Below are 46,673 nucleotides of genomic sequence, written 5' to 3' on the forward strand. Positions count from 1 at the left end.
ACGCCGCCGTGATTGCCGATGATCGTTTTTGTCGCCTGACGGATTGTCGATTGTTGGCTAAATCCCCAACGCACGCCGAATTGCTCGTCGAACTTGGCCTGCGTCCAGGTGTTCATTTGCCGCATCAGGCTGGTCGGTCCCTCCTTGACGACGCTGCGAATCTTGAGATTGAGCTTGCCGTCTCCGCCGATCTCGACGTTGTCGCCGAGGATCTTGATGTAAGCGCTGCCGCTGTGCAGGACGATGCCATTGGCGGCATTGACCACGGTCTTGCCGGCGGCGCTGGTGATCTGCACGTCCCGTTGACCGACCATTTCCAGATTGTCGCTTTGGGCCTGTATCTGTACCTTGCCTTGGGCGGCGAACAGTTTGATGCCCATCTTGTGGGCGAACATGGACATCCCTTGGCTGGCGGCTAACAAGAAACGCTTGCCGACGCTAATGCTGTGGTCGTCGCCGCTGTGCTGCATGATGTCTTGTCCAGCCGACAGATTGATATGGCTGGGCGTGGCGGCGGCAATGCCTTCCGGCGAGGACAGCAGCAGCACGGCTTGTTTGAGTTCGGCCACGCTGTTGGCGAGCCAGTCGTTGTGCTCGCGCAGTGCGGCGACTTCGGCCTTGGCGACGGCGGCGGCTTGCGCGAGCCCTTGTGTGTGGGCTTGCAGTTGTTGCAGCAAGGTTTGCGCAGCTTGCATGTCCAGTTGCTGGCCGCGGGCCTCGCTTTGCATGTCGGCGCTGACAAACAATCCCTTGCCGCCCCGGATGGCGCCATGACCATCGGTCCTCAGTTCAAAGCCTTGACCGCGCTCCTGACGCTGGCTGTCGACCAGATGCCCCAGGTTCAATTGACTCTTGCCATGCTCAGTAGCCAGCTTGATGTGCTCTTGCCCCTTCCAGTCTTCCATCCTGAGCTTGTTGTTGCTTTGCGTGCGAATGACGTTGCGGCTCAGCCAGCGGTTCTCGGTGGTGATGTGGTCGGGCTGGCGGCTGTTGTGGTGCAGGTGGGCGATGTAGGGCTTGTTGGGATTGCCGTCCATGAAGGCAATCGCCGCTTCGGTGCCGTCGATGATGGGGAAGTGGAAGCCGGTTTCGTTGGCCCCTGCAAACGGTTTAGCAAGGCGCAACGGCACGCTCTCCTGGCCCGGATCCCATTCGTCGAAATCAAGATCGAAGCGCACCTTGTAATGACCGTGCTTCGTGATGTAGGCATGGGGATATTGGTTCGGCGAGGTGACTCTTGCCGACAGTGTTCCGGCGATCTTCGGCCAGTTGGCTTCGTCGAGCGGGATGCGGAAGCGCCGGTCGCTGGGGATGGCTGTGTAGCTGTTCCTGTAGGCAGCATCCCGTGCGCCGCTGTGGGTGACGCTGACGATGACCTGGCCATTGGGCGCATCGGGCAGGGACTGATCCATGCGCAGGATGCGCGCCGGGCGCAGTTCGAGGATGTTGCTCTGGCCGGTGTAGGTGATTTGGTGGGCGATGGCGGCTTCGTGGCGCAGTTGTGCTTCCCATTTGGCCTGTTTCTGATCCAGATGGTGGCTGCCGTAGACGTAGGGTTGTCCATAGGTGGTCTTGTCGGCGCGGGCGATATTCGCTTCTTCCTTGAAACGCTCCCAGGCGTTGTCGGGGTGATAATCGGCCACCAGATACGAAGCGGGAACTGTCTGCGATTGCGTTTGCAGACTAAACACCGTTTCCTGGCCCGACTCCAGTCCGGCTGTTTCGCGATACGGAACGCGTAATTCAGGTAGATAAATGTAATGGTCGATGTCGTCGCCGAAGACGATGATGTCGCCGAACTTGCCGGGGGTGAAGTAGCTATACAGACCTTCCTGCCGCATGAGCAGATGGATGTAGTCCCAGTCGCTCATCTGGTATTGCAGGCGAAAAGCATGCAAAGAATAGGTTCTGCGGGTCTTGAAGAGGAACTGGTTGCCGTTGAAGTCATGTCTGCGCAGGATGGCTTCGATGATTTGCGGTGCGGTCTTGTGTTGGAACACGCGGCTGGCGTGGGTCAGGTGCAGACGCGCGACCAGCGGTTCGATGACGAATTCGTAGCTGTGGAAGTCGGCGGTCTGTTTGAGTTTGTTGAACCGGGTAATGCAACCGGCGAAGGTGCGGCCCTCGGGGGCATCGTTGGCGTAGCCGGTGAGCGCATCGATGGCGGATGGCGTGATCTTGAAGCTGGCGTCCTTGCCAAGATAGTCGGCGCGATGCAGTTCTTGCGGATGGGTGAGTTGGATGGTGATGCGGTAGGGCTCGCCCAAGGTCTCGACGGCTTCGAAGGAGACGACCGACAGCAGTGCCGCAGAGGCGGTACCGGGAACGATCACATGGTATTGCTGCTGGCCGGCGAGGGTCTTGAGAAACGATGTCGCGAAGTGATTCGGGGTGGGCAGATCGGGCATGGCGATGCTCCTTGGAAAGGAATGGTGTTCGCCATGCTAGGGGGATTTGTTTTAAAGATGAATGGGCTGAATCGAGAAAAGAATTCTATTTTGTAAATATTTTAAAAAATGAAAATATGTCGATGGCCTTCTTAGTAACAATACGATTGAATACCGAGTAAAAATTTGTATAGACCACCTGATAGAAAAGACTGAGTAAAAATACCAGTAAAATTTTTCTCTCGATTCTTTCAAGAAAATTATTCCAAACAGCAGCAATCGTCCTGATGAAAGACCATCCATCGAAGAATGGCGCCCAACCAGAACGCATCTCACGCCTATTCATGAAATGAGTTCTAATTTTGCAACAGCTTCTTAGTCGAAACTCAACTGCACCTTCATCATCTTCGAACGATCGCCGGCGATCTCGAACGCCTCCACCGATTTCTCGAACGGATAAGTCGCCGAAATCAGCGGCTTGACGTCGACCAGCCTCTTGTTCATCAGTTCGACTGCCAGCGCGAACTCTTCGTGGAAGCGGAAAGCGCCGCGCCATTCGAGTTCCTTGCCGACCAGCAGATTGGCCGGGAAATTGATGTCGCCGCCCAGGCCGACCTGCACGATCACCGCGCCCGGACGCAGCGTGTCGAGCGCGCCGCGCAGTGCCTGTTCGTTGCCGCTGGCTTCAAACAGCACGTCGAAAGTGCCCTTGTCCTGCGTGAAAGCCTTGAGCGCCTCGGCATCCTGCGCGACGTTGATGGCCTGGTCGGCGCCGACTTTCAAGGCGCTTTCCAGAGGCATCTTCGCAACGTCGGTGACGACGATCTGCAATGCCCCGGCGCGGCGCGCGGCGATCACGGTCAGGGCGCCGATCGGGCCGCAACCGGTGACCAGCACGCGCTTGCCGAACAGCGGGCCGGCGCGGCGCACTGCATGCAGCGCCACCGACAGCGGCTCTGCCATGGCGGCCTCGCCGTCGGTGACGTGATCGGCGACGACGTGGGCCTGCGCGCGTTCGATGACGATTTCCTGGCGGAACGCGCCCTGCACGTGCGGCATGCGCATGGCGCTGCCGTAGAAGCGCATGTCGAGGCAATGGTTGTGCTTGCCTTCCTGGCAGTATTTGCACAGGCCGCAAGGATTGCTCGGGCTGATGGCGATGCGCGTGCCCGGCGCGATGTCGCCGATGGCGGAACCGGTCTCGGCGATCACGCCCGACACTTCGTGGCCGAGCACCATCGGTTCCTTGATGCGTACCGTACCGAAGCCGCCGTTGTGATAATAGTGCAAGTCTGAACCGCAGATGCCGCCGGCCTTCACCCTGACCTTGAGCTGATGCGGCTGCAGTGCGGCGGTTTCCAGTTCCTGCACGCGCAGGTCGTGTGGCGCGTGAATGACGATGCCTTGTTGCATGATGTGGTCCTTGTTGTCTTTTATAAAGTTGCCGTGACGCCGCCGTCGACGTACAGGATGTGGCCGTTGACGAATTTCGACGCGTCGCTGGAGAGGAACACCGCCGCGCCCACCAGGTCTTCGACGTCGCCCCAGCGGCGCGACGGTGTGCGGCCGATCAGCCATTCGGAAAATTTCTCATCGGCGACCAGCGCCATATTCATCTCGGTCTTGAAATAACCAGGACCGAGGCCGTTGACTTGCAGGCCGTATTTGCCCCAGTCGATCGCCATGCCCTTGGTGAACATCTTCACCGCACCCTTGGTGGCCGTGTAGGGCGCGATATTGGGGCGGCCCAGCTCGCTCTGCACCGAACAGACGTTGATGATCTTGCCGCGGCCGCGCCTGATCATGCCCTGCGCGACCGCCTTGGCGGTGAAGAAAACGCTGTTGAGATTGGTGCTGATCAGGTCGTTCCAGTCGGATTCCTTGAAGTCTTCCAACGGCGCGCGGCGCTGGATGCCGGCGTTGTTGAACAGGATGTCGATGGGGCCGATGCCGGCTTCGATCTTCGCCACGGCGGCCTCCACCGAAGCGGAGGAAGTCGCGTCGAAGGGAGACTCATGGATCGTGTAGCCTTCCGCGCGCAACTGCGCTGCGACAGCCGCCAGCTTGGCGGCATCGCGGCCATTGAGCACGATGGCGGCGCCGGCCGCGGCCAGGCCGCGCGCCAGCGCCAGGCCGATGCCGCCGCTGGAGCCGGTGATCAGCGCCAGCCGTCCTTCCAGCGAAAAACTTTGCAGGCCTGCGGGTAGTGTTGCCGTCATGCTGTCTCCTTGTTCTTATCGTAGGGATGAAAAATCGCTATTTCACGTTGAGGCGCTGGAATTCGGACAGCGCCCGGTATTCATCGGCCAGCTTGTGCGGGATCGACATGAAGATCGGCCGCAGGCGTTCGTAGATGGCGACGTTCGCCTCGATCGGCACATGGCGGTTGGTCGACCCGACCATGTCCGAAATCACGTCGAGCGACTTGATCATGCCGAGCGCGAACAGGCCGAGCACCGCCGCGCCGAGACAGGACGATTCGACGCTTTGCGGCACCACCACTTCGCGATTGAAAATATCGGCCATCATCTGCCGCCATAGCGCCGAGCGGGCGAAGCCGCCGGTCGCCATCATGCGCCTGGTCGGGCCGATCAGGTCTTCGACTGCAGGCAGGATGGTGTAGAGATTGAAGATCACGCCCTCCAGCGCGGCGCGGATCATGTGTTCCTTGCGATGATGCAGTGCCAGCCCGAAGAAGGAGCCGCGCAAGTCGGCATTCCACAGCGGCGCGCGTTCGCCCGCCATGTAGGGATGGAACAGCAGCCCCTCCGCGCCCGGCGACACCTGCTCGGCGATGCGCGTCAAGGCATCGTAAGGATCGACGCCGGCCTGGCGCGCGGTCTCCGCTTCGGCGGTGGCCAGCTCGTCGCGCACCCAGTGGAAGATATTGCCGCCGTTGTTGACGGGGCCGCCGACCACCCAGTGTTTTTGCGTCAATGCATAGCAGAAGGTGCGGCCGGAGGGATCGGTCATCGGCCGGTCGATCACGGTGCGCATGGCGCCGGAAGTGCCGATGGTGACCGCGACCTGTCCCGGATGGATGGCGTTGACGCCGAGATTGGACAGCACGCCGTCGTTGGCGCCGACGACGAAAGGCGTGTCCGCGTTCAGCCCAAGTTGCGCTGCGACCTCGGCGGGCAATCCCTGCACATGATGCGTGGTGGGCACCGGCTCGGACAACTGCGCGGCGTCGATGCCGAGCAAGGCCAGCGCGCCGCTGTCCCAGTCGAGTTGCTGCAGGTTGAACAGCCCCGTGGCCGAAGCGATCGAGTAGTCGACCAGCCAGCGGCCGAACAGGCGGAAGAAGACGTATTCCTTCACACCCACAAAACGTGTGGCGCGCGCGTAAACGTCCGGATGGTCGTAGCGCAGCCACATCAGTTTGCACAGCGGCGACATCGGATGGATGGGCGTGCCGGTGCGCTGATAGATGGCCTGGCCGTCATGTTCTTCGCGGATGCGGCGCGCCCACTGGCTGGCGCGATTGTCGGCCCAGGTGATGCTGTTGGTGAGCGGCTGGTTGTCCTTGTCGATGGCGATCACGCTGTGCATCGCGGCGCTGAAAGAAACCAGCGCAATGTCGCCGGCCCTGGCCCTGGCGGCGTTGACTGCCTGGCCGATGGACGCCAGCACGGCATCGTAAATTTGCAACGGGTCCTGCTCGGCCATGCCGGGCACGGTGCAGAGCAAGGGATATTCGACTGCATGCTGGGCAACGACCTGGCCGTCCAACGTGAACACGACAGTTTTGGTGCTGGTGGTGCCGATATCGACGCCGAGCATGAAGTGCGACATGGGGTATTTCCTTATTTCCGTCAATCTGCCGCCGCCTGCGCAATGCCTTGCCGCGTCAGACGACGAGATTGAGCAACATGATGAAGACGATCGCAACCACCGAGATGATGGTTTCCATCGCCGTCCAGGTCTTGAACGTTTCGCCCACGCTCATGTTGAAGTATTCCTTGACCAGCCAGAAGCCGGCATCGTTGACGTGCGACAGGATCAGCGATCCGGCGCCGGTCGCCAGCACCAGCAGTTCGCGGTTGGTGCCGGGGATCAGCGTCACCAGCGGCGCCACGATGCCCGCGCCGGTGATGGTCGCCACCGTCGCCGAACCGGTCGCCACGCGAATCACGCCGGCCACGAACCAGGCCAGCAGCAGCGGCGAGACTTGCGCATGCACGGCCAGTTGGCCGATCGCGGTGCCGACGCCGCTGTTGACCAGCATCTGCTTGAAACCGCCGCCGGCGCCGATGATCAGCACGATCGCCGCGGTCGGCGCCAGGCTCTGGTCGACGAACTTCAACACTTGCTGGCGCGTGAAACCGCGCGCCATGCCGAAAGTGTACAGCGACAGCAGCAGCGCCGCCAGCAAGGCCACGATGGGGTTGCCGATGAAATCCATCAGGTCGCGCATGGCGCTGCCGTCCGGCAAGGCGACGTCGACGAAGGTCTTGAGCAGCATCAGGAACACCGGCGACAGCACGGTGACCAGCGTGATGCCGAAACCGGGAAGATTCCTGGCTTGCGGTTCGCGCGCCAGTTGTTCCATCAATTCTTCCGACGGTTTGATGTCGACGTATTTGGCAATGAAGGCGCCGAACATCGGACCAGCGATGATCACGGTCGGCAGGCCGACGATGAGGCCGTAGAAAATGGTCTTGCCGATATCCGCCCCGAACACGCCGATGGCCAGCAGCGGCCCCGGATGCGGCGGCACCAGGCCGTGCATCACCGACAGGCTGGCCAGCATCGGCATGCCGATCTTGAACAGCGGCACGCCCGAACGGCGCGCGACGATGAAGACCAGCGGAATCAGCAGCACGAAGCCGATTTCAAAGAACAGCGGAATGCCGACCAGGAAAGCGCCGATCATCATCGCCCAATGCACACGCTGCTTGCCGAAGGCGCGCACCAGCGTCTGTGCGATCTGGTCGGCGCCGCCGGATTCGGCCATCATCTTGCCGAGCATGGTGCCCAGGCCCAGCACGATGCCGACGAAACCGAGCACGCCGCCGAAACCGTCCTGGAAGGACTTGACGATCTTGGGCAAGGGCATGCCGGAAATCAGGCCGAGGAAACCGGACGTGATGATCAGGGCGATGAAGGGGTGGATGCGCAGGCGCGTGATCATGACGATCAGCACCAGGATCGCCAGGAAGGCGTTCAACAGCAGGCTTGCTTCGTTACTCAATCCGAACATGAGGATGTCTCCAGGGTCGTTAGCGCACACGGCGGATCCATGTCCATCCCTGCCGCGCCGTCAACACCATGCCTGCCATCCACTGCGGAATCTTTACATTGTCTCGACGACGGGACCTTGACCGGACTGCGTTCAAGCCGCCGTGTTCACTCTCTGCGTAGTGTTTATTAAAGGAAGTATGTGCCACACGCCAAAATGTTAGCGTTAACATTGGCCGCGATGATAACGCTACCAAAATTTCGATGTCAAATCATTTATATGAATATCTGCACGCTGCAAGCCTGGCCGGCACCGCATGATGCAACGCACCATCTCCGCAAAACCGCTATGGGGAAGGCGGTAAGGGTATGATGTCGGCAACTGAAATTTCCGTCCCATCATGAGCAAAAACGCCGTCGCCGAAAAACCTGCCATTGCAGCGAAAGCAGCCAAAGGAAGCCGCGCCACCGGCCGCGTGACCATCGTCGACGTCGCCGGCGAAGCGAAGGTCAGCCCGATGACCGTCTCGCGCGCGCTGAAGACGCCGGAACGGGTGCAGCAGGAAGCGCGCGACCGCATCGCGGCCGCCATCAAGAAGCTCGGCTACGTGCCCAACCAGGCGGCCAGCACGCTGGCCTCGGCGCGTTCGCAGGTGATCGGCGTGCTGGTGCCGTCGCTCACCAATGCGGTGTTCATCGAGACGCTGAGCGGCATCCGCGACTGCCTGTCGCAGGCCGGTTACCAGTTCCTGATCGGCGAAACCGGTTATTCGAAGGACAAGGAAAGCCGGTTGATTTCCACCTATCTGGCGCATGCGCCGGACGGCTTCCTGCTGTCGAGCGTGGATCAGCATGACATCCTGCGCCGGCAAATGGCGGCGGCGAATATCCCGGCGGTGCGCATGTTCGACCTCGGCAAGAGCAACAGCGACATGTCGGTCGGCTTCTCGCAGGTCAAGGCCGGTTATGCGGCGGCGCGCCATCTGATCGAGCGCGGCTACCGCCGGCCCGGCTTCCTGGCAGCCCAGCTCGATCCGCGCATGATGAAGCGGCGCGAAGGTTTTCGCAAAGGACTCATCGAAGCCGGCATCGATCCGAACGTCGAGGTCTTGCTGCCGATGCCGACCACGGTCGACATGGGCGCGCAACTGCTGGCCCGCGTGCTGGAAATCGCGCCCGATTGCGATGCCGTATTCTGCTGCAATGACGACCTCGCGTTGGGCGCCTTGTTCGAATGCCAGCGCCGCGGCATCAAGGTGCCGCAACAGATGGCGATCGCCGGCTTCAACGATTTGTCTTGGGCCGCATGCGCCACGCCGTCGATCACCACCATCGTCACGCCGCGCTACGATATCGGCTACAAGGCGGCTGAAATGCTGATCCGGCAACTCAAGGGCGAGCCGATCGAGAAGGCCCGGCTGGATCTCGGCTTCCAATTAGCCGTACGCGAAAGTACGTAGAACTCATTTCATAAATAGGCGACGGTAAAACTGAATTCATCAGTGCCCGCGATGTGCCGCCGATTGATGAAGCGGTTTTCACTTGTCCTGCACATGCGACACGCAATGTGCATCGTTGTCGATAATTCCTGTAGACAGCAAATCTCCTGAAGCTACAATCTGCGGATGCGAAAGCATGCGAATCACCACAATTACAGACTCAGACAACTTCAGGAGAACCCTATGTGGAAAATCGACGGCATGATGAAGCCGGCCTCCATGGCATTGCTGCCCCTCTGCGCCGCCCTCGCCTTCCTGCCCGCGCATGCGCAGACCGCCGCCCCGGCAAGCGCGCCGGTGGTCAAGTACGACCTGACTTACGACATCATCAGCCCGGTGCAGGCCAAGAACGGCATGGTCGCGTCCGAGCAGGAACTGGCGACGCAAGTCGGCCTCGATATCCTCAAGCGCGGCGGCAATGCGGTTGACGCCGGCGTCGCGGTCGGCTTCGCGCTGGCGGTGGTGCTGCCGAATGCCGGCAACATCGGCGGCGGCGGCTTCATGATGATCCACGACGCCAAGACCGGCAAGAACGTCGCGCTGGACTTCCGCGAAATGGCGCCGGCCAAGGCCAGCCGCGACATGTACCTGGACGACAAGGGCAACGTCGCGCCGGGCCGCTCGCTGTACACGCACCTGGCCATCGGCGTTCCCGGCACCGTGGCCGGCCTGACCCATGCGCTGCAAAAATACGGCACGATGAAACTCTCCGACGTCATCGCGCCGGCCGTCAAGCTCGCTGAAAAAGGCTATGAAGTCAGCCCCAGCCTGGCGCTGATCCTGGCGGCGGAACGCGACCACCTGGGTCAATGGGATTCCAGCAAGGCGATTTTCTTCAAGGACGGACGTCCGCTGCAAGCCGGCGAAAAGCTGGTGCAGAAGGACCTCGCCAGATCGCTCAAGCTGATCGCGAAGCAAGGTCCGTCGGTGTTCTATGAAGGCGAGATCGGCAAGAAAATCGTCGCCGAAATGGACAAGCACAACGGCCTGATCACCGCCGCCGACCTGAAGAACTACAAGGTCGTGGAACGCGAACCGGTGGTCGGCAACTATCGCGGCTATCAAGTGATGTCGATGCCGCCGCCAAGCTCGGGCGGCATCCACATCATCCAGATGATGAACATCCTGGAACGCTATCCGCTGAAGCAGTACGGCGCCGACAGCGCGCAGACCATCCACCTGATGGCCGAAGCGATGAAGCTGGCGTATGCCGATCGCGCCGAGTACCTGGGCGACCCCGACTTCAACAAGGTGCCGGTCAAGGGCCTGACCTCGCGCGCCTATGCCGACGAACTGGCCAGGAAGATCAATCCCGATCGTGCAACGCCATCTTCGGAAATCAAGCCGGGCAAACCGCAGCCGTATGAAAGCGACCAGACCACCCACTTCTCGGTGGCCGACAAAGCCGGCAACCTGGTCGCCACGACTTACACGCTGAACCTGAACTTCGGCAGCGGCATCGTCGCCGCCGGCACCGGCATCACGCTCAACAACGAAATGGACGACTTCTCGGCCAAGCCGGGCGTACCGAACGCCTTCGGCCTGGTGGGCGGCGAAGCCAATGCGGTCGGTCCGGGCAAACGTCCGTTGAGTTCGATGTCGCCGACCTTTGTGCTGAAGGACGGCAAACCGTTCCTGGTCACCGGCAGCCCGGGCGGCAGCCGCATCATCACGACCACCATGCAGACCATCCTGAACGTGATCGAGCACGACATGAACGTCGCCGAAGCGACCATCACGCCGCGCATCCATCATCAATGGGCGCCGGACCAGTTGCGCATCGAAAAGGGCATCAGCGCCGATACGATCAAGATCCTGCAGGACAAGGGGCAGAAGATCAGCGTGCAGCCGTCGATGGGACGCACCCAGACCATCCAGATCAAGGATGGGATGTTCTATGGTTACTCCGATCCGCGGAATCCGGATGGACGGACGTTGGGGTTCTGACGGTTTAGTTGCTGTCTGCTGACATGGAAATGCCGCCTGGTTGGAGTCAGTTCAGGCGGCATTTTTTATTGTTCCGACTTTACGTTCGCTGTTGTTGATTCTGTTCTTTCTTTGATCAACCTTGTCGGGCCGCCCCCGACAAACCAAGGCTGATCGCAGAAAAAACAGGATCAGCTACCCACACAAACAGGTGGGGACAAGCTCAAGGCCTCTCCGCAATCTTCCTCAGCACAAACCCCGCCGCCACCAACCCAAACGAAGCCGTCACCACCATCGCCGACCCGAACCCCGCGCAATTCAACCCGGTAACGCCGGCCTCCTGCCGACGCCCATCCGCATCGACGGTATCCAGCCCGTCCGCGGCATCGTCGGTATCGACCTCACAGACCTCGCCTTCGGGAAAACGCAGAGGCTCGGTGGAAAACACCGCATCGATACCGAACTTGTTCTTGGTCCCGCGCGGAAACTTGTGCCACGCGCGCAGACGCTTGCGCACTTTCGCCAGCAAAGGCTCCTGCTCGGTACGGCAGAGATCGCGAATCTCGATTTTGGTCGGATCGATCTGCCCGCCCGCGCCGCCGATGGTCACCAGCGGCACCTTGTGCTCACGGCAATAAGCGATCAGGGCCACCTTCGCGCGCACGTTGTCGATCGCATCGACCACATAATCGAAACGCCCCTCGCCGATCATCTCGCCGACGTTGTCCGGCGTCAGGAAATCTTCCACCTCGGTGACTTCGCAGTAAGGATTGATCTGCATGATGCGTTCATGCAGCGCGGTGACCTTGGCCTTGCCGAGCGTGTCGGTGAGCGCATGGATCTGACGGTTGACGTTGGACTCGGCCAGATTGTCGAGATCGATCATGGTGATCTTGCCGATGGCGCTGCGCGCCAGCGCTTCGACGATCCACGAGCCGACGCCGCCGACGCCAACCACGCAGACATGCGCCGCGCGAAAACGCGCCAGGCCCTGGGCGCCGTACAAACGGGCGATGCCGCCGAAACGGCGGTCGAAATCGATATCGGCGTCGCCGGCGGCAACGACAGGTTCAACGTTGGACATGATGATTATCAAAGTAAAACAGGCTGTTTCCGGGGAAACAGCCTGCGGTCATACAAACCTTCTGCGTGGAAAACTTATACCACGGCGCCGTCGGTCTCGTCTTTCGGCTTGGCCGGCTTGATCAGGTCTTCGCGCTTGACGCCCAGCCACATGGCGATGGCGGCGGCAACGAACACCGACGAATAGATGCCGAACAAGATGCCGATGGTCAGCGCCACCGCGAAGTAATGCAGCGTCGGGCCGCCGAAGATCAGCATCGACAAGACCATCATTTCCGTGCTGCCGTGAGTGATGATGGTCCGGGAAATCGTGCTCGTGATCGCATGGTTCAGCACTTCCGGCGCGCTCAGCTTGCCATAGCGGCGATCGCGGAAGGCTTCGCGCACCCGGTCGAACACCACCACCGATTCGTTGACCGAATAGCCCAGCACCGCCAGCACCGCCGCCAGCACCGTCAGCGAGAACTCCCACTGGAAGAAGGCGAAGAAGCCGAGGATGATCACCACGTCATGCAAGTTGGCGATGACGGCGGCGACTGCGAATTTCCATTCGAAGCGGAAAGCCAGGTAGATCACGATGCCGATCACCACCATGCCGAGCGCCATCAGGCCGTCGTGCGCCAGCTCGTCGCCGACTTGCGGGCCGACGAATTCGACGCGCTGCAGCTTGACCTCAGGCTCCTGCGCCTTGAGCGCCGCGACCACCTGCTCGCTTTGCTGGGTGGCGTTGACGCCGCGCTGCGCCGGCAAGCGGATCATCACGTCCTGCGCGGTGCCGAAACTTTGCACCTGCGTATCGGTAAAGCCGAGGCCCTCGACCGACTTGCGGATGCTTTCGATGTTGGCGGCCTTCGGATAGGCGACCTCCATCACGGTGCCGCCGGTGAATTCGATCGAGAAGTGCAGTCCCCTGGAAAACAGGAAGAACACCGCCAGCACGAAGGTCAGCGCCGAGATGATATTGAATATCAGCGCATGGCGCATGAAGGGGATATCTTTTTTGATGCGGAAAAATTCCATCACATACCTTTCTGTTCCGCGTCTTTGCCGGCTATCCGGCAAGGACGCATTGGATCGTTCTGTTCGCTGCGCTTATTTGACGCCGGCTTTGACATCGGTCTTGGCCTGCGGCTTCCAAATCTGGCCGATGGCGAGACTGGTCAGCTTCTTCTTGCGACCGTACCACAGGTTGACGATGCCGCGCGAGAAGAACACGGCCGAGAACATCGACGTCAGGATGCCCAGGCAGTGCACCACCGCAAAACCGCGAATCGCGCCGGAACCGAAAATCAGCAACGCCAGGCCGGCGATCAGCGTGGTGACGTTGGAGTCGAGAATGGTCGCCCAGGCGCGTTCGAAGCCGATCGCGATGGCCGCTTGCGGCGAATTGCCGTTGCGCAGCTCTTCGCGGATGCGTTCGTTGATCAGCACGTTGGAGTCGATCGCCATCCCCAGCGCCAGCGCAATCGCGGCGATGCCGGGCAGGGTCAGCGTGGCTTGCAGCGTCGACAGGACCGCGATCAGGAGCAGCACGTTGACCGACAGCGCCAGCGCGCTGAACAGGCCGAACAACTGGTAGTACACGATCATGAACACGGCCATCGCGGCGAAGCCGTACAGCGTCGCGTCGAAGCCCTTCCTGATGTTTTCGGCGCCGAGCTGCGGACCGATGGTGCGTTCTTCAATGATTTCCATCGGCGCGGCCAGCGAACCGGCGCGCAGCAGCAGCGCCAGATCGCTGGCGGCTTCGGCCGAACCCATGCCGGTGATCTGGAAGCGCGAGCCGAGTTCGTCGCGGATGGTCGCCACCGTCAGGACTTCACCCTTACCCTTTTCAAACAGGACGATGGCCATGTTCTTGCCGATCTTGTCGCGGGTCGAGTCGCGCATCTTGCGGCCGCCGTCGCCGTTGAGGTCGATGCTGACCGACGGCTGGTGGTTCTGGTCGAAGCTGGCCGACGCGTTGGAGATGTAGTCGCCGGTGATGACCGGGTCCTTGTACAACACCACCGGCGCGCCCCGGCCGACCTTGAACAGTTCGGAGCCGAACGGCACGGCGGCGGTTTCTTCGGTGCCGCGGGTCACGGACTCGTCGACCATGCGCACTTCCAGCGTGGCGGTGCGGCCGATGATGTCCTTGGCGCGCGAGACGTCCTGCACGCCCGGCATCTGGATCACGATGCGATCGGCGCCCTGGCGCTGGATCACGGGCTCGGTGACGCCGAGTTCATTGACGCGCTTGGAGAGCGTGGAAATATTCTGCTTGACGCCGTCTTCCTGCGCTTGCTTCAACGCTTCGGGACGCAAGGTCGCGATCAGCTTCAGATCTTCGCCGCTGCCGGCATCTTGCAGCGCCAGTTCGGAGACTTCGCCGGCCAATGCGCTCCTGGCCTTGTCGCGGGTGTCGGCGTCGCGGAACAGGATCTCGATCTGGTCGCCGTTGCGATTGATGCCGTTATGGCGGATGTTCTTGTCGCGCAAAATGCTGCGCACGCTGGCCTGCAAGCCTTGCAGGCGCTTGTTCAGCACCGCCTTGACGTCGACCTGCATCAGGAAATGCACGCCGCCGCGCAAGTCCAGCCCCAGGAACATCGGAAAGGCATGCATGCTTTGCAGCCACTGCGGCGTGTTCGGCAGCAGGTTGAAAGCGACGATATAGGTCGGATCGGCGGGGTCGCTGTTCAGGCCTTTTTCCAGCAGGGCCTTGGCCTTGAACTGGATGTCGGTGCTGGCGAACCGGGCGCGCACGGAGGGCTGTGCGCCGCTGTTGTCGAAAACGATGCTCTCTGGCGCGAGGCTGCCTTGCTGCAGGATCTGCTGCACGCGCTCGGTCACCGCGCTATCCACCTTGATGGTGGATTTGGCGCTGCTGATTTGCACGGCAGGCGATTCGCCGAAGAAATTGGGCAGCGTGTACAGCGTGCCGAACAGCAGCGCTATGACGATCAGGACGTACTTCCAGAGAGGATAACGATTCATATTGATTCAGCGTTGATGATGAACATCCAGGTTGGATATAAGCATGGGCGCATCCACGCCTTGCGGAATGCGCCCAGGGTCAGGCCTTGGCCAGCCCGGCCGGACTGGTTACAGTCCCTTGAGGGTGCCCTTCGGCAGCAGCGTGGTGATGGCGGACTTCTGCACCACGACTTCATTGCCTTCCGAGACTTCCACCGTCACGTAGGCATCGGCGACCTTGACCACCCTGCCCAGCAGACCGCCGGAGGTCACGACTTCGTCGCCCTTGGCGAGCGCGTCCATCATGGCCTTTTGTTCTTTTTGACGCTTCATCTGAGGACGGATCATCAGGAAGTACAACACAACGAACATCAGGATGATGGGCAGGAAGCTGGTCAGATTGCCCATCAGGCCGCCTGGGCCCGCAGCAGTGGTTTGTGCAATTGCATCGGTAATAAACACGTGTCGCTCCAAATGGTTGTTTAAAAAATAGCCCCGCATTTTAGCATTGCGCCGGGCGCTTCTCCCCATTCCGGACCGGCCGAAACAGGCGAAAGCGCCGTCAACAGGGAAAAATAGGCTTGCCGCAAGGAAAAATTGTTATATCGGCATCGCCAACATGGGGGCATAGCGGTACATTAACAAGCAAATCAATACCGAATATAAGATCAGGAGACCCGCTCAACCATGCTGCCCACCCACGCCCGGCCTTATCAGGACATCAACAACGCCTTCCGCTGGGAGATTCCCGAACATTACAACATCGGCATCGACGTCTGCGACAAATGGGCCGTGCGCGATCCGGGCAGGCTCGCGCTGGTCCACGTCGGGGCCGACGGCGCCAGCCGCAATTACAGCTTCGGCGAAATCAGGGAAAGCTCGGATCGCCTCGGCAACCTGCTGCTGTCGACCGGCGTCGCGCCCGGCGACCGCATCGGCATCCTGTTGCCGCAAGCGCCCGAAACGGCGATCGCGCACGTCGCCGCCTACAAGATCGGCGCCATTGCGATTCCGCTGTTTGCCCTGTTCGGCGCCGAAGCGCTTGAATATCGCCTGCGCGACAGCGGCACGCGCGCGATCGTCACCAATGCCGCCGGCGCCGCCAAGCTGGCCGGCATCCGCGACCGCCTGCCGGCGCTGAAGACCGTTTTCACCATCGACGGCGCCTTCGACGGCACGCAGGATCTGCATCAGGCGTTGAAACACGCGAGCAGCGATCTCACGCCGGTGCTGACCAAAGCCGACGATCCGGCGGTCATCATCTACACCTCCGGCACCACCGGCCAGCCCAAGGGCGCGCTGCACGCGCACCGCGTGCTGCCGGGCCATTTGCCCGGCGTGGAGATGTCGCACAACCTGTTTCCGCTGGACGGCGACCGCATCTGGACGCCCGCCGACTGGGCCTGGATCGGCGGCTTGCTCGACGTGCTGCTGCCGGCCTGGCACCACGGCGTGACGGTGGTCGCGCATCGTTTTGAAAAATTCACCGGCGAAGCGGCCTTCCAATTATTGCAGGATCATGGCGTGCGCAATACGTTCCTGCCGCCGACCGCGCTGAAGATGATGCGCACGGTCGCCGATCCCGAACAGCGCTGGCGCTACCAATTACGATCGGTCGCCAGCGGCGGCGAATCGCTCGGCACGGAATTGCTCGACTGGGGCCGCAAGACTTTCGGCCTGACGATCAACGAGTTTTACGGCCAGACCGAATGCAACATGACGGTGTCGTCCTGCGCCGCCATCATGGATTGCCGTCCCGGCGCCATCGGCCGCGCCGCGCCCGGCCACAGGCTCGCGATCGTCGACGCCGACGGCAAGACGCTGCCTGCCGGCAGCCACGGCAACATCGCCGTGCAGCGGCCCGATCCGGTGATGTTCCTGCAGTATTGGAACAATCCGCAGGCCACCGCCGGCAAGTTCATCGGCGACTGGCTGATCACCGGCGACACCGGCTGCATGGATGAAGACGGCTACATCCGTTTCGTCGGCCGCGACGACGACGTCATCACCTCGGCCGGCTACCGCATCGGCCCCGGCGAAATCGAAGACAACATCCTGCAGCATCCGGCCGTCAAGATGGTCGCCGTGGTCGGCTCGCCGGATGCGCAGCGCACCGAGATCGTGGTGGCCGTCATCGTGCTCAACGACGGCTACGTCGGCGACGACAGTCTCAAGCGCGAGATCCAGGAGCATGTGAAAGTGCGCCTGGCGGCACACGAGTATCCGCGGGAGATTTTCTTCGTCGATGCGTTGCCGATGACGACCACCGGCAAGATGATCCGGCGCGAATTGCGCGCCAAAGTGGACGAGTGGCGCAAAGCGGCGGCAACATAAAAAAACATCCGGACCGGAAATGACCGGGCCGGATGCCAACCTCAAGCTGCTTCAGGGGATATCGACTTTAGCTGCTCGGAACCTGCTCGCTCTCAGAACAGATGGCGGAAACCGACCATCAACACCGACTGGTTGCGTCCCGACGATGGCGAACCGTTTTGCGAATCGCCGACCACCGCGACGGCATTGACGATGCTGCCGGTGCCGGCCTTGCCCAGCGTCTTGCCGCGCGCCAGTTGGTAGGCTTCCAGGAAGTAGATCGCCGAGCGCTTGGAGAAGGAATAGGTCTGCTCCAGCGCGATCTGATGGTATTTCGCGGGATCGTCGATGCCGTTGGCAGCCTTCTCGAAGGTGTAGCTGTAACCGCCGGCCAGCGCCACCTGCGGCGTCAACTGGTAGGTGGTGATCAGGCCGAGCGTCTGGAAGGTCGCCTTTTGCGCGAACAGCGATCCCGCGCCTGGCTTGTATTGCGCATTGGCGTAGTTGGCGCCGACCATCCACTTGTCGATGGTGTAGCGCATCGCGCCGGCGATCATCTGGACATTGTCCGAAGACACGTAGCCGTTGTTGACGGCCGAGGTCGAGAAGCTGCCGGATGCGGTCGAGTTCCAGGCGTTGGTCGGACCCGAGCCGTTCTTCAGGCGTTGATAGCCGAGCGCATAGTTCCATGCGCCGACGTCGTACTTCACCGCCAGGCTATAGGTGTTGCCGGTGGAGACGCTGCCCGCCGTTTCGCCGAAACCATACAATGCGCTGACTTGCGCGCCGCCAAAGACCGGCGTGGAATACGTCACCGAATTGCTGATGCGCACGGTGGTGTCGAGACCATCGACATCGCCCGGATGCGCGCCGGTCGCGCCGGTCAGCACGCTGGTCGGACCGACCGCGCCGACATACAGGAAGTAAGGCGTGTACTGGCGGCCGGTGGTGACGGTGCCGTACGCATTGTTGGTCAGGCCGACAAACGACTGGCGGTTGAACAGCGTGTTGGCTGAACTCATAGCGCCGGTGTTGATGTCGAAACCGTTTTCCAGCGTGAAGATCGCCTGCGAACCGCCGCCCAGATCTTCAGCGCCCTTGAAGCCGATCTTGCTGGCGGCGAGGTTGCCGGTGCGCAGGTACAGATTGTGCAAGCCGCCTTGATTGTTGGTGTAGACCAGGGCGTTGTCGAGCGCGCCGTAGATCGTCACGCTGCTCTGTGCGGATGCCTGCACCGATGCGCCTGCCGCGACAATCGCCAGCCCTCCCATTACCCAACTGCGTCGTAGTTTCCGTAGTTTCATTTCTTCTCCTCTTCTTATGCTCGGATGATTGCGGTATTGCTCCGCCCTAAATTGATTCCGGCTTGCGGGGCAAGACCGGATTCAAAACCTTTGCCAGGCCCGATCGCCGCGCGCAAATGAAGGCACAGGCTCACAGGCGTCAATCGCAGACGCAAAAACTCCCCCCGCGGCAGGGGCGAGCCTGTCGCAACGCATACGTAGTCAAAGGGGAACGCCGCTGGCGCGGCGCTGATCAGTTCAGGCCGCGTCCTATGTGAAGGGCGGGAATGCGCACAATGTTGTGCCGATGCTGATTGTTTTCATCGCTGTCTCCGTCATGTGTGACGTCCTCTACCGGGACGCTGCGTCAACATGGCGAGAACAGGTTCTAACGCCATGCTTTCTTGAATTCGTTCATCACCCGCTCCAGATGCTCGCGCATCGCGTCGCGCGCCGCTGCCGGATCGCGCGCCACCAGCGCATCGAACACCTTCTGGTGCTCTTCGAGCGAGGCTTCGCGCAACTGCGGCGTGTGGAAGTGTTCTTCCAGCTTCTTCCACAGCACGCCGCGCAACTGGTCCCACAACGCCGTGACGACCTGCGCCATCACACTGTTGCCGCTGGCTTCGGCGATGCGGATGTGGAACAGCCTGTCATCCGCTTCATTTGCCAGCTTGTCGTGGAAATTGCGTCCCATCGCGGCCAACTGCGCATAAATCTTGTCGATGTCGGCGTCGCTGCGGTTCTGCGCCGCCAACGCCGCCACTTCCGATTCGATCACCCAACGCGCGCGCAACAGTTCGAACGGTCCCGCGCCGCCGTCGGGAATGAACCCGACCGGTTTGGTCGCCGCGTCGCAGACATAAATTCCCGAGCCGCCGCGCACTTCCACCAGTCCCTGCACTTCCAGCGCGATGATCGCTTCGCGCACCGACGTGCGGCTGATCTCAAACCGGTCCGCCAGGCTGCGCTCCGAAGGCAGGCGCTCGCCGGCCTTGAACTCGCCCTGCAGGATCAGATCCGCAATCTGCTCCGCCAGGCGCTGATACGAACGCTCCGGCACTGAAACTGGTTCCAACAATTCTGAACGCGCTGCTTTCCTGACTGCTTTATCCACGTTTGAGGCTGATGATCGACTCTGACGATCTGCCATAAAACCCTCTTTTTTAGCTTTAAATTGGTCTATCCACTGTATAGAAAAGCAGCGTTCAAAGCAATCAGTGGCTTACCAATTTCAGTGATACTCTCATTTTGGTCTAACCATGTCAACATTTGTACATACCAGTATGTGGCTTAAAAACAAAGCATTGCAGGCAAGGCCGATGTTGCAACAAACAAATTGGAGTGCCATAATTAAAACTGGTTAGACCACATTTATTTTCCATCCAGAACAGCAGGGCGCCCAGGAACGCAAAACCGGACCGCCCCGCACCGAGACAAGGAACCGCATCCATGAAGATTCTCAGCGCCAAGGTCATCGTGACCTGCCCGGGCCGCAACTTCGTCACGCTCAAGATAGAAACCGACCAGGGCATCTACGGTATTGGCGACGCCACCCTGAATGGACGCGAACTCGCGGTCAAATCCTATCTGGAAGACCACATCATTCCCTGCCTGATCGGCCGCGACGCCTCGCGCATCGAAGACACCTGGCAATATCTCTACCGCGGCGGTTACTGGCGCCGCGGCCCGGTCACCATGACCGCCATCGCCGCCGTCGACATGGCGTTGTGGGACATCAAGGGCAAGGCCGCCGGCCTGCCGGTGTACCAGCTCCTGGGCGGCAAGAGCCGCGACGCCGTGATGGTCTACGGCCACGCCAACGGCCGCGACCACGCCGAGGCGCTGGACGCCGTCGGCCATTACATCGACATGGGTTACCAGGCCATCCGCGTGCAGGCCGGCGTGCCGGGGCTGGACAAGGCCTATGGCGTCGGCAAGGGCAGCATGTATTACGAGCCGGCCGACAAGGGCCTGCCCGACGAAGAAGTCTGGGACACGCCGCTGTACCTGCGCCACACGCCCGACCTGTTCGAAAAAGTGCGCGTCAAATACGGCAGCGACCATCACCTGCTGCACGACTGCCACCATCGCCTCAAGCCGATCGAAGCGGCGCAGCTCGGCAAATCGCTGGAGCAGTTCAAGCTGTTCTGGATGGAAGACGCCACGCCGGCCGAGAACCAGGAAGCCTTCAAACTGATCCGCCAGCACACCACCACGCCGCTGGCCGTCGGCGAAATCATGAGTTCGATCTGGGATTGCAAGGACCTGATCCAGAACCAGTTGATCGACTACATCCGCACCACCGTGGTCCATGCCGGCGGCATCACGCACCTGCGCCGCATCGCCGACCTCGCGGCGCTGTACCAGGTGCACACCGGCTGCCACGGCGCCACCGACCTGTCGCCGGTGAGCATGGCGGCGGCGCTCAACTTCAACCTGTGGGTGCCTAATTTCGGCGTGCAGGAATACATGCGCCACACGCCGGAAACCGACGCGGTCTTCCCGCACGGCTATTACTTCGACAAGGGTTACCTGATGCTGCCGGACGCGCCGGGACTGGGCGTGGACATCGACGAAGCAGCCGCGCTGAAATACCCTTACGAGCGCGCCTACCTGCCGACCTGCCGCCTGCGCGACGGCACGGTGTGGAACTGGTAAGCGCGGCACATCCCTGCTTCAATGCCGCACGCCGTGCGGCATTTTTTCCTGGACAAGAGGTATAGATGACGAGACCGCAAGCATGGTTCATCGGCGAATGCATGATCGAACTGCGGCCGACGCAACCGCTGCAAGACGGCCGGCACATGCCGCGCGCGATGGCGCAATCGTTTTCCGGCGACGTCTACAACACCGCGGTGTATTTCCGCCGCCGCAACGCGGAGACAAGCCTGCACGCAATCGACAGCCAGTTCATTTCCGCGGCGGGCGACGACAGCATCAGCGCATCGCTGCGCAACGAAATCGCGCAGCAACAGCTTGGCGTCGCACTGATGGCAACCGTTCCCGACGCCCTGCCCGGCTTGTACTGGATCGAGACCAACGCCGCCGGAGAACGCTCCTTCCTTTACTGGCGCCAGCAATCGGCGGCGCGCCGCATGCTCGACGAAGCGCATGCCGCGATGCTGCGACAACAGGCGGTGCAGTGCCGGCTGCTGTACTTTTCCGGCATCACGCTGGCAATCCTCGACAACGCGCGTCGCCAGCGCCTGCTCGACCTGGCGCAAGCGGTGCGCGCACATGGCGGCTGGGTCGCGTTCGACAGCAATTACCGCCCGCGCTTATGGGAATCGCGCGAGGACGCGCTGCGCTGGACGCACCTGGCGCTGGCTCAGGCCAGCCACGCGCTGGTCACGCTCGATGACGAGACGGCCTTGCATGGCGACATCGACGCGCACGCCTGCCTGCAACGCATGCGTGCAGCCGGCGTCGACGAAGCGGTGGTGAAACTGGGAGATCAGGGTTGCCTGGTGCAGGCTGCCGATATGGATGCGGCGACAGCGGTCGCCACGCAAAAAGTCGCGGCAATCGACACCACGGCGGCGGGAGACTCCTTCAACGCCGCCTATCTGGCGGCGCGCCGGCAAGGCGCTTCCGCAATCGCGGCGGCGGAAGCAGGCTGCGCGCTGGCAGCCTGCGTGGTGATGCATCCCGGCGCCATCATGCCCTTGGAAGCGATGCCGTCGAGATGATCACGCGCCGCGTGCGCGGTCTTCCTTGAACTTCGCAACGAACTGCGTGAACTGCCCGGCGTCGATGGCGGCGCGGATTTCCTGCATGATCTGCAGGTAATAATGCAGGTTATGGATCGTGTTCAGGCGCGCACCGAGGATTTCGCCGGTGCGGTGCAAGTGATGCAGGTAAGCGCGCGAGAAATTCCTGCAGGCATAGCAATCGCAGGTTTCATCGAGCGGCTTGGTGTCTTCCTTGTATCTGGCGTTCTTGATCTTGATGTCGCCGAAGCGCGTAAAGAGCCAGCCGTTGCGCGCATTGCGCGTCGGCATGACGCAGTCGAACATGTCGACGCCGCTGGCCACGCCCGCCACCAGGTCTTCCGGCGTGCCGACGCCCATCAGGTAATGCGGCTTGTCGGCCGGCAGGCGCGGGCCGATGTGTTCCAGCACGCGCATCATGTCTTCTTTCGGCTCGCCGACCGACAGGCCGCCGATGGCGATGCCGTCGAAGCCGATGTCGTTGAGGCCGGCCAGCGATTCGTCGCGCAGGGTTTCGAACATGCCGCCCTGGACGATGCCGAACAACGCATTGGGGTTTTCGCCCTTGTCGAATTCATCGCGCGACCGCTTGGCCCAGCGCAGCGACATGCGCATCGATTGCGCCGCTTCCGTTTGCGTGGCGGCGCGGCCGTCGATTTCATACGGCGTGCATTCGTCGAACTGCATGACGATGTCGGAGTTCAGCACGCGTTGGATCTGCATCGATACTTCCGGCGACAGGAACAGCTTGTCGCCGTTGATCGGCGAGGCGAAATGCACGCCCTCTTCGGTGATCTTGCGCATGTCGCCCAGCGAGAACACCTGGAAGCCGCCGGAGTCGGTCAGGATCGGCTTGTCCCAGCCCATGAAACCATGCAGCCCGCCGAACTTCGCCATGACGTCCAGCCCTGGGCGCAGCCATAGATGGAAGGTGTTGCCGAGGATGATCTGGGCGTCGATTTCTTTCAGCTCCAGCGGCGACATCGCCTTGACCGAGCCGTAGGTGCCGACCGGCATGAAGATCGGCGTCTCGACCACGCCGTGGTTCAGTTTGACGCGGCCGCGACGGGCGTTGCCGTCGGTTTTGAGGAGGGTAAATTCAAGCATGGCGTTCACAAGTTAAGAGCATGGCATCGCCATAGCTGAAGAAACGATATCGTTGCGCGATGGCGTGGGCATAGGCGGCGCGGATGTTGTCGTAGCCGGCGAAGGCCGAGACCAGCATCAGCAGCGTCGATTTGGGCAAGTGGAAGTTGGTGATCAGGCGATCCACCGTCTTGAACGTATAGCCCGGCGTGATGAACAGCCGCGTATCGGCGCTGCCGGCCTCCAGCGCACCGGATTGCGAAGCGGATTCCAGCGCGCGCATGCTGGTGGTGCCGACGGCGACGATGTTGCCGCCTGCGGCCTTGACCGCGCGCACCTTGTCGACGGTCTCCTGCGCGATGGTGTACCACTCGCTGTGCATCTTGTGCTCGGCCAGGTTTTCCACGCGCACCGGCTGGAAGGTGCCGGCGCCGACGTGCAGCGTGACGAAGGCGGTATCGATGCCTGCAGCTTTCAGCCTGTCCAGCAAAGCGTCGTCGAAATGCAGGCCGGCCGTCGGCGCGGCGACCGCGCCCGGTTCCCTGGCGTAGACGGTCTGATAGCGTGTTTCATCGAACTCGTCGGCTTCATGCTCGATATACGGCGGCAACGGCAGGCTGCCGAATTGCTCCAGCAAGTCGAACACATCGGATGGAAATTGCAGCGTGTAGAACTCGCCGTAGCGCTCGCCGACGATGACGTCGAACGCATCGGCCAGGCGGATGCGCGTGCCCGGCGGCGGCGACTTGGAGGCGCGCACCTGCGCGTGCACGCGGCGATTGTCGAGTACGCGCTCGACCAGCACTTCGACCTTGCCGCCGGTTTCCTTGACGCCGAAGAAACGCGCTTTCAACACGCGCGTATTGTTGAACACCAGCAGATCGCCCGGCGACAGCAAATCGACGATGTCGGCAAAACGGCGATCGGTCAGCGTCGGCTTGCCCGGATGCGCCTCCACTTGCAGCAGGCGCGAGGCGCTGCGCTCTGCCAGCGGCAACTGCGCGATCAACTCGGGCGGCAAGTCGAAATCGAAATCGGAAAGTGAATACATGGAAAATAAACGAAAGAAGCGGCAGTGCCGTCAAATACTGTAATTAAACACAGTAAAAGCACAGTAAAATAGCGCCGAACCCTCTATTTTACGCTTTCTCGACATAGAAACCCCTCTGCATGCCAGCACCGAAGAAGAAAACTTCTGCCGACAGCACCAAGGCCGCCAAGGGCAGCAAGAGCGCGCCACCGCTCAGCAACGCCCAGAAAGCGCAAAACAAGCTCGCCAAGCTGGGCCTGCGCACGGACATGGATCTGGCGCTGCACCTGCCGTTGCGCTACGAAGACGAGACCCAGGTCATGCCCATCCACGACGCCAGCCTGCGCGGCACGCAGGTGGTGCAGGTCGAAGGCGTGGTCAGCAAAAGCGATATCCAGTTCCGGCCGCGCCGCCAGTTGGTGGTGACAATCGCCGACGACAGCGGTCCGCTGGTGATGCGCTTCCTCAATTTTTACGGCAGCCAGGCGAAGCAGTTGTCCGAAGGCGTGCGTGTACGCGTGCGCGGCGAATTGCGCCACGGCTTCTTCGGCGCCGAGATGGTCCATCCGGCTTATAAAGTCGTACTCGAAGGCGCACCGCTGCCGACCGCGCTGACTCCCGTCTATCCTGCCGGCGAAGGCCTGTCGCAAGCCTACCTGCGCAAGGCCATCGCCGGCGCGCTGGCGCGCATCGACTGGCGCGACACGCTGCCGCCGGCCACGCTGGCCGAGCTGAAACTGGACGGCTTCGAACCGTCGGTGCGGCTGCTGCACAATCCGCCGACCGATGTCGATGAATATGCGCTCGAAGAACGCTCGCATCCGGCCTGGATCCGCATGAAGTTCGACGAGCTGCTGGCGCAGCAACTGTCGCTCAAGCGCGCCCAGGCCGCGCGCCGCGCGCGCAACGCCAGCGCCCTGCCGACCGTGGGCAAGATTTCCAAAGCCTTCATCAAGCAACTGCCGTTCAAGCTGACCGGGGCGCAGCAGCGCGTACTTGAAGAAATCCGCCACGACCTGCGCGAATCCTTCCCGATGCAGCGTCTGCTGCAAGGCGACGTCGGCAGCGGCAAGACCGTGGTCGCGGCGCTGGCGGCGGCACAGGCGATCGACAGCGGCTTCCAGGCGGTGCTGATGGCGCCGACCGAAATCCTCGCCGACCAGCATTTCCGCAAGATCGCGGCGTGGATGGAGCCGCTCGGCGTCCAGGTCGCCTGGCTCACCGGCAGCCTCAAGAAAAAAGAAAAGGCCGAAGCCAACGCCCGCATCGAATCCGGCGAGGCGCGCCTGGTCATCGGCACGCATGCGCTGATCCAGGACAACGTGCAGTTCCGCAAGCTCGGCCTGGTGATCGTCGACGAACAGCATCGCTTCGGCGTCGGCCAACGGCTGGCATTGCGCAACAAGGCCTTCGACGCCGACAATGGCGCGCCGCAAACCGTGCCGCACCAGTTGATGATGTCGGCCACGCCGATCCCGCGCACGCTGGCGATGACGTACTACGCCGATCTCGAAGTCTCGGTGATCGACGAACTGCCGCCCGGCCGCACGCCTGTCGTCACGCGCACCATCGACCAGAACCGCCGCGACGAAGTGATCGCGCGGGTGCATGCGGCCGCCCAGGAAGGCCGCCAGATTTACTGGGTCTGCCCGCTGATCGAAGAGTCCGAAGCGCTGCAACTGCAAACCGCCACCGACACGCATGCCATGCTCACCGAAGCGCTGCCCGACCTGCGCATCGGACTGGTCCATGGTCGCCTGAAGCAGGCCGAAAAGCAGGCGGTCATGGATGCCTTCAGCCGCGGCGACATCCATGTGCTGGTCGCCACCACTGTCATCGAAGTCGGCGTCGACGTGCCGAACGCCTCGCTGATGGTGATCGAACACGCCGAGCGTTTCGGCCTGTCGCAACTGCATCAATTGCGCGGACGCGTCGGCCGCGGCGCCGCGGCCAGCGCCTGCATCCTGCTCTACCAGAGCCCGTTGGGCGGCACCGCCAAACAGCGCCTGATGACCATGCGCGAAACCGCCGACGGCTTTGAAATCGCCCGTCGCGACCTCGACATCCGCGGCCCCGGAGAATTCCTCGGCGCACGCCAGTCGGGCGAGGCGCTGCTGCGTTTCGCCGATCTGGCGACCGACCAATGGCTGGTGGAAAAAGCGCGCAATCTGGCGCAAAGCCTCTTGCAAACCGACGATGCCATCGTCGATGCGCATTTGCAGCGCTGGCTGGGCGGACGCGAGGACTTTCTCAAAGTCTGACGAAAATTGCGTATTTACTGTTCGCCGTCGGCATTTGCGCATTTACAAGCCGCCGGATATCGCTGACATTGGCGTCTTTCAAACCGGCGTCTTTATGATGGAGGCTTCATGCAAGGCCCCCCTGTTCGGAACGACATGGAGAACGATGGCGATGCCTTGCGCTCGCCGGTAAGCCTGCCGGCCAGTCGCCTGCGCATCAGCCTGGGACTGGCGCAAGGACTGCTGCTGTATGCGTTGTATGCGAGCTGGACCGCCAAGATCTGGCTGTCGTCGCAGCCGACGCTGTTCATTCCGGCGGTCATGATCGCCTTGTTCCTGCCGATCATCGCCGTCTCCGGCATCGGCCATCTGTCGCGCCGTAATCTTCTGGTCTGGCTTGGCATGCTGGCGATCATATTGGGCGCGCTCGGCTGTTACGACGGCTGGCGCACCGACCTGTCGTCGCTGCTGCCGTCGGCCACGCCGGCAAACGACACCGCCGGAGACCGTAACGGCTTGCCTTCCGGCGCCTTGTTCATGCTCACCGCAACGGGCCTGTTCATTGCGCAGGCCATGATCCTGGCAGGCAACGCCGACGGCAAGCGCATCGCCAGCTACCGCAGCTATTTCGAAATGGCGTGGAAGCTGCTGGTGCAACTGTTGTTCGCCGCACTGTTCACCGGCCTGTTCTGGCTGGTGCTGGAAACCGGCAACGCCTTATTCTCGCTGATCAGGCTGGACTTCCTGAACAAGCTGATCGATAAAAGCTGGTTCCATATTCCGGTGACGACGCTGGCGTTTTCATTCGCGCTGCACCTGAGCGACGTGCGCCCGCAACTCATTGCCGGCATCCGCAAACTGCTGCTGACCTTGCTGTCCTGGCTGCTGCCGGTGGCGACAATTGTCATCGGCGCTTTCCTGCTGAGCATCCTGGCAACCGGCCTGGAGCCTCTGTGGCAAACCCGGCGCGCCTCGCAGGTGCTGCTTGGCGCCGCCGCCCTGCTGGTGGTGCTGATCAACACCGTCTTCCAGGACGGCCGCTATCTGGACCGCGCAACCCATCGCTTCTTCCTGCTGTGCATGCGCGTCGCCTGTCTGTTGCCGACGCCGCTGGTATTGCTGGCCGTGTACTCGATGGGATTGCGCGTGGCCGAGTACGGCTGGACCGTCAGCCGCATTGCAGGCGCCGTCTGCGCACTGATCGCGGCGATGTATGCCCTCGGATACGGCATCGCGGCAATCCGCCGAGGCGAACATCTGCAACGGGTAGCAACGACCAATGTCGCCGCCAGTTTTGCCATCCTGTTGATCTTCGTGGCGCTGCTGTCGCCGCTGGCCAACCCGGAGCGCATTGCAGTGGCCAGCCAACTGGCCCGTCTCGACAGCGGCAAGATCGAGCCGGCGCGTTTCGATTTCCATTTTCTGCGCTTTGGCGGCGACCGTTACGGCGTGGCCGAACTCATACGCCTGAGCAAACAACAGGAGGGTGCGCAGGCCGCCCTCATCCGCAAGGAAGCCGTCCGGGCATTGGCAGCAAAAAATCAATGGCCCGATACGCGCGATGCCGGCCCTACGCCCGACCTGGGGAAAAACATCCGCATGCATCCGGCCGGGCGCCAACTGCCCCGGGAGTTTGCCGCACAGGATTGGCGCGGCAAAAAGTACTGGAGGATGCCGACCTGCATGACGCAACGCGACCGCCAATGCGACGCCTATCCGGTCAACCCCGATCCGGCCGGCAGCGAACAAATCCTGATATTCGACAGCAACAACATCCCGGCGCTATTCAGGCCGACCGCTGCCGGCGCGTGGCAATTTGTCGGCACGTTAATGATCTCGCCGGCATGCGGCAAGCAACTGAAACTGGCTGCCGAACGCGGTGCGCTGCGCTGGCAGACGCCGCTGCAGCATGACCTTGAGATCAACGGCATGCGCCTGAGCATGCAACCCGAACAGGGAAGCGCGGATTGCCAGAGCGCCGACGCACAAAAATAGGCGGCAATGTGAACAGGCCCTAGGAAAGGGTCTTCAGATAAGCGATCAGGTTGTTCAGCTCCTGCTCGTTGCCGATGCCCCAGAAGCGCATCTTGGTGCCCGGCACCACGTCGCCCGGTGATTTCATGAAGGCGCGCAGCTTGTCTTCGCTCCAGACGATGCGCGCGTTCTGCATCGCCGCCGAATAGCGGTAATCTCTGGTCGTCGCGGACGGACGGCCGACGATACCGTTCAGTTGCGGGCCGAAGCCGGCGCGCGCCGAGGGCCCGACCTGATGGCAACTGGCGCATTTGGCGAAGGCCGCCTTGCCCGCGGCGACGTCGCCGGCAGCGTGGACGGACGGCGCCGGTGCGATCGCCATTGCCGGCAGCAACGACGCCAGTATTTTACGCATAACGCTACGCATCTTCATCCTTGCAAATCCTGTTTTCTCCTGTCGACGGGCGGCAACTCTACCATGCGGCCCCGCCCTGCATGCGGCCAGCAAATGAGCTATAGTCTGCGCATATCAGCTCGCATCAGTCCATAAAGCCACTATGACACTCACCGAACTCAAGTACATTGTTGCGGTTGCCCGGCAAAAACACTTCGGCCATGCCGCCGAGGCCTGTTTCGTGGCGCAGCCGACCTTGTCGGTCGCCATCAAGAAACTGGAAGACGAACTCGGCGTCATCATCTTCGAGCGCGGCGGCACCGAAGTCTCGGTCACGCCGTTGGGCGCGCAGATCGTCGCCCAGGCCGAACGCGTGCTGGAGCAGACCGCCGCCATCAAGGAAATCGCCAGCCAGAACAAGGACCCGCTGTCCGGTCCGCTGCGCCTGGGCATCATCTACACCATCGGCCCCTACCTGCTGCCCTCGCTGGTCAGGACCATGATCGAGACCGTGCCGCAGATGCCGCTGATCCTGCAAGAAAACTTCACCACGCGCCTGATCGAACTGTTGCGCCAGGGCGAGCTGGACGCCGCCATCATGGCGCTACCGTTCCCGGAACACGGGCTGGTCGTGCAGCCGCTGTACGATGAGGAATTCGTCGTCGCCCTGCCCAAGCATCACAGATGGGCCGAGCGCAAGGAAATCGCCGCGCAGGACCTGAAGACCGAGACCATGCTGTTGCTTGGCAACGGCCACTGTTTCCGCGACCAAGTGCTGGAAGTCTGTCCGGAAATGTCGCGCTTCTCGACCGCCGGCGACGGCATCGCCCGCACCTTCGAAGGTTCGTCACTGGAAACCATCCGCCACATGGTGTCGTCGGGCATCGGCATCACCGTGCTGCCGCAGGCTTCGGTGCCGGACATCCACGCCAAGGACGGCATGGTGCGCTATGTGCCGTTCAGCAAACCGGTGCCGTCGCGGCGCGTGGTCATTGCCTGGCGCAAGAGCTTCACGCGCCACGCCGCCATCGAAGCGGTGCGCAATGCCGTGCTGTCGTGCAACCTGCCCGGCGTGGAAATGCTGCATGAAGCGGAACTGACCGAAGGCTGAGCCGCCCTCATCCGGCGCTGGCCTGCGCTTCTGCCGGAAAATGCATTCGCCATGCCGTTCGATGTCGCCACCTGATCGGAGAAACCTGCTTGAACACCCCCGCCTTTACCCTGTACGTTGACGCCCAGTTCACCAGTCCTTACGCCATGTCCGCCTTCGTGGCGCTGACCGAAAAGAAGCTGCCGTTCCAACTGCGCACCGTCGACCTGACGCTGCAGCACAATCACTTGCCGGAATACGCCCGCCTGTCCATGACGCATCGCGTGCCGACGCTGAGCGAAGGCGAGTTCCATCTGTCGGAATCCTCGGCCATCACCGAATACCTTGAAGAGCGCTTCGCGCCGCCCGCGTACACGGCACTCTATCCTCAGGCATTGCAGCACAAGGCCAAGGCCAGGGAAATCCAGGCCTGGCTGCGCAGCGACCTGATGCCGATCCGCGAGGAACGTCCGACGACCGTGATCTTCCTCGGCGAAAAGCGCCCGCCGCTATCGTCGGCGGCACAGTTCGCCGCCGCCAAACTCATCGCTGCAGCCGACGCCTGGCTGGACGAGGGTTCCGAATGCCTGTTCGGCGCCTGGAGCATCGCCGACCTTGATCTCGCGGTCATGCTCAGCCGGTTGGCGCGGCATGGCGATGCACTGCCCGCCAAACTGAGCGCTTATGTGGACCGCCAATGGCAACGCCCTTCCGCACAACAATGGTTGAAGCTGCTGCAAGATTGATGTCGCCGATAAAAACGCCACCGGGAGCCCGCATGTCCATTTCTCCGTTCGCAACATTTCATCGCCTTGCCTGCGCCGCCGTCGTTGCCTCGCTGCTGCAGGCCGCGCCGGCCTTCGCGCAAAGCACGACGCTGCGCCTGATCAACGAATACCCTTCGACCTCGATCACCGCCAGCGCCGACCTGCAATTCACCGCGGCCGTCGGCAAATTGTCGAACGGCGACATCGGCGTGACGACGCTGCAGGAAGCCGCCAATCCCTACAAGGGCAAGGATCAGGTTGCCGCGGTGCGCGACGGCAAGGCAGAAATCGGTACGCTGTTCGCCGGCATCCTGGGCGGCAGCGACTCGTTCTTCCTGCTCTCGTCGCTGCCATTCGTGGTGGACGATTTCGACCAGGCGCAAGCGCTCTTCACCTGTACCCGCCCCGAACTGGAGCGCCACTTGGCGGCATTGAACCTGCGCCTGCTGTACGCCACCCCGTGGCCGCCTTCCGGCATCTGGTCGGCCAATCCGCTGCCCGATGTGGCGGCGGTCAAGGCGCTCAATATCCGCACCTACGACGACAACAGCCGCGGCGTCTTCCAGCGCGTCGGCGCGCATAGCGTCAACCTGCCATTCTCGGCGGTCGGCGCCAGGCTGACTTCGGGCGAACTCAATGCCGTGCTGTCGTCCGGCGACGGCGGCGCCGGCAACCGGCTGTGGGATTACCTGCCCAATTTCACCGCGATCAGCTACGCCATTCCGCTCAGCTACACCGTGATCAACGCCGATACCTGGAACCGGCTGACGCCGGCGCAGCAGTCCGCGCTGGCGCAGGCGGCCAAGACCACCAACGAAGCCAGTTGGTCGATCGTCAAGAACCGCATCGAGGAAAATTACGCACGCATGACCGAGCACGGCATGCGCCTGAACCTGCAACCGGCCGGCGCAGTCCGCCAGACGCTGCGCCAGGCCGGCCAGGAACAGGCCGACAGTTGGTGGCTGCAAGATAAAAATAGTGAAATCCGGACGCGCTGCGTGCCGCTTGCGCAGGCAAAATAAGCAATGTAAAGAGACAGAATCGGATGACAACCAGGAGACGCTGATGCCCACCAAGGAAACGCTGGAAAAATTCATCGCGCGCGTCGAAGCGAATGCGCATGTCGAAGCCGTGGAAGAGTTTTACGCCGAAGATTCGACCATGCAGGAAAACACCGCGCCGCCACGGTTCGGGCGCGACGCCCATGTCGCCAATGAGCGCAAGGTCATGGCGCGCGTGAAATCCTTGAAATCGAAATGCGTGCGGCCGGTGTTCGTCGAAGGCGACAAGGTGGTGATCCGCTGGATCTTCCGTTTCGAATGGCTGGACGGCACCGTCACCCACATGGAAGAACTGGCGTATCAACGCTGGGAAGGCGAACGCATTGCCGAAGAGACGTTCTTCTATGACCCTGCGCAGCGCGTCCCGCGCGTGGAAGAAAAGTACTGAAAACGCCTAAAACAAATCGACGTCGCCGCCCACCGGTTTTGTAGCCAGCTTGCCGGCGTAATCGCGTTCTTTCATTTCCAGCACCGGATCGACCGACTTCAGCTTCTTGACCAGCACCTTGCCGGAACGCGGGAAGTAATGCACCTTGCGCGGCCAGACGTCGTTGAGGTCTTCGGCCACCACGCGGATGCCTTCGGTGCGCAGGTAGTTCCTGACAAAGGCGGCATTGCGTTCGCCCACGTTGATGGAGTTGAACCCGCGCAGCACGGCGCCGCCGCCGAATACTTTGGCTTCCAGATTCTCGCGCTTGGCGCCGGCTTTCAGCACGTCATTGATCAGGACTTCCATCGCATAGGTGCCATAGCGCATGGACGATGACACGGGACTGTCGGCATCGCCGCCGTCCGGCAGCATGAAATGATTCATGCCGCCGATGCCGCTGACGCGATCGCGTATGCACGCCGACACGCAAGAGCCGAGGACCGTCGTGATCATCATGTCCTGATGCGTATAGTAGTACTCGCCAGGAAGGATTTTCGCGCTGTCGTAATTGAAGTTGCGGTCATGATAAACATGCGAAGCGAACTGTTCGGTATTCTGGCTCATCGTTTTTCCTGTTCTGGCGCAAAGGACCAATTGTTGTATTGATTTTTCGGGGTAGGCTGAGTTTAGACAGGCAGGCAACATCCGCATATCGGGGAATACCCTATATCCCCGGCCCCCCTCCCCCTTCAAAAAATTCGATTCCCCAGCCAGGCATGGCCTGCGCCGACAAAACTTGCCGATTTGCAACTTGGCGGTGAGAATACGATGTGCCGAAGCACGGCGCCGCTTTCAAATTCATCCTTCAGGAGACAAGACATGACGATGACGACCGACAGCTTCCCTGCCGACCGCGAACTGGTATTGACGCGCCTGCTCGACGCGCCGCGTGCGAATGTCTACCGTGCCTGGACCGAACCCGAACTGCTCAAGCAATGGTTCGCGCCCGCGCCCTGGACCACGCCGACGGTGGAGACCGATGTGCGTCCGGGCGGCGCCTCGCTGATCGTCATGCGCGGCCCGGACGGCGATGAATTCCCGAATCGCGGCGTCTACCTGGAAGTGGTGAAAGACGAAAAGCTGGTCTTTACGGACGCCTACACCATCGCCTGGGCGCCGTCGGAAAAGCCATTCATCACGGTCATCCTGACATTCGCCGACGAAGATGGAAAAACCCGTTATACCGCGCGCGTGCGGCATTGGAGCAGCACCGACCGCGAGGCGCATGAAAAGATGGGGTTCCATGAAGGCTGGGGACTGTGCGCCATGCAACTGGAGGCGCTGGCCAGGCAACTCTGATTGCGCGCCCTGTGCGTTCAGGAAGGGCCAAGGGCTTTTATTGGACGACAATCGGGTCCCGGCTGCCGCTCAACCCCTTCCAGAATTGCCGGTCCGCTTCAAACGACTGCAACAGCCAATTGGAAAATGCCGCCACCTTGCCGTCGATCTCGCCTTCTTGCGGATAGACCAGCCAGTATGCTTGCGCCAGCGGCGCAGTCAGTTGCGGAGTCAGCGGCAGGGGAGCGATCAGCGTTCCTTGGCGCAACGCCTGCGCCGCCAGCGACGAGCGTGCCAGCGCTACGCCCTGGCCGGCAATCGCGGCGTCGATCGCGGCGCTTTCGTGATTGAAAACGATGCCGGCCCCGGGCGGCGCCTGCCAGTCTTGCGCCGCAAACCAATCCGACCACGCCTGCCGGTCATGCACATGCAGCGCAGTCATCCCGGCGATGTCCTCCGCCGACCTCAAGCTGGAGAATGACGGCGCACAGACCGGCAGCAGGAACTCGTCGCCCAGCCGCACGCAGGATAGTCCCGGCCACGGCCCCGCGCCGTAACGGATGGCGAGATCGATGTCTTCGCGCAGGAAATTGACGTGGCGCTCGCTCTGCTCCAGCCGCAATGCGAGCTCCGGGTATTGCGCCGTGAAGTCGCCCAGGCGCGGCACCAGCCACTTGGCGGCGAAATTGGGGGAAGTGGAAATCGACAGGCAGTGGCGGTCGGCGGGCGCATGCAAACTGCGGGTGCCCTTCTCGATGCGATCGAAGGCATCGCCGACGACATCAAGATAACGCCGCCCCGTTTCGGTCAGGTGCAACTGATTGGACAGACGCTCGAACAACGGCAAACCCAGTTCTTCTTCGAGTGCCTTGACCTGATGGCTGACGGCGCCCTGCGTGACATTGAGCTCTTGCGCGGCAAGCGTGAAACTCTGATGGCGCGCCGATGCCTCGAACGCGCGCAAGGCATTGAGCGAGGGAAGTTTGCGGGCGGCCATGGCGATATGAGAAATAGTGAGGCTAGCCTGAGAAAAGATGCTTTGCCGCGACGGCACAGGAAAATTTATTATAGACCGCATCCCCGGCAATCGCGCCCAATCACTGCAAGGAAAATGTCATGAATCTGGAACAACGCCTGAACGAACTGTCCATTGTCCTGCCCGCCTCGGCCGCCGCCGGCGCGCAATATGCGCCCGGCGTGATGCATCAAGGATTGGCCTGGATCAGCGGCCAGTTGCCGCGCGAAGGCGACCGCGTGCTGGTGTCGGGCAAGCTCGGCTGCGACGTCTCGATAGAAGAAGCGCAAACCGGCGCGCGCGCCGCGCTGATCCGCGCCCTGGCCGCCCTGCGCGACACGGTCGGCGATCTCACGCGCATCGACAGGATTTTACGGCTCAACGTCTATGTCAACAGCACCGAGGAATTCAGCCAGCAAAGCGCGGTGGCCGACGGCGCATCGTCATTGATCTATGCATTGTTCGGACCGGAACAGGGCCGCCATGCGCGCACCAGCGTCGGCGTTGCGCAATTGCCGCGCAACGCCTGCGTCGAACTGGACATTGTCGTGGCGCTCGAAGATTAATCGATACGGTGCGTGGTCTGCGGATCGAACCAGTGCAACAGATTGGCATCGAATCCGACCGTCACCGACTGGCCCATCGCCACGTCGGCGCCGGCCGGGCAGCGGATCACCATGCTCTGGCCGCCGCAGCGCGTATGCACCAACAACTCGGCGCCCAGCGCTTCGACCAGCTCCACCGTCATCGACAGGCCGGGACGGCCTAGCAGCAGATGTTCCGGACGGATGCCGAGAATGCGCGCGCCGCCGCCCGCCTTCGCCGGCACCGGCAAGTCAACCGTCGAACCGTCGTCGAAGGTGAAACGGCCGCCATCGTCGCTCAGTTTGCCGGTGAGCAGATTCATCGGCGGCGAACCGATAAAGCTGGCGACGAAAGTGGTGGCGGGCTTGCCGTAGACTTGCGCCGGCGTGCCGATCTGTTCGGCGCGCCCCTTGTTCATCACGATCATGCGCTGGCCCAGGGTCATCGCTTCGACCTGGTCGTGCGTGACGTACAGGCTGGTGGTGCGCAGCGAGGCGTGCAGCTTCTGGATTTCCAGGCGCATCTGGACCCGCAGCTTGGCGTCGAGGTTCGACAACGGCTCGTCGAACAGGAACACCGCCGGCTTGCGCACGATCGCGCGCCCCATCGCCACGCGCTGACGCTGGCCGCCAGACAGTTGGCGCGGCGTGCGCTGCAACAGCGCGCCAAGCTCAAGGATCTCGGCCGCGCGCTGCACGCGGGTGTCGATCTCGGCTTTCGGCAAGCCCTGGATCTTCAGGCCGTAAGCCATGTTTTCATACACGCTCATGTGCGGGTACAACGCGTAGTTCTGGAACACCATCGCGATGTCGCGTTCTTTCGGCTCCAGGTTGTTGACCACGCGGTCGCCGATCACGATGTCGCCGGAACTGATTTCTTCCAGGCCGGCCACCATGCGCAGCAAGGTCGACTTGCCGCAGCCGGACGGACCGACCATGACGATGAACTCGCCGTCGGCGATATCGATGTCGATGCCGTGAATGACGTCGACTGCTTTCGGCGCTTTGCCGTAGGTCTTCTTGACTTGCTTGAGATGAATTTTTGCCATGTTATTTCTCGGAATCGACCAGACCTTTGACAAACCACTTTTGCATGACCACGACGACCAGTCCCGGCGGCAACATCGCCAGGATCATCGTGGCCATCACCATATTCCATTCCACCGCCGAGTCGCCGCCCGAAATCAGCGTCTTGATGCCGATGCCGATCGGATACATGGTCTGTTCGGTGGCGATCATCAGCGGCCACAGGTACTGGTTCCAGCCGTAGATGAACATGATCACGAACAGCGCAATGACGTTGGTGCGCGAGAGCGGCCACAGCACATCCTTGAGGAAGCGCAACGGCCCGGCGCCGTCGATGCGCGCCGCTTCGGCAAGCTCGTCGGGCACCGTCAGGAAGAACTGGCGGAACAGGAAAGTCGCCGTCGCCGAGGCGATCAGCGGCACCGTCAGGCCGGCATAGGTGTTGAGCATGCCGAAGTCGGACACCACCTGATAAGTCGGCGTGATGCGGACCTCGACCGGCAGCATCAGCGTGACGAAAATCATCCAGAAGAACAGGTTCCGTCCCTTGAAACGGAAGTACACCATCGCGAACGCCGACAGCATGGAGATGGAAATCTTGCCGATGGCGATCACCAGCGCCGTCACCAGGCTGACCCACAGCATGCGCGACACCGGCGGCGCCGAGACGTTGCCGGAAGCGCCTTGCGTCAATACGGTGGTGTAGTTCCTGACCATTTCGGTGCCGGGCATCAGCGACAGCGGCGACATGGCCGACTGCTCGGCGGTCTGCGTGCTGGCGATGAAGGCCACGTACAACGGGAAGATCACGATGATGGCGCCGATGATCAGGACCAGATGGCTGACGGCGTCGAGGATCGGGCGGCGTTCGATCATGCTTGTCCTCCTGCTGGACGCGCGATCGGCTTCAGTGAAATCGGCATCAATTTATGCATACTGCACCTTCTTTTCAACGTACTTGAACTGCACCACGGTCAGCAGGATCACGACCACCATCAGCACCACCGATTGCGCCGCCGCGCTGCCGAGGTCGCCGCCCTTGAAGCCGTCGCTGAACACTTTGTAGACCAGGATTTCGGTGTCCTTGCCCGGACCGCCGTGGGTGGTCGCCTCGACGATCGCGAAGGTGTCGAAGAAGGCGTACACGATGTTGACCACCATCAGGAAGAACGTCGTCGGCGAGATCAGCGGAAAGATGATCGTGAAGAAGCGCTTGACCGGACCGGCGCCGTCGATGGCGGCGGCTTCGATCAGCGATTTCGGAATCGATTGCAGGCCGGCCAGGAAGAACAGGAAGTTGTAGCTGATCTGCTTCCAGATGGCGGCGATGACGATCAGGATCATGGCGTGGTTGCCATTGATGATGTAGTTCCAGTTGATGCCGAGCCATGCCAATATGTGCGAGATGATGCCCAGCGAAGGACTCAGCAGGAACATCCACAGCACGCCGACCACCACCGGCGACACCGCATAAGGCCAGATCAGGAAAGTCTTGTAGATCGCCGCGCCCCTGACCACGCGATCAGCGAACACCGCCAGGATCAGCGACAGGGCCATGCCGCATACCGCCACCAGCACCGAGAAGATTGCCGTGGTCTGGAACGAGGCCAGGTAAGTCGGATCGCCGAACAGCGCGGCGAAGTTGTCGAACCAGACGAATTCTGAATAGCCGCCGAAGGCGTCCTGCAACAGCACCGACTGGTACAGGGCCTGCACCGCAGGCCAGAAGAAAAACAATATCGTGACCAGGATCTGCGGCGCGACCAGCGCGTACGGCAGCCATGATGAAGTGAAGCGAGCGCGTTTTTCCACGATAGCTTATGTCCCTAAAAACGATGCGGAGCAGGATTCCCGAGAACGTTTACATCCCACATCGATGGATTTTCCGAACTGCCGGAACCGATTTCACAAATACATCGCCCCGGCGCGGGCCGGGGCTTGAGGTTGCTCCATCGTCATCTGAACACCGCATTCCGGCCGAAACCGGAGCGGCATGCAAAGCGATATTTTTACTTGTTGGCTTTTTCGAAGCGGACCAGTAATTCGTCGCCGCGCTTGGTCGCGCTGTCGAGCGCTTCCTTGGCGGTCTTCTTGCCGGTCCAGACGTTTTCCAGTTCCTCGTCGATCACCGTGCGAATCTGTGCGTAGTTGCCCAGACGGATGCCGCGCGATTTGTCGGTGGTCTTGACGATCATTTGCTTCACCGCGACGTCGGTGCCTGGATTGCGCTCATAGAAACCGGATTTCTGGGTGATTTCGTAAGCCGCCTTGGTCACTGGCAGGTAGCCGGTTTCCTGGTGCCATTTGGCTTGCACTTCCGGCTTCGACAGGTAAGTGAAGAACTTGGCTACGCCCTTGTATTCGTCAGCCTTCTTGCCGCCCATGACCCACAGCGATGCGCCGCCGATGATGGTGTTTTGCGGTGCGCCTTGCACGTCGCTGTAGTACGGCAGCGGCGCCACGCCGAACTTGAACTTGGCGTTCTTGCGGATGTCGGCGTAAGCGGACGACGAGCCGGTAATGATCGCGCATTCGCCGGCATTGAACTTGGCGTTGGCTTCATCCTTGCGGCCTGCGTAAATGAAGTAGCCTTGCTTGGCCCAGTTCGACAAGTTTTCGATATGACGCACTTGCAGCGGGCCATTGATTTTCAGACGCGCATCGAGGCCGCCGAAACCGTTGCTCTTGGAAGCGGTCTCGGTGTTGTGCCAGGCGGCGAACGATTCCAGTTGCACCCACGATTGCCAGGTGGTGGTGTAAGGACAGGAGATGCCGCTGGCCTTCATCTTGGCGGCCATGCCGACGAACTCTTGCCAGGTGGCCGGCGGCTTGTTCGGATCCAGGCCGGCCTTGGTGAACAGGTCCTTGTTGTAGAACATGATCGTGGTCGAGCTGTTGAACGGGAAGGACATCATGCCCTTGGCGGTCGAGTAGTAACCAGAAACGGCCGGCACGTATGCGTTCTGGTCGAACTTCTCGCCTGCTTGCTGCATCACTTCGTAGGCCGGCTTGATCGCGCCCTTGGAGTAGATCATGGTGGCGGTGCCGACTTCGAAAATCTGCAGGATATCGGGCGCATTGCCGGCGCGGTAAGCGGCAATCGCAGCGGCCATCGATTCGTCGTAGGTGCCTTTGTAGACCGGCGTGACCTTGTAATCGGATTGGCTCTTGTTGAATTCGTCCGCCATGGCGTTGACGCGTTCGCCGAGGGCGCCAGTCATGGAATGCCACCAGGAGATGTCGGTGACCGCATAGGCGGATGTTGTCATTGTCGCCATGACGGCGGCGGCGGCAAAGGCTTTCAGATGCAATTTCATTAGGCGAATCCTCCCAAAAAGGTGACCGATGTTATCAAGTCATTGTGACTGTCTCGTTACACCGGGCGTACATTAACGTCTAATTTCCGCAATCGCAAATAATTTCGCCCTTTTCGGGGGAAAAGGACAGCAGATGCTACATCCGTTCACGACAACGGGAATCCACTGAAAAAAGGTTCCGCCTACGCGGATGAGGATTTTCGCGCCTCCGGGCTCCGCCCCCGCTCTTTTATCACCCCTTTCATCGGCCCTTGATAGCCCCTTTATAATGTCGCTTTTCCTTTCGCCTGCCTGACATGAACCGCCTGACTCTCTATGCACGACTGGTGCGCCTGCACAAACCCATCGGCATCCTGCTGCTGCTGTGGCCGACGCTGATGGCGCTCTGGCTGGCGACCGACGGCCATCCCGACTGGCGCATCGCGGCGATCTTCACGCTGGGCACGGTGCTGATGCGTTCGGCCGGCTGCGCCATCAACGACTACGCCGACCGCGACTTCGACAAGCACGTCAAACGCACCGTCGACCGGCCGCTGACCGCAGGCAAGATCAAAAGCTGGGAAGCCTTGATGGTGGCGGCGGCGCTGGCGCTGGTTTCCTTCCTGCTGATCCTGCCGCTCAACACGCTGACCAGGCAATTGTCGGTGCTGGCGCTGATCGTGGCCGGCAGCTATCCCTACTTCAAGCGCTTCTTCGCGATCCCGCAGGCTTACCTCGGCATCGCCTTCGGCTTCGGCATCCCGATGGGATTCGCCGCCGTGCAGGGATCCGTGCCGCTGGCGGCCTGGCTGATGCTGGTCGCGAATGTGTTCTGGGCGGTTGCCTACGATACCGAATATGCGATGGTCGACCGCGACGACGACATCAGGCTCGGCATGAAGACATCGGCGATCACGTTCGGCCGCTTCGACGTGCTGGCGGTGATGCTGTGTTATGCGGCGGCGCTGGGAATTTTCTGGGCGGTCGGCTGGCAGTACGGGCTGCGCACCTGGTTCACGCTGGGTATGCTGGCTGCGGCCGCCTGCGCGGTCTATCACTACCGCCTGATCCGCGACCGCGACCGCACCCGCTGCTTCGCCGCCTTCATGCACAACAACTGGCTCGGCGCGGCGATGTTCGCCGGCGTCGTGCTGGATTACGCGTTGCGCTAAGCGCCGCTCAATCAGCTTCTGGGCTTGGGCAACAGCGGCACCGGGTTGATCGGCTTGCCGTTGCTGCGGATTTCGAAATACAGCTTGACCGTGCGGCTGTCGGTATCGCCCATCTCGGCGATCTGCTGGCCGCGGTTGACGGTCTGCCCTTCCTTGACCATGATCGATTTGTTGTGCGCATAGACCGACAGCAGGGTGCGGCTGTGCTTGACGATGATCATGTTGCCGTAGCCGCGGATGCCGCGCCCGGCGTAAGTCACCTTGCCGGCCTCGGCGGCCCATACCGGCTGGCCGGTAGTGCCGGAAATGTCGATGCCTTTCTGGTTGCGATCGGTCGTGGCGCTGAGCTTGCCCTGGGCCGGCCACATCCAGTTCAGGCGTTCGGCTTCCGCGCTTGAGGGCGCCGGCGGCGGCGCTTCTTTCTTCGGCTCGGCGGCGGCCGGCTTGCGGTCGGGCGCCTTGCGCACGGCCGCGGACTCCGCCGGTCGCGTCCGCGCAGCCGGCGGCGGTTTCACGCGCAAGACCTGGCCGACGTGGATTTCATCCTCATCGGACAGCCTGTTCCACGTCGCAAGCTCATGATGGCTATAGCCGAACGCGCGGCCGAGCGCGATCAGGGTATCGCCTCTTCTCACCGTATAGAAATCGCCGTCGGCGACAGGAGGACTCGCACACGCCGCCAGCAGCGCAACGAGCAAAACAGGAATATAACGACGCACGTTCAAACTAATCCTTGCCAAACTCCTCCCCCAGTTCCTTCCCTCTCGCTGCGGCGGCCTTGACCGCCGTCACGATATCCTGCCTGACGCCGGCGTTTTCCATGCTGGTCAGCGCGGCGTAAGTGGTGCCGCCTTTGGAGGTCACGCGCTCGCGCAGCAGCGCCAGCGGCTCCGGTGAACGGATCGCCAGCTCGACCGCGCCCGCGAAGGTCGCCTTGGCCAGCTCGACGCCCTGCTCCGCAGTCAGGCCCAGTTCGGTTGCCGCCTGCTGCATCGCTTCCATGAAATAAAACACGTAGGCCGGGCCGCTGCCGGACACAGCCGTGACCGGGTCGATCAGGTCTTCGTCGTCCAGCCACATGGTGGCGCCCGCCGCACGCAGGATGGCGTCGGCGGCGGCGCGCTGCTCGGCGCTGACGCCCGGCATGGCGACCATGCCGGTAATGCCCTTGCCGATCAGCGCCGGCGTATTGGGCATGGCGCGCACGACGGCCTGGTGGCCGCCGAGCCAGCGCGACAAGTCGACGCTGCGGATGCCGGCGGCAATGGACAGTATCAGTTGCTGCGAGATGAAAGGCTTGATTTTGCCGACCACTTCACGCATTTGCTGCGGCTTGACCGCCAGCACAATGACGTCGCATTGCGCCAGTGCGGCATCCGCCTGCGCCGACGCCGTGACGCCGAAGCGCTGCTGCAGTTTTTCAAGCGACTCGGGGACGATGTCGACGACGTGGATATTCTTCCCTTCGGTCAGCTTTCCAGCCAGGCCGCCGATCAATGCCGCGGCCATGTTGCCGCCGCCGATGAAACCTATTTTCACAATATGCTCTCTTCCTGAAGTTGAATACGGCTGATTATGGATTGCCCACATGGCGCTGGCCGAAAATGGCGGTGCCGATGCGCACGATCGTCGCTCCCTCGGCAATTGCGGCGTCCATGTCGGCGGACATGCCCATCGACAACGTATCACACGCAATGCCACGGCCGGATAACTGCTCCGCCAATTCCCGCAGGCGCCTGAACGCGGCGCGCTGCTCTTGTTCCACTTCGGTCGGCGCCGGGATCGCCATCAGGCCGCGCAGCCGCAACCGCGGCATCGCCGCCACCGCCTGCGCCACCGGCAGCAATTCTTGCGGCGCCAGGCCGCTCTTGCTGTCTTCGGCGCTGATGTTCACCTGCAGGCAGATATTCAGCGGCGGCAAATCCGGCGGGCGCTGCTCCGACAATCGGCGCGCGATCTTTTCGCGATCGACGGAATGCACCCAATCGAAATGCTCGGCAATCTGCCGCGTCTTGTTGCTCTGGATCGGGCCGATGAAATGCCACTCTATCTGCAACTCAGGCGCCGCCTGCTTCAGCACGGCCATCTTGTCGAGCGCTTCCTGGACGTAATTCTCGCCGAATGCCGTCTGGCCTGCGCGCGCGGCCTCGACAACGGCCCCCGCATCAAAAAACTTAGACACGGCCAGCAGCCGGATTGCCTGCGGATCCCGTCCTGCCACCCTGGCTGCGGCGTCGATGCGGGCATGAACAACTTGCAACTGTTTTGCTATTGACGACATAATCCTTCAGCTCGGGGAGGGGAATAACGCAATTTTTCCGTCAGAGATTATAAATGGACATTCCCGACCTTCTCGCATTTTCCGTCAAGAATCAGGCATCCGACCTGCATCTTTCGGCCGGATTGCCGCCCATGCTGCGTATTCGCGGCGATATCCGGCGCATCAATCTGCCCGTTCTGGGCGCAGATGAACTGCGCGCCATGCTCGCTGCGATCATGGACGAACAGCAACTCGCCGGCTTCGAACGCGACCTGGAATGCGATTTTTCGTTCGCTCTTCCCGACCTGGCGCGCTTTCGCGTCAATGCCTTCCATCAAACGCGCGGCCCCGCCGCCGTGATCCGCACCATTGCGCGCGACATCCCCGGCCTGGCGCAACTGGGCGCGCCGGCCATCCTGAGCGAACTGGCCTCGCGCCGGCAGGGCCTGATCCTCGTGACCGGCCCCACCGGCTCCGGCAAGTCGACCACGCTGGCCGCCATGGTCGGCCACATCAACCGGACGCGCGCGGCGCATATCGTCACCATCGAGGATCCCGTCGAATTCATCCACGACACCGACAAGAGCCTGATCAGCCAGCGCGGCGTCGGCACGCACACCAGATCGTTCGCCAACGCGCTGCGCGCCGCCTTGCGCGAAGATCCCGATGTGATCCTGATCGGCGAGCTGCGCGACCTCGACACCATCCGGCTGGCGCTGACCGCCGCCGAAACCGGCCACCTGGTGCTGGCAACCCTGCACACGTCCTCCGCCGCCAAGAGCGTCGACCGCATCATCGATGTCTTCCCGGGCGACGAAAAGGACATGGTGCGCGCCATGCTGTCGGAATCGCTCGGCGCCGTGGTCTCGCAAATCCTGCTGAAGACGAAAAACGGCGAAGGCCGCGTCGCCGCGCACGAAATCATGCTCGGCACGCCGGCCATCCGCAACCTGATCCGCGAAGGCAAGGTCGCGCAAATGATCTCCGTCATGCAAACCTCGGGCGCGGCCGGCATGCAGACGCTCGACCATTGCCTGGCGGAACTGGTGCGCAAGGAGGCGATCACGCCCGAGACGGCGCGCGCCGCGGCGCGGGCGCCGGAACATTTCCCTGGATGAATCCGATATGTGTCTGCGCAGTTCGAGCTATGATGACCGTCATACCATTTCCGAGGAGACGAGCATGAGCACCATCTACGACTTCCACCCCGCCTTGCCCGACAACACGCCGGCCTCGCTGGAGCAATACCGCGGCAAGGTTGCACTGATCGTCAACACCGCCAGCAAATGCGGCTTCACCCCTCAATACCACGGACTGGAAAACATCCACCGGCAGTTCAAGGACAAGGGCGTGGCGGTGCTCGGTTTTCCGTGCAACCAGTTCGGCGGCCAGGAACCGGGCAGCGCGGAAGAAATCGGCGCGTTCTGTGAAAAGAATTACGGCGTCAGCTTCCCGCTGTTCGCCAAGATCGACGTCAACGGCGACAAGGCCGACCCGCTGTTCACCTATCTCAAGGGCGAAGCGCCCGGACTGCTCGGCAGCAAAGCGATCAAATGGAATTTCACCAAATTCCTGGTCCGCAAGGACGGCACCGTCTTCAAGCGCTATGCGCCGGCCACCAAGCCTGAAGAAATGGTGACCGATATCGAGAAGCTGCTGGCGGAATGAAATTGTTCAATACGGACGGTAGGTGCCGTCGCCATAGGGCGCGGCGGCAAATTCCGGCAGCGTTTCCGCCGCTGTCGACAACGCCACCAACGCCGGATAACCCGCAGCCGGAACAATATCGGCGACCAGTTTCTGGCTGAAATACCAGGCCACCGCGGTAGTGAGCGTAGCTTGATCAATGGCCGTGCTGGTCACCGCCCGCGGCCGCTTCGCAAATTCGTCCTCCAGCGCCTGAAAGGCAGCCACCAATTGGCCGGACACGCGCGCCAGCCATGGCTCATGCAACTTCTCGGCCGGACGCAATGTATGTTCGTAGACAATCTGCACGCTCTTTTCGCAGGCCGTCATCGCCAGACCGATGATGCGCAACGCGCGCTGCAACTCGCCCAGCCCGGTCGGCAGCAAGCTGCGTTTTTTCTGCGGAAACGCTTCGGCATATTGCGTAATCAATATCGAATCCATCAACACCGTCCCGTCATCGCAGATCAGCGACGGCGCCTTGACCAGCGGATTGATTGCATGGAAACGATCGAAGGCGCGGAACACCGAAATCGACTGATGTTCGAAAGGCAGACCGAGCAATTGCAGGGAAATGGCGACGCGGCGGACGTAGGGGGAATCGAGCATACCGATGAGTTGCACTTGTATCTCCTTGATTGATGAAGTGGCGAGCAAGAGGCCTCGGGCCGTAAACATACCGCGAAACGAAAAAGGACGCCTGAGCGTCCTTTTTCCCATCAACTTCCCGTTACCGTCGTCCCCGCAAACGCTGGGACCCAGTGGCGTCAGTGCATCGCTCAAGCTTCTTCACGACGCTGGGTTCCAACTTTCGTTGGAACGACAAACGAGAGAGGTTTGACTTAGTTCTTCGGTTGGTCCGCCAGCTTAAACGAAAAAGGACGCCTGAGCGTCGTTTTATCCATCGATATCTCTATTGCCGTCGTCCCCGCGCACGCCGGGACCCAGTGGCGTCAGTGCATCGCTCAAGCTTCTTCACGACGCTGGGTTCCAACTTTCGTTGGAACGACAGACGAGAGAGGTTTGACTTAGTTCTTCGATTGGTCCGCCAGCTTAAACGAAAAAGGACGCCTGAGCGTCCTTTTATCCATCGATATCTCTATTGCCGTCGTCCCGGCGCACGCCGGGACCCAGTGGCGTCAGTGCATCGCTCAAGCTTCTTCACGACGCTGGGCTCCAACTTTTTCGTTGGAACGACAAACGAGCGAGGTTTAACTTAGTTCTTCGATTGGTCCGCCGGCTTAACCAAAAAAGGACGCCTGAGCGTCCTTTTTACCCATCGATATCTCTATTGCCGTCGTCCCGGCGCACGCCGGGACCCAGTGGCGTCAGTGCATCGCTCAAGCTTTTTCACGACGCTGGGTTCCATCTTTCGTTGGAACGACAAACGGGAGAGGTTTGGCTTAGTTCTTCGATTGGTCCACCAGTTTGTTGGCCTTGATCCACGGCAGGCTGGACGGGAATTCGCAAAGCACCGCTTTGCGCCGTCCTGCCCGGGGCGCGCTTGCAAGCGCGTCCTGTCATGATGCCTACGATCGCGGTCCGGAATCGCGTTAGTTCTTCGATTGATCCACCAGTTTGTTGGCCTTGATCCAGGGCATCATGGCGCGCAGCTTCTCGCCCACGATTTCGATCTGATGTTCGGCGTTGATGCGACGGCGCGACAGCAAGGTCGGCGCGCCGGCCTTGTTTTCCAGGATGAAGCTCTTGGCGTATTCGCCGGTCTGGATGTCGGTCAGCACCTGCTTCATGACCTTCTTGCTCTCTTCGTTGATGATGCGCGGGCCGGTGACGTATTCGCCGTATTCCGCATTGTTCGAGATCGAGTAGTTCATGTTGGCGATGCCGCCTTCGTAGATCAGGTCGACGATCAGCTTCAGTTCGTGCAGGCATTCGAAGTACGCCATTTCCGGCGCGTAGCCGGCTTCCACCAGCGTTTCG

General features: G+C 61.6%; 40 protein-coding genes and 1 pseudogene. 16 read left to right on the forward strand and 25 right to left on the reverse strand.

Annotation, left to right across the window (positions count from 1 at the left end):
- The 5 genes from RV1423_RS23835 to RV1423_RS23860 form a co-directional block, all read right to left on the reverse strand.
- Positions 1–2,408 (reverse strand): type VI secretion system Vgr family protein (locus RV1423_RS23835; RefSeq protein ID WP_051516906.1); only part of this gene is annotated, 2,408 nt, incomplete at its 3' end.
- A 354-nt stretch (positions 2,409–2,762) separates the two neighbouring features.
- Positions 2,763–3,800 carry an L-idonate 5-dehydrogenase gene (locus RV1423_RS23845; protein WP_034302373.1) on the reverse strand — a complete coding sequence of 346 codons (1,038 nt, stop codon included), beginning with the start codon at positions 3,798–3,800 and terminating at the stop codon, positions 2,763–2,765.
- A gap of 20 nt (positions 3,801–3,820) precedes the next feature.
- Complete coding sequence (locus tag RV1423_RS23850; RefSeq protein ID WP_034302376.1) at positions 3,821–4,606, reverse strand: SDR family NAD(P)-dependent oxidoreductase; 786 nt, start codon at positions 4,604–4,606, stop codon at positions 3,821–3,823.
- A gap of 37 nt (positions 4,607–4,643) precedes the next feature.
- Positions 4,644–6,182, reverse strand: coding sequence for a gluconokinase (gntK, locus tag RV1423_RS23855; protein ID WP_034302378.1), 1,539 nt, complete (start codon positions 6,180–6,182; stop codon positions 4,644–4,646).
- Between the two features lie 55 nt (positions 6,183–6,237).
- Positions 6,238–7,590, reverse strand: a complete 1,353-nt coding sequence (locus RV1423_RS23860) for a GntP family permease (protein WP_034302381.1) — start codon at positions 7,588–7,590, stop codon at positions 6,238–6,240.
- A 379-nt stretch (positions 7,591–7,969) separates the two neighbouring features.
- Here RV1423_RS23860 and RV1423_RS23865 point away from each other — a divergent pair, with 379 nt between their 5' ends.
- The gene (locus RV1423_RS23865) at positions 7,970–9,028 is read left to right on the forward strand and encodes a LacI family DNA-binding transcriptional regulator (protein WP_034302383.1); all 1,059 of its coding nucleotides are present in this window, start codon (positions 7,970–7,972) and stop codon (positions 9,026–9,028) included.
- Between the two features lie 222 nt (positions 9,029–9,250).
- The gene (gene ggt, locus RV1423_RS23870; protein WP_034302385.1) at positions 9,251–11,014 is read left to right on the forward strand and encodes a gamma-glutamyltransferase; all 1,764 of its coding nucleotides are present in this window, start codon (positions 9,251–9,253) and stop codon (positions 11,012–11,014) included.
- A gap of 202 nt (positions 11,015–11,216) precedes the next feature.
- Here ggt and tcdA read toward each other — a convergent pair whose 3' ends face one another.
- The 4 genes from tcdA to yajC all read right to left on the reverse strand — a co-directional run bounded on the left by tcdA (position 11,217) and on the right by yajC (position 15,442).
- Positions 11,217–12,077: a tRNA cyclic N6-threonylcarbamoyladenosine(37) synthase TcdA gene (gene tcdA / locus RV1423_RS23875; protein WP_034302388.1), complete on the reverse strand. Its 861-nt coding sequence runs from the start codon at positions 12,075–12,077 to the stop codon at positions 11,217–11,219.
- A 74-nt stretch (positions 12,078–12,151) separates the two neighbouring features.
- Entirely contained in the window at positions 12,152–13,096 is a 945-nt protein-coding gene (gene secF, locus RV1423_RS23880; protein WP_034302390.1) for a protein translocase subunit SecF, read from the reverse strand.
- Positions 13,097–13,168: 72 nt separating this feature from the next.
- Positions 13,169–15,055 (reverse strand): protein translocase subunit SecD, encoded by a 1,887-nt coding sequence (gene secD / locus RV1423_RS23885; protein ID WP_034302393.1) that lies wholly within the window; start codon positions 15,053–15,055, stop codon positions 13,169–13,171.
- A 108-nt stretch (positions 15,056–15,163) separates the two neighbouring features.
- Positions 15,164–15,442: a preprotein translocase subunit YajC gene (yajC, locus tag RV1423_RS23890; protein WP_051516907.1), complete on the reverse strand. Its 279-nt coding sequence runs from the start codon at positions 15,440–15,442 to the stop codon at positions 15,164–15,166.
- Positions 15,443–15,721: 279 nt separating this feature from the next.
- Here yajC and RV1423_RS23895 point away from each other — a divergent pair, with 279 nt between their 5' ends.
- On the forward strand, positions 15,722–17,368 hold the full coding sequence (locus RV1423_RS23895; protein WP_034302398.1) for an acyl-CoA synthetase: 1,647 nt from the start codon (positions 15,722–15,724) through the stop codon (positions 17,366–17,368).
- A gap of 92 nt (positions 17,369–17,460) precedes the next feature.
- On the opposite strand, the gene RV1423_RS23900 is transcribed toward RV1423_RS23895, so the two are convergent.
- Together RV1423_RS23900 and RV1423_RS23905 are read right to left on the reverse strand one after the other, a co-directional pair.
- Positions 17,461–18,651: a porin gene (locus RV1423_RS23900; RefSeq protein WP_034302401.1), complete on the reverse strand. Its 1,191-nt coding sequence runs from the start codon at positions 18,649–18,651 to the stop codon at positions 17,461–17,463.
- 367 nt (positions 18,652–19,018) lie between these two features.
- Complete coding sequence (locus tag RV1423_RS23905) at positions 19,019–19,783, reverse strand: FadR/GntR family transcriptional regulator (protein WP_081768980.1); 765 nt, start codon at positions 19,781–19,783, stop codon at positions 19,019–19,021.
- 299 nt (positions 19,784–20,082) lie between these two features.
- Here RV1423_RS23905 and manD point away from each other — a divergent pair, with 299 nt between their 5' ends.
- Positions 20,083–21,291, forward strand: a complete 1,209-nt coding sequence (gene manD / locus RV1423_RS23910) for a D-mannonate dehydratase ManD (RefSeq protein ID WP_034302407.1) — start codon at positions 20,083–20,085, stop codon at positions 21,289–21,291.
- A 65-nt stretch (positions 21,292–21,356) separates the two neighbouring features.
- Complete coding sequence (locus tag RV1423_RS23915) at positions 21,357–22,322, forward strand: sugar kinase (RefSeq protein ID WP_034302410.1); 966 nt, start codon at positions 21,357–21,359, stop codon at positions 22,320–22,322.
- On the opposite strand, the gene tgt is transcribed toward RV1423_RS23915, so the two are convergent.
- Positions 22,323–23,450 carry a tRNA guanosine(34) transglycosylase Tgt gene (tgt, locus tag RV1423_RS23920; RefSeq protein WP_034302413.1) on the reverse strand — a complete coding sequence of 376 codons (1,128 nt, stop codon included), beginning with the start codon at positions 23,448–23,450 and terminating at the stop codon, positions 22,323–22,325. It lies immediately after the preceding gene.
- Positions 23,443–24,480 (reverse strand): tRNA preQ1(34) S-adenosylmethionine ribosyltransferase-isomerase QueA, encoded by a 1,038-nt coding sequence (queA, locus tag RV1423_RS23925; protein WP_034302416.1) that lies wholly within the window; start codon positions 24,478–24,480, stop codon positions 23,443–23,445. The genes tgt and queA overlap by 8 nt, the downstream gene beginning before the upstream one ends.
- A 119-nt stretch (positions 24,481–24,599) precedes the next feature.
- On the opposite strand from queA, the gene recG reads away from it, so the two are divergent.
- The gene (gene recG / locus RV1423_RS23930) at positions 24,600–26,720 is read left to right on the forward strand and encodes an ATP-dependent DNA helicase RecG (RefSeq protein WP_034302419.1); all 2,121 of its coding nucleotides are present in this window, start codon (positions 24,600–24,602) and stop codon (positions 26,718–26,720) included.
- Between the two features lie 108 nt (positions 26,721–26,828).
- Positions 26,829–28,694: a DUF4153 domain-containing protein gene (locus tag RV1423_RS23935; protein ID WP_231502493.1), complete on the forward strand. Its 1,866-nt coding sequence runs from the start codon at positions 26,829–26,831 to the stop codon at positions 28,692–28,694.
- 19 nt (positions 28,695–28,713) lie between these two features.
- On the opposite strand, the gene RV1423_RS23940 is transcribed toward RV1423_RS23935, so the two are convergent.
- The gene (locus RV1423_RS23940) at positions 28,714–29,100 is read right to left on the reverse strand and encodes a cytochrome c family protein (RefSeq protein ID WP_373419980.1); all 387 of its coding nucleotides are present in this window, start codon (positions 29,098–29,100) and stop codon (positions 28,714–28,716) included.
- A gap of 130 nt (positions 29,101–29,230) precedes the next feature.
- On the opposite strand from RV1423_RS23940, the gene RV1423_RS23945 reads away from it, so the two are divergent.
- The 4 genes from RV1423_RS23945 to RV1423_RS23960 all read left to right on the forward strand — a co-directional run bounded on the left by RV1423_RS23945 (position 29,231) and on the right by RV1423_RS23960 (position 32,373).
- On the forward strand, positions 29,231–30,178 hold the full coding sequence (locus tag RV1423_RS23945) for a LysR substrate-binding domain-containing protein (protein WP_034302425.1): 948 nt from the start codon (positions 29,231–29,233) through the stop codon (positions 30,176–30,178).
- 89 nt (positions 30,179–30,267) lie between these two features.
- On the forward strand, positions 30,268–30,903 hold the full coding sequence (gene yfcF, locus RV1423_RS23950) for a glutathione transferase (RefSeq protein ID WP_034302428.1): 636 nt from the start codon (positions 30,268–30,270) through the stop codon (positions 30,901–30,903).
- A gap of 32 nt (positions 30,904–30,935) precedes the next feature.
- A complete protein-coding gene (locus RV1423_RS23955; RefSeq protein WP_034302431.1) occupies positions 30,936–31,946 on the forward strand; it encodes a TRAP transporter substrate-binding protein in 1,011 nt (336 codons plus the stop codon).
- A 43-nt stretch (positions 31,947–31,989) separates the two neighbouring features.
- Positions 31,990–32,373: a nuclear transport factor 2 family protein gene (locus RV1423_RS23960; RefSeq protein WP_034302434.1), complete on the forward strand. Its 384-nt coding sequence runs from the start codon at positions 31,990–31,992 to the stop codon at positions 32,371–32,373.
- Positions 32,374–32,379: 6 nt separating this feature from the next.
- On the opposite strand, the gene cheD is transcribed toward RV1423_RS23960, so the two are convergent.
- Positions 32,380–32,979 (reverse strand): chemoreceptor glutamine deamidase CheD, encoded by a 600-nt coding sequence (cheD, locus tag RV1423_RS23965; protein ID WP_034302438.1) that lies wholly within the window; start codon positions 32,977–32,979, stop codon positions 32,380–32,382.
- 255 nt (positions 32,980–33,234) lie between these two features.
- Here cheD and RV1423_RS23970 point away from each other — a divergent pair, with 255 nt between their 5' ends.
- Positions 33,235–33,714, forward strand: coding sequence for an SRPBCC family protein (locus RV1423_RS23970; protein ID WP_034302441.1), 480 nt, complete (start codon positions 33,235–33,237; stop codon positions 33,712–33,714).
- Positions 33,715–33,751: 37 nt separating this feature from the next.
- On the opposite strand, the gene gcvA is transcribed toward RV1423_RS23970, so the two are convergent.
- The gene (gene gcvA / locus RV1423_RS23975) at positions 33,752–34,690 is read right to left on the reverse strand and encodes a transcriptional regulator GcvA (protein ID WP_034302445.1); all 939 of its coding nucleotides are present in this window, start codon (positions 34,688–34,690) and stop codon (positions 33,752–33,754) included.
- A gap of 119 nt (positions 34,691–34,809) precedes the next feature.
- Between gcvA and RV1423_RS23980 the strand changes: the two genes are divergently transcribed.
- Positions 34,810–35,274: a RidA family protein gene (locus RV1423_RS23980; protein ID WP_034302448.1), complete on the forward strand. Its 465-nt coding sequence runs from the start codon at positions 34,810–34,812 to the stop codon at positions 35,272–35,274.
- Here RV1423_RS23980 and RV1423_RS23985 read toward each other — a convergent pair.
- The 4 genes from RV1423_RS23985 to ugpB all read right to left on the reverse strand — a co-directional run bounded on the left by RV1423_RS23985 (position 35,271) and on the right by ugpB (position 39,635).
- Positions 35,271–36,341 (reverse strand): sn-glycerol-3-phosphate import ATP-binding protein UgpC, encoded by a 1,071-nt coding sequence (locus RV1423_RS23985; protein WP_034302451.1) that lies wholly within the window; start codon positions 36,339–36,341, stop codon positions 35,271–35,273. The two genes, RV1423_RS23980 and RV1423_RS23985, sit on opposite strands and share 4 nt — an antisense overlap.
- A 1-nt stretch (position 36,342) precedes the next feature.
- Complete coding sequence (ugpE, locus tag RV1423_RS23990; protein WP_034302454.1) at positions 36,343–37,194, reverse strand: sn-glycerol-3-phosphate ABC transporter permease UgpE; 852 nt, start codon at positions 37,192–37,194, stop codon at positions 36,343–36,345.
- A gap of 51 nt (positions 37,195–37,245) precedes the next feature.
- Positions 37,246–38,130 (reverse strand): sn-glycerol-3-phosphate ABC transporter permease UgpA, encoded by an 885-nt coding sequence (gene ugpA, locus RV1423_RS23995; protein ID WP_034302457.1) that lies wholly within the window; start codon positions 38,128–38,130, stop codon positions 37,246–37,248.
- Positions 38,131–38,327: 197 nt separating this feature from the next.
- Positions 38,328–39,635, reverse strand: coding sequence for a sn-glycerol-3-phosphate ABC transporter substrate-binding protein UgpB (ugpB, locus tag RV1423_RS24000; RefSeq protein WP_034302459.1), 1,308 nt, complete (start codon positions 39,633–39,635; stop codon positions 38,328–38,330).
- A gap of 296 nt (positions 39,636–39,931) precedes the next feature.
- Here ugpB and ubiA point away from each other — a divergent pair, with 296 nt between their 5' ends.
- On the forward strand, positions 39,932–40,786 hold the full coding sequence (gene ubiA, locus RV1423_RS24005; protein ID WP_034302462.1) for a 4-hydroxybenzoate octaprenyltransferase: 855 nt from the start codon (positions 39,932–39,934) through the stop codon (positions 40,784–40,786).
- Positions 40,787–40,797: 11 nt separating this feature from the next.
- Here the strand turns inward: ubiA and RV1423_RS24010 are convergent, their stop codons facing one another.
- The 3 genes from RV1423_RS24010 to RV1423_RS24020 are packed head-to-tail and all read right to left on the reverse strand — an operon-like array spanning position 40,798 to position 43,067.
- Positions 40,798–41,505 carry a peptidoglycan DD-metalloendopeptidase family protein gene (locus tag RV1423_RS24010; RefSeq protein ID WP_231502494.1) on the reverse strand — a complete coding sequence of 236 codons (708 nt, stop codon included), beginning with the start codon at positions 41,503–41,505 and terminating at the stop codon, positions 40,798–40,800.
- Positions 41,506–41,512: 7 nt separating this feature from the next.
- Positions 41,513–42,328 (reverse strand): pyrroline-5-carboxylate reductase, encoded by an 816-nt coding sequence (proC, locus tag RV1423_RS24015; protein ID WP_034302485.1) that lies wholly within the window; start codon positions 42,326–42,328, stop codon positions 41,513–41,515.
- Positions 42,329–42,359: 31 nt separating this feature from the next.
- Positions 42,360–43,067, reverse strand: a complete 708-nt coding sequence (locus tag RV1423_RS24020; protein ID WP_034302468.1) for a YggS family pyridoxal phosphate-dependent enzyme — start codon at positions 43,065–43,067, stop codon at positions 42,360–42,362.
- Positions 43,068–43,120: 53 nt separating this feature from the next.
- Between RV1423_RS24020 and RV1423_RS24025 the strand changes: the two genes are divergently transcribed.
- Together RV1423_RS24025 and RV1423_RS24030 are read left to right on the forward strand one after the other, a co-directional pair.
- Positions 43,121–44,164 carry a type IV pilus twitching motility protein PilT gene (locus RV1423_RS24025; RefSeq protein WP_034302471.1) on the forward strand — a complete coding sequence of 348 codons (1,044 nt, stop codon included), beginning with the start codon at positions 43,121–43,123 and terminating at the stop codon, positions 44,162–44,164.
- Positions 44,165–44,228: 64 nt separating this feature from the next.
- Positions 44,229–44,714, forward strand: a complete 486-nt coding sequence (locus RV1423_RS24030; RefSeq protein ID WP_034302488.1) for a glutathione peroxidase — start codon at positions 44,229–44,231, stop codon at positions 44,712–44,714.
- Between the two features lie 6 nt (positions 44,715–44,720).
- Here the strand turns inward: RV1423_RS24030 and RV1423_RS24035 are convergent, their stop codons facing one another.
- A complete protein-coding gene (locus RV1423_RS24035; protein WP_034302474.1) occupies positions 44,721–45,356 on the reverse strand; it encodes a glutathione S-transferase in 636 nt (211 codons plus the stop codon).
- Positions 45,357–46,285: 929 nt separating this feature from the next.
- A pseudogene (locus tag RV1423_RS24040) lies at positions 46,286–46,673 on the reverse strand (ketol-acid reductoisomerase); the annotation flags it as partial.

This window comes from Herbaspirillum sp. RV1423, from assembly GCF_000577615.1.
GTDB lineage: Bacteria > Pseudomonadota > Gammaproteobacteria > Burkholderiales > Burkholderiaceae_D > Herbaspirillum.

Bases quoted from the DNA above. Each gene is read 5' to 3' on its own strand.
- cheD (WP_034302438.1), bottom strand. From the start codon at position 32,979: ATGAGCCAGAATACCGAACAGTTCGCTTCGCATGTTTATCATGACCGC.
- RV1423_RS23935 (WP_231502493.1), top strand. From the start codon at position 26,829: ATGCAAGGCCCCCCTGTTCGGAACGACATGGAGAACGATGGCGATGCC.
- RV1423_RS23985 (WP_034302451.1), bottom strand. From the start codon at position 36,341: ATGGCAAAAATTCATCTCAAGCAAGTCAAGAAGACCTACGGCAAAGCG.
- RV1423_RS24025 (WP_034302471.1), top strand. From the start codon at position 43,121: ATGGACATTCCCGACCTTCTCGCATTTTCCGTCAAGAATCAGGCATCC.
- gcvA (WP_034302445.1), bottom strand. From the start codon at position 34,690: ATGGCCGCCCGCAAACTTCCCTCGCTCAATGCCTTGCGCGCGTTCGAG.
- RV1423_RS23860 (WP_034302381.1), bottom strand. From the start codon at position 7,590: ATGTTCGGATTGAGTAACGAAGCAAGCCTGCTGTTGAACGCCTTCCTG.
- tgt (WP_034302413.1), bottom strand. From the start codon at position 23,450: ATGCTTGAATTTACCCTCCTCAAAACCGACGGCAACGCCCGTCGCGGC.
- gntK (WP_034302378.1), bottom strand. From the start codon at position 6,182: ATGTCGCACTTCATGCTCGGCGTCGATATCGGCACCACCAGCACCAAA.
- RV1423_RS24030 (WP_034302488.1), top strand. From the start codon at position 44,229: ATGAGCACCATCTACGACTTCCACCCCGCCTTGCCCGACAACACGCCG.
- secD (WP_034302393.1), bottom strand. From the start codon at position 15,055: ATGAATCGTTATCCTCTCTGGAAGTACGTCCTGATCGTCATAGCGCTG.
- RV1423_RS23850 (WP_034302376.1), bottom strand. From the start codon at position 4,606: ATGACGGCAACACTACCCGCAGGCCTGCAAAGTTTTTCGCTGGAAGGA.
- secF (WP_034302390.1), bottom strand. From the start codon at position 13,096: ATGGAATTTTTCCGCATCAAAAAAGATATCCCCTTCATGCGCCATGCG.
- recG (WP_034302419.1), top strand. From the start codon at position 24,600: ATGCCAGCACCGAAGAAGAAAACTTCTGCCGACAGCACCAAGGCCGCC.
- RV1423_RS23915 (WP_034302410.1), top strand. From the start codon at position 21,357: ATGACGAGACCGCAAGCATGGTTCATCGGCGAATGCATGATCGAACTG.
- queA (WP_034302416.1), bottom strand. From the start codon at position 24,480: ATGTATTCACTTTCCGATTTCGATTTCGACTTGCCGCCCGAGTTGATC.
- RV1423_RS23900 (WP_034302401.1), bottom strand. From the start codon at position 18,651: ATGAAACTACGGAAACTACGACGCAGTTGGGTAATGGGAGGGCTGGCG.
- RV1423_RS23905 (WP_081768980.1), bottom strand. From the start codon at position 19,783: ATGGCAGATCGTCAGAGTCGATCATCAGCCTCAAACGTGGATAAAGCA.
- RV1423_RS23945 (WP_034302425.1), top strand. From the start codon at position 29,231: ATGACACTCACCGAACTCAAGTACATTGTTGCGGTTGCCCGGCAAAAA.
- RV1423_RS23980 (WP_034302448.1), top strand. From the start codon at position 34,810: ATGAATCTGGAACAACGCCTGAACGAACTGTCCATTGTCCTGCCCGCC.
- tcdA (WP_034302388.1), bottom strand. From the start codon at position 12,077: ATGTCCAACGTTGAACCTGTCGTTGCCGCCGGCGACGCCGATATCGAT.
- RV1423_RS23895 (WP_034302398.1), top strand. From the start codon at position 15,722: ATGCTGCCCACCCACGCCCGGCCTTATCAGGACATCAACAACGCCTTC.
- manD (WP_034302407.1), top strand. From the start codon at position 20,083: ATGAAGATTCTCAGCGCCAAGGTCATCGTGACCTGCCCGGGCCGCAAC.
- ubiA (WP_034302462.1), top strand. From the start codon at position 39,932: ATGAACCGCCTGACTCTCTATGCACGACTGGTGCGCCTGCACAAACCC.
- RV1423_RS23845 (WP_034302373.1), bottom strand. From the start codon at position 3,800: ATGCAACAAGGCATCGTCATTCACGCGCCACACGACCTGCGCGTGCAG.
- ugpE (WP_034302454.1), bottom strand. From the start codon at position 37,194: ATGATCGAACGCCGCCCGATCCTCGACGCCGTCAGCCATCTGGTCCTG.
- RV1423_RS23970 (WP_034302441.1), top strand. From the start codon at position 33,235: ATGACGATGACGACCGACAGCTTCCCTGCCGACCGCGAACTGGTATTG.
- yajC (WP_051516907.1), bottom strand. From the start codon at position 15,442: ATGGGCAATCTGACCAGCTTCCTGCCCATCATCCTGATGTTCGTTGTG.
- RV1423_RS23865 (WP_034302383.1), top strand. From the start codon at position 7,970: ATGAGCAAAAACGCCGTCGCCGAAAAACCTGCCATTGCAGCGAAAGCA.
- RV1423_RS23955 (WP_034302431.1), top strand. From the start codon at position 30,936: ATGTCCATTTCTCCGTTCGCAACATTTCATCGCCTTGCCTGCGCCGCC.
- RV1423_RS24020 (WP_034302468.1), bottom strand. From the start codon at position 43,067: ATGTCGTCAATAGCAAAACAGTTGCAAGTTGTTCATGCCCGCATCGAC.
- ugpB (WP_034302459.1), bottom strand. From the start codon at position 39,635: ATGAAATTGCATCTGAAAGCCTTTGCCGCCGCCGCCGTCATGGCGACA.
- ggt (WP_034302385.1), top strand. From the start codon at position 9,251: ATGTGGAAAATCGACGGCATGATGAAGCCGGCCTCCATGGCATTGCTG.
- RV1423_RS23940 (WP_373419980.1), bottom strand. From the start codon at position 29,100: ATGCGTAGCGTTATGCGTAAAATACTGGCGTCGTTGCTGCCGGCAATG.
- RV1423_RS23960 (WP_034302434.1), top strand. From the start codon at position 31,990: ATGCCCACCAAGGAAACGCTGGAAAAATTCATCGCGCGCGTCGAAGCG.